The organism is Paenibacillus sp. 2KB_20, assembly GCF_052115765.1.
Taxonomy (GTDB): Bacteria; Bacillota; Bacilli; order Paenibacillales; family Paenibacillaceae; genus Paenibacillus_AQ.
The window spans coordinates 1-57671 of record NZ_JBFRHH010000022.1; the positions used below are offsets into that span (position 1 = coordinate 1).

General features: G+C 50.3%; 46 protein-coding genes. 34 read left to right on the forward strand and 12 right to left on the reverse strand.

The features are described from left to right. The first annotated feature begins 315 nt into the window (after positions 1–315). The 10 genes from araA (at position 316) to AB4124_RS32085 (ending at position 13701) form a co-directional block, all read left to right on the forward strand. On the forward strand, positions 316–1803 hold the full coding sequence (gene araA, locus AB4124_RS32040; RefSeq protein WP_441975284.1) for an L-arabinose isomerase: 1488 nt from the start codon (positions 316–318) through the stop codon (positions 1801–1803). A 101-nt stretch (positions 1804–1904) separates the two neighbouring features. Next, a complete protein-coding gene (locus AB4124_RS32045) occupies positions 1905–2993 on the forward strand; it encodes a GntR family transcriptional regulator (RefSeq protein ID WP_202618899.1) in 1089 nt (362 codons plus the stop codon). Positions 2994–3088: 95 nt separating this feature from the next. Then, complete coding sequence (gene araD / locus AB4124_RS32050; RefSeq protein WP_098742626.1) at positions 3089–3778, forward strand: L-ribulose-5-phosphate 4-epimerase; 690 nt, start codon at positions 3089–3091, stop codon at positions 3776–3778. A 45-nt stretch (positions 3779–3823) separates the two neighbouring features. After that, on the forward strand, positions 3824–5494 hold the full coding sequence (locus AB4124_RS32055; protein WP_441975285.1) for a ribulokinase: 1671 nt from the start codon (positions 3824–3826) through the stop codon (positions 5492–5494). Between the two features lie 61 nt (positions 5495–5555). Beyond that, positions 5556–6746, forward strand: coding sequence for a sn-glycerol-1-phosphate dehydrogenase (locus tag AB4124_RS32060; protein ID WP_441975286.1), 1191 nt, complete (start codon positions 5556–5558; stop codon positions 6744–6746). A 386-nt stretch (positions 6747–7132) separates the two neighbouring features. Next, the gene (locus AB4124_RS32065; RefSeq protein ID WP_441975287.1) at positions 7133–8491 is read left to right on the forward strand and encodes an FAD-dependent oxidoreductase; all 1359 of its coding nucleotides are present in this window, start codon (positions 7133–7135) and stop codon (positions 8489–8491) included. A 45-nt stretch (positions 8492–8536) separates the two neighbouring features. Continuing rightward, the gene (locus AB4124_RS32070) at positions 8537–9829 is read left to right on the forward strand and encodes a citrate transporter (RefSeq protein WP_441975288.1); all 1293 of its coding nucleotides are present in this window, start codon (positions 8537–8539) and stop codon (positions 9827–9829) included. Between the two features lie 61 nt (positions 9830–9890). Continuing rightward, the gene (locus AB4124_RS32075; protein WP_441975289.1) at positions 9891–12038 is read left to right on the forward strand and encodes a hydantoinase/oxoprolinase family protein; all 2148 of its coding nucleotides are present in this window, start codon (positions 9891–9893) and stop codon (positions 12036–12038) included. 12 nt (positions 12039–12050) lie between these two features. After that, a complete protein-coding gene (locus AB4124_RS32080; protein ID WP_441975290.1) occupies positions 12051–12746 on the forward strand; it encodes a hypothetical protein in 696 nt (231 codons plus the stop codon). A 94-nt stretch (positions 12747–12840) separates the two neighbouring features. Next, a complete protein-coding gene (locus AB4124_RS32085) occupies positions 12841–13701 on the forward strand; it encodes a MurR/RpiR family transcriptional regulator (protein ID WP_430181915.1) in 861 nt (286 codons plus the stop codon). A 281-nt stretch (positions 13702–13982) separates the two neighbouring features. On the opposite strand, the gene AB4124_RS32090 is transcribed toward AB4124_RS32085, so the two are convergent. Then, positions 13983–14900: an ArsR/SmtB family transcription factor gene (locus AB4124_RS32090; protein ID WP_215162168.1), complete on the reverse strand. Its 918-nt coding sequence runs from the start codon at positions 14898–14900 to the stop codon at positions 13983–13985. A gap of 433 nt (positions 14901–15333) precedes the next feature. Between AB4124_RS32090 and arfA the strand changes: the two genes are divergently transcribed. The 5 genes from arfA to AB4124_RS32115 all read left to right on the forward strand — a co-directional run bounded on the left by arfA (position 15334) and on the right by AB4124_RS32115 (position 20441). Next, positions 15334–16821: an arabinosylfuranosidase ArfA gene (gene arfA / locus AB4124_RS32095; RefSeq protein ID WP_441975311.1), complete on the forward strand. Its 1488-nt coding sequence runs from the start codon at positions 15334–15336 to the stop codon at positions 16819–16821. A gap of 160 nt (positions 16822–16981) precedes the next feature. Then, positions 16982–18310, forward strand: coding sequence for an ABC transporter substrate-binding protein (locus AB4124_RS32100; protein ID WP_441975291.1), 1329 nt, complete (start codon positions 16982–16984; stop codon positions 18308–18310). Positions 18311–18388: 78 nt separating this feature from the next. Next, positions 18389–19282 (forward strand): carbohydrate ABC transporter permease, encoded by an 894-nt coding sequence (locus AB4124_RS32105; RefSeq protein WP_379416077.1) that lies wholly within the window; start codon positions 18389–18391, stop codon positions 19280–19282. 2 nt (positions 19283–19284) lie between these two features. Beyond that, positions 19285–20118: a carbohydrate ABC transporter permease gene (locus AB4124_RS32110; RefSeq protein WP_339271848.1), complete on the forward strand. Its 834-nt coding sequence runs from the start codon at positions 19285–19287 to the stop codon at positions 20116–20118. A gap of 107 nt (positions 20119–20225) precedes the next feature. After that, entirely contained in the window at positions 20226–20441 is a 216-nt protein-coding gene (locus tag AB4124_RS32115) for a DUF2905 domain-containing protein (protein WP_071223055.1), read from the forward strand. 179 nt (positions 20442–20620) lie between these two features. Here the strand turns inward: AB4124_RS32115 and AB4124_RS32120 are convergent, their stop codons facing one another. The 5 genes from AB4124_RS32120 to AB4124_RS32140 all read right to left on the reverse strand — a co-directional run bounded on the left by AB4124_RS32120 (position 20621) and on the right by AB4124_RS32140 (position 24158). Next, the gene (locus AB4124_RS32120) at positions 20621–21490 is read right to left on the reverse strand and encodes a YitT family protein (RefSeq protein ID WP_441975292.1); all 870 of its coding nucleotides are present in this window, start codon (positions 21488–21490) and stop codon (positions 20621–20623) included. A gap of 17 nt (positions 21491–21507) precedes the next feature. Next, entirely contained in the window at positions 21508–22752 is a 1245-nt protein-coding gene (locus AB4124_RS32125; protein ID WP_098742636.1) for a cation:proton antiporter, read from the reverse strand. Positions 22753–22755: 3 nt separating this feature from the next. Then, on the reverse strand, positions 22756–23247 hold the full coding sequence (locus AB4124_RS32130; protein ID WP_076320505.1) for a cation:proton antiporter regulatory subunit: 492 nt from the start codon (positions 23245–23247) through the stop codon (positions 22756–22758). A gap of 234 nt (positions 23248–23481) precedes the next feature. Then, on the reverse strand, positions 23482–23826 hold the full coding sequence (locus AB4124_RS32135) for a hypothetical protein (RefSeq protein ID WP_339271849.1): 345 nt from the start codon (positions 23824–23826) through the stop codon (positions 23482–23484). A 140-nt stretch (positions 23827–23966) separates the two neighbouring features. Beyond that, on the reverse strand, positions 23967–24158 hold the full coding sequence (locus AB4124_RS32140) for a hypothetical protein (RefSeq protein WP_076320507.1): 192 nt from the start codon (positions 24156–24158) through the stop codon (positions 23967–23969). Between the two features lie 213 nt (positions 24159–24371). Here AB4124_RS32140 and AB4124_RS32145 point away from each other — a divergent pair, with 213 nt between their 5' ends. From AB4124_RS32145 to AB4124_RS32165, 5 genes are all read left to right on the forward strand, one after another. Continuing rightward, a complete protein-coding gene (locus tag AB4124_RS32145; protein ID WP_076320508.1) occupies positions 24372–24995 on the forward strand; it encodes a stalk domain-containing protein in 624 nt (207 codons plus the stop codon). Between the two features lie 48 nt (positions 24996–25043). Further along, entirely contained in the window at positions 25044–25475 is a 432-nt protein-coding gene (locus tag AB4124_RS32150) for a zinc ribbon domain-containing protein (protein WP_441975293.1), read from the forward strand. A gap of 316 nt (positions 25476–25791) precedes the next feature. Next, positions 25792–27351, forward strand: a complete 1560-nt coding sequence (locus AB4124_RS32155) for an extracellular solute-binding protein (protein WP_441975294.1) — start codon at positions 25792–25794, stop codon at positions 27349–27351. Continuing rightward, positions 27333–29171: a sensor histidine kinase gene (locus tag AB4124_RS32160; RefSeq protein WP_441975295.1), complete on the forward strand. Its 1839-nt coding sequence runs from the start codon at positions 27333–27335 to the stop codon at positions 29169–29171. The genes AB4124_RS32155 and AB4124_RS32160 overlap by 19 nt, the downstream gene beginning before the upstream one ends. Positions 29172–29208: 37 nt before the next feature. After that, positions 29209–30819 carry a response regulator transcription factor gene (locus AB4124_RS32165; protein ID WP_441975296.1) on the forward strand — a complete coding sequence of 537 codons (1611 nt, stop codon included), beginning with the start codon at positions 29209–29211 and terminating at the stop codon, positions 30817–30819. 521 nt (positions 30820–31340) lie between these two features. Here the strand turns inward: AB4124_RS32165 and AB4124_RS32170 are convergent. Continuing rightward, a complete protein-coding gene (locus AB4124_RS32170) occupies positions 31341–31619 on the reverse strand; it encodes a hypothetical protein (protein WP_441975297.1) in 279 nt (92 codons plus the stop codon). Between the two features lie 674 nt (positions 31620–32293). On the opposite strand from AB4124_RS32170, the gene AB4124_RS32175 reads away from it, so the two are divergent. From AB4124_RS32175 to AB4124_RS32200, 6 genes are all read left to right on the forward strand, one after another. After that, on the forward strand, positions 32294–33262 hold the full coding sequence (locus tag AB4124_RS32175; RefSeq protein ID WP_430201238.1) for an ABC transporter permease: 969 nt from the start codon (positions 32294–32296) through the stop codon (positions 33260–33262). Positions 33263–33278: 16 nt separating this feature from the next. After that, positions 33279–34196: a carbohydrate ABC transporter permease gene (locus AB4124_RS32180; RefSeq protein ID WP_076320516.1), complete on the forward strand. Its 918-nt coding sequence runs from the start codon at positions 33279–33281 to the stop codon at positions 34194–34196. Between the two features lie 233 nt (positions 34197–34429). Then, positions 34430–35968, forward strand: coding sequence for an extracellular solute-binding protein (locus AB4124_RS32185; RefSeq protein WP_441975298.1), 1539 nt, complete (start codon positions 34430–34432; stop codon positions 35966–35968). Positions 35969–36100: 132 nt separating this feature from the next. Continuing rightward, a complete protein-coding gene (locus AB4124_RS32190) occupies positions 36101–40753 on the forward strand; it encodes an S-layer homology domain-containing protein (protein WP_441975299.1) in 4653 nt (1550 codons plus the stop codon). Between the two features lie 264 nt (positions 40754–41017). Continuing rightward, positions 41018–41290, forward strand: coding sequence for a hypothetical protein (locus tag AB4124_RS32195; protein WP_441975300.1), 273 nt, complete (start codon positions 41018–41020; stop codon positions 41288–41290). A 225-nt stretch (positions 41291–41515) separates the two neighbouring features. Further along, positions 41516–41689, forward strand: a complete 174-nt coding sequence (locus tag AB4124_RS32200; protein ID WP_441975301.1) for a hypothetical protein — start codon at positions 41516–41518, stop codon at positions 41687–41689. Between the two features lie 150 nt (positions 41690–41839). Here AB4124_RS32200 and AB4124_RS32205 read toward each other — a convergent pair whose 3' ends face one another. Next, the gene (locus AB4124_RS32205) at positions 41840–42046 is read right to left on the reverse strand and encodes a hypothetical protein (RefSeq protein ID WP_430181886.1); all 207 of its coding nucleotides are present in this window, start codon (positions 42044–42046) and stop codon (positions 41840–41842) included. Positions 42047–42384: 338 nt separating this feature from the next. Here AB4124_RS32205 and AB4124_RS32210 point away from each other — a divergent pair, with 338 nt between their 5' ends. Beyond that, a complete protein-coding gene (locus AB4124_RS32210) occupies positions 42385–42627 on the forward strand; it encodes a hypothetical protein (protein ID WP_441975302.1) in 243 nt (80 codons plus the stop codon). Here AB4124_RS32210 and AB4124_RS32215 read toward each other — a convergent pair. Both AB4124_RS32215 and AB4124_RS32220 read right to left on the reverse strand, forming a co-directional pair. After that, entirely contained in the window at positions 42621–43160 is a 540-nt protein-coding gene (locus AB4124_RS32215; protein WP_430112584.1) for a GNAT family N-acetyltransferase, read from the reverse strand. The two genes, AB4124_RS32210 and AB4124_RS32215, sit on opposite strands and share 7 nt — an antisense overlap. Positions 43161–43766: 606 nt before the next feature. After that, positions 43767–44531, reverse strand: a complete 765-nt coding sequence (locus tag AB4124_RS32220) for an aminoglycoside adenylyltransferase domain-containing protein (protein ID WP_441975303.1) — start codon at positions 44529–44531, stop codon at positions 43767–43769. Positions 44532–44723: 192 nt separating this feature from the next. Between AB4124_RS32220 and AB4124_RS32225 the strand changes: the two genes are divergently transcribed. Further along, positions 44724–45425, forward strand: a complete 702-nt coding sequence (locus AB4124_RS32225) for a 4'-phosphopantetheinyl transferase family protein (protein ID WP_430112587.1) — start codon at positions 44724–44726, stop codon at positions 45423–45425. 73 nt (positions 45426–45498) lie between these two features. On the opposite strand, the gene AB4124_RS32230 is transcribed toward AB4124_RS32225, so the two are convergent. Continuing rightward, complete coding sequence (locus AB4124_RS32230) at positions 45499–47073, reverse strand: FAD-dependent oxidoreductase (protein WP_430112589.1); 1575 nt, start codon at positions 47071–47073, stop codon at positions 45499–45501. A 147-nt stretch (positions 47074–47220) separates the two neighbouring features. Beyond that, the gene (locus AB4124_RS32235; RefSeq protein WP_441975304.1) at positions 47221–49533 is read right to left on the reverse strand and encodes a helix-turn-helix domain-containing protein; all 2313 of its coding nucleotides are present in this window, start codon (positions 49531–49533) and stop codon (positions 47221–47223) included. A 197-nt stretch (positions 49534–49730) separates the two neighbouring features. Here AB4124_RS32235 and AB4124_RS32240 point away from each other — a divergent pair, with 197 nt between their 5' ends. From AB4124_RS32240 to AB4124_RS32265, 6 genes are all read left to right on the forward strand, one after another. Next, positions 49731–51269 carry an extracellular solute-binding protein gene (locus AB4124_RS32240; protein WP_430112592.1) on the forward strand — a complete coding sequence of 513 codons (1539 nt, stop codon included), beginning with the start codon at positions 49731–49733 and terminating at the stop codon, positions 51267–51269. Between the two features lie 210 nt (positions 51270–51479). Then, positions 51480–53015 carry an extracellular solute-binding protein gene (locus AB4124_RS32245; RefSeq protein ID WP_430112593.1) on the forward strand — a complete coding sequence of 512 codons (1536 nt, stop codon included), beginning with the start codon at positions 51480–51482 and terminating at the stop codon, positions 53013–53015. A gap of 150 nt (positions 53016–53165) precedes the next feature. Beyond that, on the forward strand, positions 53166–54059 hold the full coding sequence (locus AB4124_RS32250; RefSeq protein ID WP_441975312.1) for an ABC transporter permease: 894 nt from the start codon (positions 53166–53168) through the stop codon (positions 54057–54059). 20 nt (positions 54060–54079) lie between these two features. Next, positions 54080–54958 (forward strand): carbohydrate ABC transporter permease, encoded by an 879-nt coding sequence (locus AB4124_RS32255; protein WP_071222846.1) that lies wholly within the window; start codon positions 54080–54082, stop codon positions 54956–54958. Positions 54959–54977: 19 nt separating this feature from the next. Then, the gene (locus tag AB4124_RS32260) at positions 54978–56417 is read left to right on the forward strand and encodes a family 43 glycosylhydrolase (RefSeq protein WP_430113136.1); all 1440 of its coding nucleotides are present in this window, start codon (positions 54978–54980) and stop codon (positions 56415–56417) included. A gap of 15 nt (positions 56418–56432) precedes the next feature. Continuing rightward, on the forward strand, positions 56433–57551 hold the full coding sequence (locus AB4124_RS32265; protein ID WP_441975305.1) for a hypothetical protein: 1119 nt from the start codon (positions 56433–56435) through the stop codon (positions 57549–57551). Positions 57552–57671 lie beyond the last annotated feature (120 nt).

The following is a 57671-nucleotide window of genomic DNA, read 5'->3' on the forward strand; positions in this document are numbered from 1 at the left end:
TCGTAAGCCTGCTGTTTTTCTCGGTTAGAACGCAACATATTTAACACCCTTCCGAACGGTTTATTTACAAATATTATACAATATTAACGCGGTGTCGTGTTGAATTAAATACACAAAAAATAGCTGTCGAGACTTTCTCGACAGCCTGAGCCTGGTTTTCCAGGCTTTTTTTATTTTGATCTTGCTATTTTTGAGATGCGGGGGTAGAATGTGAGTGATTCAACTTGTACGTACATTTATAATGTGATCTATATTTTTTGTTTATAGGTATGTACAAGATGGCAAGCAAGCATTCATACAGGAGGCGTTATAATTATGAATTTGAAACCGTATTCTTTTTGGTTCGTCACCGGAAGCCAGCACTTGTATGGCCCCGAAACGCTGGAGCAGGTAGCTGAGCATTCCCGCATCGTGGCAACGGAGTTTGATAAAGATCCTGTATTTTCCTATCCCATTGTGTTCAAGCCGATCGTAACGACACCCGATGAAATATACAACCTGATTCTTGAGGCCAACAATGATGAGTCCTGCGCAGGTATCATGACCTGGATGCACACCTTCTCCCCGGCCAAAATGTGGATCGCGGGTCTATCCCAATTGCAGAAGCCGCTTCTTCATTTCCATACCCAATTCAACCGGGATATCCCTTGGGAAACGATTGATATGGATTTTATGAATTTGAACCAATCCGCGCACGGTGATCGCGAGTATGGTCATATTGGTGCCCGTCTCGGCATTGCTCGCAAGGTGGTTGTGGGCCATTGGGAAGACGGGGAGGTTCGAGGCAGCATTGCCGGCTGGATGAGGACCGCTGCGGCCTATGCCGAAAGCCGCAGGCTGAAAGTGGCCCGCTTCGGCGATAATATGCGCCAAGTGGCGGTAACCGAAGGGGATAAAGTAGAAGCCCAAATCAAGCTTGGCTGGTCCGTGAACGGTTATGGCATCGGCGATCTTGTGCAGTCCATGAATGAAGTCGGCGATGAAGAGGTTAAGGCGCTCCTGAACGAATATGCGGAGTTGTATTCCATAACCAAGGAAGGGCTTAGCGACGGTCCCGTGCGCGATTCGATTGCGTATCAAGCCCGGATCGAGATTGCGCTTCGTCGTTTCCTGGAAGAGGGCGGCTTTGGCGCATTCACGACGACCTTTGAGGATCTGCATGGAATGAAGCAGCTTCCGGGACTCGCCGTACAGCGTCTGATGGAGTCGGGTTACGGCTTCGGCGGGGAAGGGGATTGGAAAACAGCTGCCCTGACGCGTGTATTGAAGGTGCTTGCGGGCAATAAAAGCACTTCTTTCATGGAGGACTACACCTATCACTTCGAGCAAGGGAATCATATGATTCTTGGATCGCACATGCTGGAGGTATGTCCGACCATTGCACTGGATAAACCGACGCTGGAAGTTCATCCGCTCGGGATCGGAGGCAAGGGAGATCCCGCGCGACTCGTGTTTAACGGCCAAGACGGCCCGGCGGTCAATGCTTCCCTGATCGATCTGGGTCACCGCTTCAGACTGCTGGTGAATGTCGTGGATGGCGTCAAGGTGGAGCAGCCTATGCCGAAACTGCCGGTGGCCCGTGTGCTGTGGAAACCGCAGCCATCGCTCCGCGAATCTGCGGAAGCGTGGATATTGGCCGGTGGAGCGCATCACACCGTTCTCTCTTATGCCATGACGGCTGAGCATTTGAGCGATTGGGCGGAGATGGTCGGCATTGAAGCGGTCATTATTGATAAGGATACAACGATACCGCGCTTCAAGAACGAGCTCCGCTGGAGTGAAGCCGCATACCGCCTGCGGTAACTGGTTCTGTCAGCATTCCCCTGGCCTGTGTTACAATAGCGAGATAACTTAGGATTGCAGGTGATCCTAACATAATGAGTGCGTGAGGCTAGAGGTGAATGATGAATAATAGACGGATACCCAAATATATTGTATTAAAAAACGAACTTCTCTCCTGGTTTGAATCCGGCCGGCTTCAAGCGGGCAAACAAGTTCCTTCGGAGCATGAAATTGCCGACCAGTTCGGCGTAAGCCGCCAGACGGTCCGCCAAACCTTCGGCGAGCTGGAGAAGGAAGGCTGGCTGGAACGGATTCAGGGCAAAGGGACGTTCGCTAGAAATCCCGAGCGGCGGGAGAGCAAGCAGGTTAAGACGATTGGCATCATAACAACCTATATCTCGGATTATATTTTCCCGCATATCGTTCGGGGAGCGGAGGCGGAGCTGCGCAGCAAGGGATACCGCCTGCTGCTCTCCAGTACCGATAACAACAAGGAGAAAGAGATGGAGAGTCTTCAGCTCATGACCAGTCAGCCGCTTAGCGGGCTGATTATCGAGCCGACCAAGAGTGCGGAGGGCAACCCGAATCTGACGTATTTCCTATCCCTGCAGGAGAAGGGAATCCCGTTTTTGATGATCAATGAGAAGTATCGGGAGTTGGAATGTCCTTGTCTGAAGCTTGATGATGAGCTTGGCGGTTACAAGGCTACACGTCATTTGATCGAGAACGGACATCAGGCGATCGCCGGATTCTTCAAACGGGACGATCTTCAGGGTGTGAACCGGCTGAAAGGCTTCTTACGTGCGCATCGCGAGGCGGGAATTCCCGTTTCGCCGGAGCGGGTGGTTACGTATACAACGGAACAGAAGGGAAGTTTTCCGTATGATCAGGCCGTCCAGTTGCTGAAGCAGCCGGATGAGCTGCGACCGACGGGGTTTGTATGTTATAACGACGAGCTGGCTGTGTCTTTAGCAGAGGCTGCCGGACAATGCAAGCTGCAAATCCCGCAGGATGTGTCCCTGGTCGGGTTCGATGATTCAACGCTAGCCGAAGCTTCCGGCGTGAAACTGACAACGATGACCCACCCGAAGACAGAGATGGGGATTATGGCGGCCAGACAATTAATTAGCATGATTGAGCATCATAGCGTTATAGAGGATACGGTATTTCAACCGGAGCTGGTGGAGAGAGAATCGGTGAAGAAACGATAGAGGATATGGGAGTGAAAGGTCCGAAGTTTCGGACCCTTGTTTGTCAACTTGTACGTACAACTACATTTTTGAAATATAGAGAGGAGCGGTTGTTCATGTTGGAGGATTTAAAGCAGCAGGTGCTGGAGGCGAATCTGGAGCTTCCGATGCACGGACTCGTTACCTTTACATGGGGAAATGTAAGCGGTATCGACCGTGAACGGGGACTGTTTGTCATTAAGCCAAGCGGCGTGCCTTACGAGGATTTAAGAGCGGACGACATGGTCGTGCTGGATTTGAAGGGAAATGTCGTTGAAGGCGATTTGCGACCATCCTCCGATACCCCGACACATCTGGTCCTCTATCAGAACTTTAAAGAGATCGGCGGAATTGTGCATACCCACTCTCCATGGGGAACGAGTTGGGCTCAAGCCGGACGCGCGCTTCCTGCTTACGGAACAACGCACGCCGACTATTTTTATGGGGAAATTCCGGTTACGCGGCCCATGACCCGCGAAGAAATCGAGGGGGCCTACGAGTTGGAGACGGGCAACGTCATTGTTGAGCGATTCGCAGACCTGGATCCGAACATGGTGCCTGGCGTGCTTGTCCATTCGCATGCGCCATTCGTGTGGGGCAAGGATGCGCATAACGCGGTTCATAATGCGGTAGTGTTGGAGGAGTGCGCCAAGATTGCAGCCCGGATGCAGCAGATTAATCCGGAAACCGAACCGATGGATCAGACGCTGCTGGATCGCCATTTTTTACGGAAGCATGGAGTTAATGCCTATTACGGTCAAAAGTAATGCTTGTATTCATCATTCATGATTTCATCTGTAGGAGGAAATGAGATGGGGAATAAATACACCATTGGTGTCGATTACGGAACGCAGTCCGGGCGTGCGGTGTTGGTTAATCTGGCTGACGGGCAGGAAGTAGCGGATCATGTTACGCCTTACCGGCATCATGTCATCGATGAGTTTTTACCGGTTTCAGGGAAGAAGCTGGAGCACGACTGGGCGCTTCAGCATCCGGGCGATTATCTGGAGGTTCTAAAGGTATCCGTGCCTGCCGTCATCCAGCAATCCGGGATTGATCCGGCGGATGTGATTGGCATCGGCATTGATTTTACGGCTTGCACCATGCTGCCCGTTGACGAGCTTGGGGAGCCGCTCTGCTTCCAACCGGAGCTGGCCGACCAGCCGCACAGCTGGGTTAAGCTGTGGAAGCATCATGCCGCCCAGCCGGAAGCGGACAAGATCAACGCGATTGCCGCCGAGCGCGGAGAAGCCTTTTTGCCCCGTTATGGCGGGAAGATTTCTTCCGAATGGATGATTGCAAAGGTCTGGCAAATTCTTGACGAGGCACCGGCGATCTATGAACGTACGGATAGATTCTTGGAAGCTACCGATTGGGTCGTTTCCCAAATGACAGGCCAGATTGTCCGCAACAGCTGTACGGCTGGCTACAAGGCGATATGGCATAAGCAAGACGGATATCCAAGCAAGGAATATTTTAAGGCGCTGGATCCCCGGTTGGAGGATCTGGCCGATACGAAGCTGCGCGGAGAGGTCCGCCCCCTTGGGAGCAGCGCAGGCGGTCTGACTGAGAAGATGGCGGTGATGATGGGCTTAACTCCAGGGATTGCCGTGGCCGTCGGTAACGTTGATGCTCATGCCGCGGTGCCTGCGGTCGGTGTTGTCACACCGGGCAAGCTGGTGATGGCGATGGGCACATCGATCTGCCACATGCTGCTCGGTACCGAAGAGAAGCAGGTTGAAGGCATGTGCGGTGTCGTCGAGGACGGCATCATTCCCGGATTATACGGTTATGAAGCCGGGCAATCGGCAGTAGGCGATATTTTTGAATGGTACGTCGAGGAAGCGCTTCCTGCGTATGTAAAAGAAGCTGCGTCCGAGGAAGGGATCGGCGTGCACCAATGGCTTGAGCGGGAAGCGGCTGCACACAAGCCGGGTCAAACCGGTCTGCTTGCACTGGATTGGTGGAACGGCAATCGTTCCGTGCTGGTGGATACGGATCTGACCGGGCTGATGTTAGGGATGACGCTGTTGACAAAGCCGCAGGAAATCTACCGCACCTTGCTTGAGGCGACCGCATTCGGCACGCGCAAAATCGTGGACGCTTTTCATGAGAACGGTGTCGCCGTGGATGTCCTGTATGCATGCGGCGGACTGCCGCAAAAGAACCGTCTCTTGATGCAGATTTATGCGGATGTCACCAATCGCGAAATCATGGTGGCTGATTCCAAACAGACGCCGGCGCTTGGCGCCGCTATGTTTGCCGCAGTCGCAGCGGGTCAGGCGCAAGGCGGGTATGATTCGATTATCGATGCCGCCAAGAAGATGGCACGGGTGAAGGAAGAGACCTTCAAACCGATTCCGGAGCATGTGGAAGTGTATGAACAGCTGTATCAGGAGTACAGCAAGCTGCATGACTATTTCGGCCGGGGCGAAAACAACGTGATGAAGCGGCTGAAGCGGATTAAGCAAACGGCTGAGTAGGCCCTGGCTGACCAGAAGCTTGTATAGACACGACAGGATGGGATGAAGGAGAGGAACGAACGTGACGGATTACTTGAACGATGCAAAAGGTTTAATGAACCGGATTAGGGAGCTACAGCCCGCGTTCCGCGGACTAGAAACCATGGTGCTTGAGCCCGGCGCTATGCATGACGTGCCTTCGTATCTTAAACGGCAGGACCTTGGTTCACCGATCGTTGTCGCAGATGCGAATACGTATGAAGCAGCGGGGAAAAAGCTGGTGGAGAGCTTGGAAGCAGCTGGCCAAAAGACTCGGCTGTGTCTGATTGAGCCGGATGAGCAAGGCGACGTTGTGGCGGATGAACGCTCCTTGATGCAGCTGTTTATCGAAGTGGAGCCTGAAGGGACAGGATGCCTGATCGCTGTGGGATCCGGGACCATTCATGACATTACGCGCTTTGTGAGTCATCGGAGCGGCAAGCCGTTCATCTCGGTACCTACGGCACCTTCGGTTGACGGCTTTACTTCGGCGGGCGCGCCGATCGTGGTCCGGGGAGTCAAACAAACCTTTGCGGCCACGGCTCCGATCGCGATATTCGCCGATCCGGACATTCTAGTGAAGGCACCGCAGCCGCTGGTAGCGGCAGGTTTTGGTGATATGCTCGGCAAATACACATCGCTGTTGGATTGGAAATTCTCTTCGACCACGGCCGGTGAGCCCTATGATGATCAAGTGGCAGCCATTACGGAGAGGGCGCTTCAAGCTTGCATTCAGCATGTGGAAGCGATCGGCCAGCGCACGGACGAAGGCATCCGCATTCTGATGACGGCTTTGATCGAGTCGGGGATCGCGATGCTGCTGTTCGGTCAGTCCCACCCTGCCTCCGGGGCGGAACATCATCTCTCGCATTACTGGGAGATGGAGTACTTGGGCCGCGGCAACCGGGCCCTGCTGCATGGTGCCAAAGTGGGGGTGGCCTGCAGCGAAATATCGAGCCTATATCACGACGCGGCCGATAAGGGAGTGTACCCTAATGCCAAGCCTACGCATTGGGAGACATATGGAGAGCAGGTTCGGGAGTGGCTGCGCAAGGTCCCTTCGAAGGAGAAAATTGCCGATCTGCTGCGGCAAGCCGGAGGTCCTTCCACACTGCAGGAGCTTGGCATCGATGACGAGCTGTTCCGGGAGAGCCTGCGGGAGGCGCACAATCTGCGCGACCGGCATACCATTTTGAGGGCGCTGAACGAGGAAAAGGTTGAGGTAAGGTCATAAGGAGAGTTATTTTAAGCGGATTGCAAGATGCGAACTAAAGATTGCACAGTGATCGATTCTGGTTTTGCTATTCGCATCTTTATAGTAGAGATTATGTTTTGTCAAAGAAGAAAGGGACTTTCGATGATGGAAAGTCCCTTTTTTGTGTTTTGAAATTCAGTATATTATTTTGGACGCGCGGAGCAGATCGCCGGAGCAGGCTTCGGTGATTTTTTAGTTCATATGCTTAAAAAGATGGATTCAGAACACTTGGAAAATAATAAACATAATTTACGGATATATAGAAAATTATTTTCTTGTAAGCATTTACATTTAACTTTTTGTTTGATAGGCTATGGATAAAGCAGCAAATCATACATCACTAAATCAGAAGGAGCGAGGATGATATGGGAAACAGGCTGAAGTATGATGTGGTGGTCATGGGCGGCGGCATATCGGGAGCAATGGCAGCCGTTGCGGCATCGAGTTTAGGGGTGAAGACGCTGATCGTAGAGTCCCATGGGTTTCTTGGCGGGACACTTACTGCGAATGGGGTAGGGCCGATGATGACATTCCATGCGGGAGAGAAGCTTGCCATTCAAGGGTTTACAGATCAGCTGATTGAACGGCTGAAGAAGCAGGGCAAGTCGCCGGGGCATATTTTCGATACGGTTGGCTTTACGTATTCGGTTACCCCGTTCGATGCCGAAGCGATGAAGCATGAGCTGGAGCTGATGGTCACCGAGAACGGAGGGGAGATTCTGTATCATACGATGCTGGCTGGCGTGAAGACCGAGGACGGGCGAATCGTCGGCATTACGGTATGCAACAAGTCCGGTCTAAGCGACATCGAGGCCTCCGTGTTCATCGACGGGACGGGAGACGGTGATTTGTCCGTCGGGGCGGGAGCCGAGTTCACTAAGGGCAGGGAATCCGACGGGGCCATGCAGCCCATGACGTTGAAGATGAAGATGTACAACGTCGATATTCCGAAGGTAAAACAGTATATTCACGCCCACCCGGAAGACTTTCCACTGTATCAGGGCGACACGTCCATCATCGAGAAGGCGCCTCGCTTGTCGGTAGGCGGGTTCGACAGTCTGTTTAAACTGGCGAAGGAGAGGGGCGAGATCTCGATTCCGCGAGAGAATGTGCTATTCTTCGAGACCAACAACCCGGGCGAGGTCATACTGAATACAACCCGGATCCTCGGTCATGATCCGACGGATGCGTTCAGTCTGAGCAAGGCGGAGATGGAAGGGCGGAAGCAGTGCCGCGAGTTAGAGCTGTTCATGCGTAAGTATATTCCGGGCTTTGAGCATGCGGTCGTGGAATCGACCGGCCCGAATATTGGCATTCGGGGATCCCGCCAGATTAAGGGCGTGTACACGCTGACGGCCGATGATTTACTGGAACAGCGGCTGTTCGAAGATACGATCGCGCATTCTGGCTACCCGATCGATATCCATAGTCCGGACGGCGAAGGTACGAAGCATCAGAAGCTGGAATGGGGCGGTATGTACAGCATTCCTTACTCCTGTATGGTCACGGATTCTGTGCAGAACCTGATCGTCATCGGCCGATGCATTTCGGCCACCTTCGAAGCGCAGGCAGCGATGCGGACGACACCGACGACGGGGGCGATCGGCCATGCCGGCGGGGTAGCATCCGCGTTGGCCGCGAAGAAAGGCATTCGCGTCCGGGATGTGGATATCAAGGAAGTGCAGTCCGTGCTGAAAGCACAGGGCGCTTATTTAGAAATATAGATGAAGATAAGCCTATTGAGAACTTGATTCGAGAGGAGAATTAACGTGACATCTTTCATGTGGGTTCAAGCCATCGGCATTTTACTAGTTTTTCTTGTGTTTGTCGGGTTAATGATGACCCGGAAGCTTCCGACCATTCTGGCACTGCCCTTGATGGCGATTCTGTTTGCCGTCATTGCCGGCGTGCCGTGGATGTCGAACGATCCCGAGACGACCACGATTGCCAAGACGATTCTGTCATCCGGCTCGATGAGGTTATCGGGCGCCATCGCGGGATTAGTGTTCGGGGCCTGGTTCGGACAAATTTTGAATAAAGTCGGCATTACCAAGTCGATTATTCGAAAAGCGGCCGAACTCGCTGGCGACAAGCCGATGCTGATTGCGGTTCTGTTTTTCGCAACCGCATCCATTATTTTCTCGGCGGCCGGTGGACTGGGCATGGTCATCCTGGTCGGTACGATCGTCATTCCGATTATGCTGACGGCGGGCATCTCCCAGTTTGTCGCATCGATTGTCGTTATTTCCGCCGTTGGCGTCGGCGCGCTGTTCAACGTCTCCAACTGGGCCGTTTATGTCGATGTGCTGGGCCTCTCGGTTCAGACGATTGCGGATTATACGCTGGTCGCCGCGCTGCCGCTCATTCTTGTGTCGCTCGGGATGATTATTTTCTACATCCGGCGGGACGGCAAAGGCCGCAAAGCGTGGGCGATGCCGACACCTTCCGGCGGAGAAGGCAAAAAGGTGCCTGCCTTTGCCCTCATTAGCCCGCTAGTTCCGGTCATTCTCGTCTTTGCATTCAAGCTCGACATTGTCCCGGCGGTGGTCATCGGCGCATTGGTTACGATACTGCTGACCTGGCCGAAGCGGCCGATTCATGTCCTGTCCAGTGCGCTGGTGGAAGGGATTCAGGACGTTGCCGGTGCGATGGCGCTCATGATCGGCATCGGCATTTTGTTGAATTCCGTTATGGCGCCACAGGTGTCGGCACTGATCAGCCCGTTGATTGAAGCTGTACTGCCGACCAACCCGTTGATGTACATTCTGTTCTTCACGTTGCTATCTCCGCTCGCCATCTATCGTGGTCCGCTGAACGTATGGGGACTCGGCAGCGGCATTGCTGCTCTGTTCGTCACGGCGGGTATGACCCCGGTCGCGGCGATGCTGGCGCTGCGCGTCGTCAGCAATGTGCAGGCCGTATCCGACCCGACCAACTCGCATAATGTGTGGGTCGCGGATTTTACGAAGAGCGACATTAACGATATTTTGAAAAAGACACTTCCTTGGATGATGGTTGCGGTGCTGATTTCGATGGTGTTGGGTTCATTCATGGTCTTTTAGAAGCAGATAGAATCCGGGCGGAGACTTGCGAGTGTCTGCCCGTTGTTGCAGGAGGAGAACGATGGAGAGAAGAAAAGTAAGGGTCGGGATTGATGTCGGAGGCACCTTCACGGATGCGGCCGTCATTGACAATGAGACGTACGAGGTTATTGGGAAGATGAAAATTCCGACGACACATCATGACGAAGATGGCGTGGCGAAAGGGATTGTACAAATATTGAAGCGGATTTTGGAGAGCGAGGGCATTGCTCCGGACGATGTGACCTTTATCGCCCACGGGACGACGCAAGCGACGAACGCCTTGCTGGAGGGGGATGTGGCCCGTGTCGGCATTATCGGCATGGGTTCCGGACTTGACGGCATGAGCGCACGCTCGGAGTCGAATCCCGGGGACATTGAGCTGGCGCCGGGCAAATATTTGAAGACGTACCACACGTACCTTGATTCCAAAAATTTGCGGGATGAGGATATCGAAGCGGCGATTGACGAACTAGCGCGGCAGGGGGCGGAAGTGATCGTCGCTTCCGAGGCGTACAGCGTTGATGATCCGGCCAATGAGCTTCGTGTCGTTGAGATAGCGAGCCGCAAAGGCATGTATGCTACCGGCGGGCATGAAATTTCCCAGTTGTATGGACTCAAGACACGGACAAGAACGGCGGTCGTGAATGCATCTCTCATTCCGAAAATGATGGAAACGGCGAACATGACGGAGAAATCCGTCAAACATGCGAATATTCAATCCCAGCTCATGATTATGCGCTGCGACGGCGGCGTTATGAGTATCGACGAGGTGCGCAAACGTCCGATATTGACGATGCTGTCGGGACTTGCCGCCGGTGTTGCCGGTGTGCTGATGTATGAAAAGGTGTCGGATGGCATTTTTTTCGAGGTCGGCGGCACAAGCGTCGATATTTCCGTCATCAAAAACGGGAAGGTCATGATCAAGAATGCCCAAGTCGGCGGCCACCGGACTTATTTGCAGTCCTTGGATGTCCGGACGCTTGGCATTGCCGGCGGAAGCATGATTAAGGTGGCGAACGGGAACATCATCGATGTCGGCCCGCGAAGCGCACATATTGCGGGCAAGGAATACGAGGCGTTCGCCGGGGCGGAGCAGATCGTTAATCCGAAGGTCAAGTTCGTCAGCCCGCGGGAAGGGGATCCGGCCGAATATATTATTTTGGAGAGTGAGACCGGCAAGGAATTCTCCTATACACTGGCCGGCGCGGCCAACATTCTCGGCTATATTCCGGAGGGCGATTACGCGCGAGGGAACAAGGAAGCGGCCGTGCGGGCATGGGAAGCCCTTGCCGACCATGTAGGCCTGAGCATCGAGGAGGCCGCCAGACAGGTTATGAATATCGCGATTGATAAGACGATGAAGACCGTCAATGAGATGATCGAAGACTATGAGCTGGATCGCTCGTTTGTGACGTTGGTCGGCGGCGGAGGCAGCGGGGCCGTGCTCGTTCCGGCGATGGCGGAGCGGGAGCAGTTCCGCTTCCAGATCGCGAATAACGCGCCTTATGTATCGACCATAGGCGTCGCCCTTGCGATGGTGAAGGAGCAGTTGGAGAGAACCGTCGTGAATCCGACGGAAGAGGATATCAAGCGCATTCGGTCCGAGATCGTCGAGCGCATCGTCAAATCCGGCGCCAGTGAGGATACGGTCGAGGTAACGATCGAGATTGATAGCCAGAAAAATATTTTGCGGGCAGTCGCTACCGGCTCGACAGAGCTTCGCTCCAAAGATCTGGGTCAGCAAGCGCTGTCTGTCGAGGAGATGGCCGCCATAGCCGCTAGCTCAGTCGATCAACCGGCGGCCAGCATGATGCTGGCGTCCCAGTGCGGCCGATGGAGCCTATTCGCCTGCGAGGAGACGAAGAAATCATTTTTCGGACTGATCAAGAAGAAAACGACCTATGTGAGCGTGCTCGATCGGGAAGGCGTCGTTCGGTTCAAGAAGGGGAACGTCCACTTCACGAAGCTGACCAAGGCTCAGTTCGGGGACCGATTACAAGATTTTTTGGATGACAATACGATCTACTCCGATGCAAACGCGACGATCCCGAAGGTATTTGTCTTTTATCGGGAGAAGATGCTCGATTTGACCGGAATGCAGACGAAGGAGCAGTTGATGTCGATTCTCGAGATCGAGACGGAGATGCTGACACAGGAAGAAGAATTGATCGTCGTTGTTTATCAATAAGGAGGGAAAGGTATGCCGGAGCCGGACGAGGTTATTCACCGATTGATGGAAGAGGAAGGGGCTGATGAGTTACTGGCGTGCGCGGAGCTGGAGCAGGACCCCCTTTTCCACAAAATACCGAAGGATCGAATGGCATACTATGTAAGCATGTCACTTAAACGGGGCAGAGAGACGGCGGCTGCCTACAAGAATAAGGGCAAGTCCATCCGGGAGCTGTGTCAGTTGGAAGGCTTACAGTATCAAGTGACGAATCGGTCCGGCACTTTCCACAACGTCAGCTTCCGTGCGCAGATTGATTTCGCGAAGAGCCCGCCGGCGATTATCATCTATGCCTCGTCGCTCCGCGATATGCGGCAGGCGTACCGGATGGTGATGGGGAATGGATGCGAGGTGCGGGAACAGGAGCTGGAGCGGCTGATCGACCTTCATTTAGCACATGAGTTTTTTCATTATACGGAATACCGGGCGGGGCAGTTCACGAATGAGACGCTGGAGCCGATTGATATGTTCAAGCTGGGAAGCTGGTATACGAAGAGGTCAAGCATTGTGAAATGCAGTGAAATCGCGGCGCATGCATTCTGCAAAACGATACTGGGCCTGCCCTGCTTGCCGAATGTGCTCGATTACGCGTTTCTTGTAGAGACGAGGGCGATGGATGCAGGTGAGCTTAGCCGGCGGGTGGAATATTGGAAGATGATGTTGGCCTGATTTTATCATTACTTCCCTTGATATGATATAATGGGGTGTACTGGCGAAGTTACCGGATTCGCATTTTTCCCATTGGCAGTCAGGAGGAGGTACCATGTCTTCACAGGTTCCGGCGGTTATCGCAAAAATTGTATCGCAAACTCAAAAACTAACATACGGTGAAAATCAGATCGCCAATTTTGTTATACACAATCCGGAATTCATCACCCGTAACACCATTACGGCTATCGCGAATGAAATCGGTGTGTCCGAGACAAGCATCAACCGTTTTTGCAAAAAGGTGGGCTTCAAAGGATTCAACGATTTTAAAATCGCGTTCGCCCAGGATGCGTTTTACCGGGATATGCAGGCCAAGAAGAAAGAGAGACGCGAGATTAACGTCATTGATGCGCTGGCTCTCGACTATAACGAACTGATCGTTAACACTTCGGCGCTCATTACGGAAGATCAGCTTCATCAAGTGGTCAAGCTGCTGAAGGGCGCGCGCCGAATCCTCCTCATCGGCTTGTTCGATTCGTTCCTCGCGGCCATGGCATTGAAGAACCGGCTCGCGATTATCGGCGTTCATGCTGATGCAATCAATGACAGCAGGGAGATGAAAATCGCGGCCTCCCAATGCGGTCCTGAGGATGTCGTAATTGCCTTCTCGCGTTCAGGTTCGACCCGGGAGATTATCGATGCCGTCAACATCGCGCAGGTCAATCAGGTCAAGACCGTGGCAGTCACCTGTTATGACTCATCAGCGATTACAGAAAATGCGGTGGTCGATATTATTGCGCCAGATAAAATCTCGGTCAATAACAGCGCTTTTATGTCCAACCATATCACGTTTCTGTTTGTCGTCGATCTCATTATGAGCGTTTTCATTTCATCGGATAAGCAGTATTTGAAGAAAAAGCTGGACAGCGAAGGAATATTGGCAAGCGATCAATCGATAACGAATTATTTTCTGTGATTGTAGAAACAAAACGCTCTTGTCGCGCAAATGCGCGGCGGGGCGTTTTTTAATGCTGCTTATGACTTGTTGTTTTGGTGGTAGTGGGAAAGGAGGAGCGCGAGCAGATATTCGATATTCTTATCGTTCAAGCCCGCGCCTGCTTTCAGCATGTCCGCACAAACAGCAGGAGCAGGGACACCCTGCTCCTGCTGTTTTCCATACTTTAGTGGATAAACGTATCAAACCAATGCAGATGTTAACTCACTATAGCTATTCTTGTTCACCCTTCATTCGACTCTCTAACCTTCCTTCACATCATACAGTACGCGAGCCAACAGGTCCTGGCTATAGTTGCCGAAATGCTTGCCGTAAATGGTTAAGCCGCGTTTATTAACAGATTGTTCGTTAACGGCGATCCTGAAGGTGAGCTCGCTCTTGTAATCAAGCTGAATTTGGTCCAGACCGACATCCGAGATGCGGCATCCATCGATAAAGCTGCCTTCCTTATTAATTCGGATTAGCTTCAGCATGCCGTATTGGTTCAAATGAGGCGGCCACCATTCGGGGTTGAAAGTACCGCGTTTGTCCCCGAAATCCCCCGGACTTGTCCAGCTGCCAATCTCGATCCCGTTTACGTAAAAGAAAATGTCCGATGGATAATTGTCGCAATATCCCGGCGCCTCGGAGCCAAGCTCTAACGAAAATTGAATCTCGCGGAACGATTGATTGGACTTCAAATAATTCGGGATCCGGTATTCCAGGAATCCTTCGGTAAGCCAGATGATCTCCGAGTTGATCCGCTCCGGATCGGCGAAATAGCGCGGATCGTCAAAATCTCCGATGATGCTGTCCTTGGTGGCAAGCCCGCAGGTCGGGGTTGCCTGGTAATCGCTGTAATGGCCAACCTGAATTTCCACCTCGTATAAGTTATCCATATCCTTGCTGCGAAGATCAACCATCAGGGTGTCTTTATTCAGGTAACAGATCTTCTGAATGCCGTGTTTACCGCCCGTGGTATTAATTTCGATCAGGCCACTATCTTCCAATTTCTTGATATGCATGGTAATAGCGCCATTGCTGAGGTTCAGCCTGTTCGCGAGATCGTTTAAGTTTAGACTTTGGTTCTTGGCCAGCAGCTCCAGAATTTGAATGCGAATTTCCGAGCTGAGTGCTTTAAAGATATCAAGCCCGCTCATTAAGTCTTTAATGTAGATCATCTTATCTCAAACCTTCTTCCGATTAAAGGATTTATATAACGATGGTAATAGGTACAGAGGGGTAAAGAGGTTTATTTTAAACAATTATAAATCAATATGTGCGTTAAATAAAGATGTGATCTAATTCTTCAAAAATTTCATTTGAAAACCAAGAATTCCAATACTCAAAATCACTTTATTTCAAATTATTATAAAAATAATAATTAGGAATACAAGGAAAATCAGTGTTTTACACCGCAATTTAGCTGATTTTTAGATAATCAATCAATTCATTTCAAATATATATAAATCAATTTATGTTTTTGTATTTACAGCGAACCTCTCATATGATATTTTATATTTGAAAACGAATTCATTCAGTATTATTTGAAATGATTCATAATTACATCAACGGAAGGTGAAGGACTTGGCAGCTGAGAAATTGAAAGCACGAATGATCGTGGATAAGTCGTTTCGGATCGCGCAAGTTGATAACCGCATATATGGTTCGTTCATTGAACATCTTGGCCGCGCTGTATATGGCGGCATTTACGAACCCGGCCATGAAACTGCGGATGCAGGTGGTTTTCGTAACGACGTGAAGGATTTGATCAAGGAACTGGATGTCCCGATTATAAGATATCCCGGCGGAAATTTTGTGTCAGGTTATGACTGGGAAGATGGCGTAGGTCCTGTAGCCGAACGGCCGAAACGGCTGGAGCTGGCGTGGAGAACGCTGGAGCCGAACGATGTCGGCACGAATGAGTTTATTTCCTGGGCCAAGGAAGTGGGCTCGGACGTTATGATGGCCGTGAACCTGGGTACTCGGGGGATCGACGCTGCCAGAAATCTGCTGGAATACACCAACCATCCCGGAGGCACATACTGGAGCGATCTAAGACGCAGTCATGGTTATGAACAGCCGCACAAGATCAAAACCTGGTGCCTTGGCAACGAGATGGATGGGCCTTGGCAGATCGGACACAAGACCTCGACAGAATACGGCCGACTTGCACTGGAAACGGCAAAAGCCATGCGGCTCGTCGATCCGACCATTGAACTGGTTTCATGCGGAAGCTCGAGCACCGGGATGCCGACATTCCCTGAATGGGAAGCCGTAACGCTGGATCATACGTACGAGGCGGTTGATTACATATCGCTGCATCAATATTACGGTAACCGTGATAACGATACCGCCAACTATCTGGCACTTTCCCTGGATATGGATCACTTTATTCATACGGTCAAATCCACCTGCGATTACATCAAGGCCAAGAAACGCAGCAAAAAGACGATGTATCTCAGCTTCGACGAGTGGAATGTCTGGTACCATTCCAATGACGCTGACAGGCAGATTGATCCATGGAGCATCGCTCCGCCGCAGCTGGAGGATGTGTATAATTTCGAGGATGCGATTCTTGTCGGCAGTATGCTGATCACCTTCCTGCGCCACGCAGACCGGGTGAAGATGGCTTGTCTGGCACAGCTCGTCAACGTAATCGCGCCGATTATGACCGAGAACGGCGGCCGTTCTTGGAAGCAGACCATCTTTTATCCGTATCTTCACGCTTCGAAATTTGGCCGGGGCGTATCGCTGCTACCTATCGTCGAATCACCGAAGTATGATTCCAAGGATTTTACCGATGTTCCGTATCTTGATAGTGCGGTCGTTCATAATGAAGAGGATGAAGAAATTACGATTTTTGCCGTGAACCGTCATCTGGAGGAAGCATTGGAGCTGGAATGTGATGTGCGCAGCTTTGAAGGCTATCGGTTGCTGGAGCATATCGTGATGGAGCATGAGGATCTGAAAGCGGTGAATACCGCATCTGAGGAAAGAGTCAAACCACATCAACAGGGTGGAGCTAAACTCGATAACGGTATGGTTACCGCAAGGCTTGCCAAGGCATCATGGAACGTTATTCGCTTGAAAAAAGCTTAAGGAAAAGCAGCGGGCAGTTCTCACCAGGGGCTGCCCCATCTCCCAAACAGTCATATCAAATTACACACACTATGAAAGCGCTTTATTTCTGAATGGTAGCAGAAGTACCGATTTTTAAGTGTAGGTTTGTATGAACGAAAATTAAGGGAGGTCCAGTAAGATGATGAAAAAATGGTTGATTGTATTCACGGTATTATGTATGACATTGTTCTTGTGGGGATGCGGTAAATCGAACAATGCCGGCGGCGAAACCTCGGTTCTGGATGGAGGGGCAGGGGAAAGCGCCACAGAGCTGTCTTATTGGACGTTTGTTGAGCTGCACGGACAGCATTTTGAGAAAATGCTGGGCAAGTGGAATGCCGAGAATCCCGAACGCCAGATTAAACTAAACGTGACGGTCATGCCGTATGACGACATGCATAACAAATTATCCATTGCGGTTCAATCGGGGACTGGGGCACCCGACATTGCGGATATCGAGCTTGGGAAGTTTCCGAATTTTCTGTCCGGCACGCCGCAGCTGGAACCGCTCAATGATGTCATTGATCCATACCGGGACACCATCGTTAAATCCCGAATTGACCTATACAGCAAGGAAGATACGAATTACGGCATCCCGACCCATGTTGGCGCGTCCGTTGCCTTCTATAATACCGAGATTTTGGAGGAGGCTGGGGTTAACTATCAGGATATCGTAACTTGGGAGGATTTTAAGCAGGCAGGTATCCAGGTGTATGAAAAAACAGGCAAGTACATGGGAACAGCCGATACAAGCGCAGCCTGGCAAGCTTCCATGCTATTGGCACAGCAAGGCGCGGATCTGACAGACGATTCCGGCAATCCGATCGTGAACTCGGAAGCGATGGTGAAAGCCATGACGCTCCTCAAGGACCTGCAGGATAACAATGTCATAGCAACCATTGCCGGCGGCCAGCCGGATACCGAAGAAGCATATGGAGAGTTTAATGCAGGAAATTACGCTACGGCCTTCATGCCGCTGTGGCAAATGTCCAGATACACCAACTACATGTCAGACTTGTCCGGGAAAATAGCCATCGCGCCGATACCGGTCATTGAAGAAGGAATGCCAAGATCGGTTGGCGGCGGCGGCACCGGCACGGTTGTTACCAAGACCGCAAAAGACGTACAACTGGCGAAAGACTTTCTGGCATTCGCCAAGCTGTCCCTGGATGCCAATAAAGAGATTTGGAACACGCTTGGATTCGATCCGGTCAATATGGACGTTTGGGATATGAAAGATGTTACGCACAATGCCGAGAATCAGTTCGTCAAATATTTTGTTAATAACCCGTTTGATGTCTTGAATGAGATCCGAGATGAAATCCGGTTAATCAAATCGACCTCCGCATCGCCTACCATCAACAACGTCCTGTGTACAACAACCTTCAATGAGATTTTCGAGGATGGCAAAGACATTACTGAAGCTTTGAACGACGCCCAGAAACAAATCGAACAGGAATTGAAATGACACTCGCTTATAGGGTACCAAAACATAGAGCTGCTCATGGAATCGTTAATGGGCGGCTCTCATTAAAGGAGTAGAATCATGATTAAAAAATTTCTGTACTCGCAAAAGGTTGCTCCTTATGTGTTTGTTCTGCCGTTTATTCTGGTGTTCCTTATATTCTGGGTGCTGCCGCTGGGCAGCTCATTTGGCATGAGCTTTCAGAAGACGCAGCTGGGGCAGGAAGCAGATTGGATCGGTATGGCTAATTACGGAAAGCTGATGGGGGACGGCGTCTTTCTGAAGGCGGTCACGAACAGCGCGATTTACATGATCCTGACGCTCCTTATCCTGATTCCGTTTCCGATGCTGTTCGCGGTATTGATTAACAATAAGTTCATGTGGGGAAGAGAATTTTTTAAATCGTCCTTTTTCTTCCCGGCACTGACGTCGGTTGTTGTCGCAGGCACCATTTTTCGGCTGATGTTCGGCGAGATGGAAGGGTCGCTTATTAACAGTATATTGGGGTGGTTCGGGATCGACCCGGTGAAGTTTCTGAAGGGACAGGTTACCGGTTTTATTGCTCTGGTGGCACTTGCCACATGGCGGTGGACGGGCGTTAATATGCTCTATTTTTTATCCGGGCTCAAAAATATCCCGGGTGAATATTATGAGGCGGCATCCATCGACGGGGCCTCGGCCTTTCAGAAATTCACCAAAATCACGATGCCTTTGTTAAAGCCAACCACGATATATGTGTTAACGATCAGCATTTATGCGGGGCTTGCCATGTTTATAGAAAGCATGATGCTCTGGAACGGCAACAACTCTCCGAAAAACATCGGCCTCACGATTGTCGGTTATCTGTACCGTCAAGGCATTGAGAAGAACAATCTGGGTTATGCGGCCGCTGTAGGGATCGTGCTGCTGGCGATCACCATGATCATTAATCTGACGCAGCTGACGCTCTCCGGCATGTTCAAGAAGGAGGATTGAGAATGAGAAGAGAAACGCTGATCAAAATAATCCTCTTCATTTTGTTCTCCATACTGTGCTTTCTGATCCTGGTCCCTTTTTATGCCGTCACCATCGCTTCCTTTAAACCGGGCGAGGATTTGATCCGGTATGGGCTGAATTTGAAATTTGACCTGTCGGTGATGAGCCTGGACAATTTCAACTACCTGTTTACAGGCGATCATTCTTATTTTATGTGGTTTTTTAACTCCTTGCTCCTTACGGTGGTGCAGGTTACGTTAACCCTGCTGGTCAGCGCAACGGTTGCCTATGGGTTTGCAGCCTATGATTTCATCGGCAAAAATTTCCTGTTCATCTGCGTGCTTCTGATTATGATGGTTCCTTTTGAAATTCTTCTTCTTCCGTTATACTCCCTGACGTACAACCTTGGCCTTATGAATTCGTACTCGGCGATTGTGCTGCCGGGGATCGCAAGCGCGGCTACGATCTTTTTCTTCAGGCAGTATTTAAGAGGGGTTCCAAAAGAAATGATTGCGGCAGGGCGGGTGGACGGCGCGACGGAATACGGTATCTATGTACGGCTGATCTTGCCTGTGATGAAGCCATCCTTCGCTGCCATGGCGATCCTGAACGGCATGAACAGCTGGAACAACTTTCTGTGGCCGTTTATGGTACTCAGCGATGATGGCAAGTATACCCTTCCGATCGGATTGAAGACGCTCTTGACCCCTTACGGGAACAATTATGACTTATTGATTGTCGGCTCCTTCTTCTCGATCATTCCGATCTTTATTTTGTTCATGGCCTTCCAGAAGTATTTTATCGATGGGATGACGGCGGGGGCGGTGAAAGGATGATCACTCGATAGGAAGGGCCTGACCTTGCATGAGGCATCTCAAATCCTTTATGATACAATGAAACCTGCGTGTTTCATGTTTGATTTGATGAATGAGGTGACCGTATCGTGCATCCTGTAACTCGGGCTCTATTATGGATTGGCGGCGCTCTGATCGTGATCGGTCTGCTCTGGCCTGTCATTGGACGATTTGTCGGCCGGCTGCCGGGTGACATCGTGGTGGATAAACCCCATGTCAAAATTTATTTTCCGATCGTAACCTGCCTCGTCATCAGCGTGGTGGGCTCATTAATTCTGTTTCTGATCCAGCAGTTTCGTAAATAGCAGAGATATCATAAGAAAAACGTCTATCGACGTAATTTCTCGGAAGACAGACCGCGGTTAGGGGATGTTTTTCTTGCGATATCAGGAAGGCCTAAGCTTCGGAGTTTATACTTTCTGATAAAAAAACAGGCCGGCTAGGGCAAACCCTTAGCCGGCCTGTTTACATGGAAGAGAGAAACTTACTTCTGAATGATGGTAATCTCGGCATTCGGATCCAGGCTTCTCACGATGGATTTGAATCTGGGCATCTCCAGAATGTGAACCCGATAGATCAGCTGCGTTGAACCGATGGCTTCACCTTCATACATAGAGTCATCTTTAGGGTCAGCAGTTTGGGATTCATACCCCATGATGGCTTTCATGGTATGCTGGATTTCCACTTCGCTCACGCTGCGAATCCGGACCTCTCGTTTAAGCGGAAGGCTCGAAGTTGTAATACGTCCGGTCTCCAGTGCCATGAGACATGCGATCGCAGAGTACATCGCTCGTTCCCAGCCGAGAAGCAGCCCTGCCAATGTCAGTACGCATGTATTGACCATGATATGGATGTATGGCAGCTTCAAGCGGGTTAGCAGATGTGATATCTGCTGCGGAATCTTGGGCATTTGGAGTGAGTCCAGGACGACGCCGTAACGAAGGCCGAGACCGATGCCCAGCCCAAGGAAAATGCCGCCGATGCCTGCGCTCCCGATCTTGCTGTCGATGAGAGCGGGAACCGGAAAGAACAGGATCGAGCATACGGAAAAAGTAAGCAGCCCGACGGTGGCAATGACGGCTTTTTCCCGGTTGGCCCCACGGTAGACCAGCAGGAGCAGGGGCAGATTTAATGCAAACAGAAACATGCCTGTATGAAGTCCCGTCAGATGCGAGGCGAGCGCGGAAATTCCCGTTACGCCGCCCGCGATGATGCCGCCGGGAACAAGAAATAAATCCAAACCGAACGCCGCTATCAGGCCTCCGATGGCAGCCATGCTCATTCTTCTTCGTGTACTTGCCTTGCTTACGGTCTCTTGCGGACCGTTCGTTACCCGAACATGGGCTTGAACCATAGGCAATGTACCCTCCTTTATCCGCTTGCACTTTCATCCTTTAGCTTCGGTTTAACCGGTTTCTTCTCCTTATAGTCTTTAAATTTAATGATTTTGTTTAAGAAGTTATACACATGCTTGGACTCCTTGGTGAGCAGCGGTCCGAGAATAGCCAGTATCAGCACATACAAGGCTGCGAACGGCTGGATGAAGGTTGCAAGTCCGCCCGCTTTACCCATATTAGCGAGAATAATGGAGAATTCCCCGCGGGATACGATGGTCAGACCGATATTGGAGGATGCTTTGGAGGACAACCCTGCACTGCGTCCTGCAAGCATACCTGCAATAAAGTTTCCAAGGAGTGTGATGATAACGGCGATTAGCGATAACCACACAGCTCCGCCAAGCTCGGAAGGTACAATCGTTAAACCGAAGCTAAAGAAGAATATGGCTCCAAAGAAATCACGGAATGGTAATATCAAATGCTCAATGCGTTCACGATGCTCCGTCTCAGCCAGGACAAGCCCGACGAGCAGAGCGCCGATCGCCTCGGCAACATGAATCGTTTCGGCGAATCCTGCGAGCAGGAACAATGCGCCAAAAACAACCAAGGCAAACAATTCGTTCGACCGTATATTTAATACCTTATTCAGAAGCGGTACGGCTTTACGGCCAATAATAAGGACAAGCAGCATAAATCCAAGGGCGATTACCGCAGATATCAGTACTCCGCCCAGCGATGATGATCCGCTTAATACGAGGCCGGAGAGAATAGAGATATATACAGCCAGGAACACATCCTCGAACATGATAATACCGAGAATCATTTCAGTTTCGGGATTCGCCGTTCTTTTCAGGTCAACCAGCACCTTGGCTACGATAGCGCTTGAGGAGATGGTGGTAATTCCCGCAACAATGAGTGTTTCCGCGACCGGGAATCCGGAAAAGATCCCGATCATCAGTCCAAGCGTAAAGTTAATGGCAATATAGATGCTGCCACCAACTACGATGGACTTCCCTGATTTAATTAACCGGCCGACTGAGAATTCGAGGCCAAGATAGAACAGAAGGAACAGTACGCCGATGCGACCCATAAAGTCGATGAACGGAGCACTTTCTATAAAACGAAAATCGAATGATCCAAAATGAAAAGCATGAGGCCCTACCGCCATCCCAATCAGAATGTAGAAAGGGACGACGGAAAACCGGAGTTTAGCTGATAGCAACCCCGCCAGGGCGATCAGGAAAATCGCCAGTCCAACTTCTAAAACCAAATGATCCATTCATCAACCACGTCCGTTCATCAAGATTTGTTTAAATAGCCGCTGTTGTTGACGTTCACCAACGACAACGAGTGTCGAGTCCGGTGTGATGATAACGTCAGGTCCGGGATTGATTTGTTTACTGTTTTTATCAACTGTCGCAATGATGGTTGCACCTGAGGCTTGGCGCACGTCCAAATCACCAATCGATTTACCTGCCCCGTAATAGTGGGACTCGATGCGATACCACTCGATAATCAATTCGTCCAGCGCCATGTCGATTGTTTCCAGCGCTTTAGGTTTATAAGTGAGACCGCCAACGATGGCAGCAATTTGGCGAGCCTCATCATCGTCCAAGGAAATCATGGAGATGCTTTCGTCCGGATCGTCATGTTCATAATGGTACATTTCACGGCGGCCGTCGTCATGAATGATAATGACCAGTTTATCGCCACCGCGGGTATCAATTACGAATTTCTTGCCGATTCCGGGCAAATCTGTTTCACGAACATGCATAGGTTAAACTCCTCCTAAAAATACACTTTTAGTTTTTTTTGCAGACCGGTCACACGGATCTCAAAAATATACGCAGCCAAATAAAACAATCCATTCAGGGTGAAATTGTACAGTCTTTAATAAACCTACGTGCATACGTCAATTAGCACAGGTTGATTGTATGGTTGCCTGAGAGATGAAAAATTGGCGAATTTAAGAAACCGCAGTCAGTTTGAATGCGAAAAGGGGAGGAATCTAAACGAACTTCGATGTGTATTTAATGGGGAATAATAATAAAAGCCGGAGCCGAAGCGGAATGATCGGCCGATAGGGCAGACGTGTTTTGGGAGCCTGCAACATGAGAACGGCCGACATCAATAAGAACAGTGGCAAGGTATTGCCGGCTGCCTTAAGTTTGGAGAGAATCTGAGAGTGTTTCAGAACAGCTACTTTCAGATGAAGGTCGTGCTTATAAACATACCGCTCATCGTGGGTTTCGCTGCTGGAATACTCCTGGACGGGAATGTAAAGGGCAAATGCCGTAACCAGAACAAGTACCAGCATCCAAAGAATTTTTGCTGTTTTTAAGAAACGGTTCACGGTTACTCCCCCTTCGTCCCAAGCTTCTGTGTTAATCATAACATAAAAATAATCGTTCTCAAAATGAGAACGATAAATTATTTTTGAACACTTTTACAGATTGATTATATTTTTTACATTATATTGAAGCGAGACTTGTCTTACTTTTTGCGAAGTTTATCGTAATTTTCCGTATCGGGATCGATATCAACTTTCGATGTATCTTTATCTTCCAAAATGCCAAGAACCAGATCATCGAGCTTGTCGGTTGCGGCTTGATCCGGACGATCGGGCTCGGGAATAGGGTCTACGCCGGGGAACTGTCCGTCATATTCAGGTTTCTTTTTGCTCATTAGGGTCTCATTCCTTTCTGGAAATATTTTGGCACAAAAGGTTCCGTTATATGTAACGAATAAACGCGAGGGGTGAAAATGAAACCATGCAAGCGATCATCAGCATGACAATAATCATCCTTCTATGTAATGTATCTTTATATATTCATCTGCTATATAAGAAATATGCTAGAATGTATTGGAGGAATATTATACCAGGGGGTAATTTGAGTTATGAAGAAAAAAATGCTGTGCTGCAGCATCGCTTTATTGCTTGTGTCAGGATCGGTCGTTTCTGCTCATCCGGGAAGAACGGATGCCAATGGAGGGCATACCTGCCGCACCAATTGCGAACGCTGGGGTCTGTCTTATGGCGAGTATCATTATCATAACGGCGGAGGAAGCTCTTCAAGCGGAAAGTCGTCCTCATCCAAGCCTAAAGCCAAATCATCGAAGAATAGCACGACAAAATCCACTGCGCCGAAGCCGGCAGCCCCGGCTTATGCCAAGTCCGGTCTTAAAGTTTACGTTAACGGCAGCGTGGTGAAGTTTGACAGTGAGCCGTTGGTGTATAACAACATCAATCTGGTGCCACTGCGGGAAATCGCTGAAGGAATGGGAGCTGAGGTTAGCTGGAATCGTGAAGCGGCCAGTATTGGTGTACAAAGAGGCAATCACAAGATAACACTCACGATTGGCAGCAAAACCGTCTTTTACAACGGCAAATCGGAAACCGTTGCGGTCGCTCCTAAAGTGATCGACGGCGTGACGTACGTTCCGATTCAGGTGTTTGCAAGGGGCCTGGGTGCTGGCGTGAACTATACCGATCATGATAAAATTCTGAGAATCTCCTTATAGGAATAAAATAACAGCATCAAACGGGTGAACAGAGAGGGGAGAGCATACTTGAGTTTTTTTGATAAATTCAAGGCCGGTGTGTCTGACGCCGGAAATAAAGCCAAAACGCTGGTGGAGATCAATCGGTTAAAGCTGCAGAACAACGGTAAAAAAAGCGATATCGATGAACAGCTTCTGGAAATCGGCAAGGTTGTATTTGCTGCAACCGAAGCTGGGAAGTGGCCGCCTGATCAGGAGAGTATTCAAAGCTACGTGGACAAGATTCATCAATTGAATTTTGAAATCGACCAAAATCTGCTTCATATCGCCAATCTTACGGATGAGAAGGTATGCAGAGGCTGTGGGAACAGCTCCGCTATGAACGCCAAGTTCTGTGCCCATTGTGGCCGTACGTTCGAAGTGATTCAGGTGGAATCGGAAGGGCAGCGTAAAGAAATTTCCCTTCTGGAAGATGGCAGTGATCAAGAGGAGCCGAAATAGTGTGATTGGTCCAATTGTCCTCACTAGTCTAGGCGGGCCGATCGATTGGAACGGGATCTTATTCTCGCGTGCGTGTTGTGCCGAACAATAACACGAGCAATTAAAAGGACGTCATGGTCCTTGACTTCAGGATGAATGTTTTTACTAAAGATAGAGCCGCACCCTGGTTTGGGAATGACCGGGGGCGGCTCTTTTCTTTTTGTCCGGTGTGAAGGAAGCCGCAAATCATTACAGAATGATTATTAAGGTGATCTTACTCACCATAAAATCGTTATATAGTAATATTAGCTTACTTAGCTGGAGGGAGTGAGGACATATGCCGATGAACAAGGCCTGTAATGATGAGTTTTTTCAACATGGGAATCGAAGGGTGTCAAGGCTGCTAAAAGGTAACGTTCTATTGCTTCCCGTCTGTGTATTTCTGATGCTCCTTACTGCTGGATGTAACATTATGGATCCTTCGGAGGAGGACAATTCGCCGGAGAGTCAACCGAAGAGCGCATCCATCAGCATCGTTATTTCCAGTCTCGGGATGACATTCCCTGCCGGGATGGACGAGAATGACAATCCGTATCTGAATTACATTGAAGAGCGCACGGGGCTTGAGATTGGTGTTAATCTTCCGCCACCTGAAGTTTACAACGAGAAGTTGGATGTCATTATGTCCTCGGGCAACTTGCCGGATATGCTCCATACGTATGAACCGGTGTGGTTCGACAATTATGTCAAGCAAAAGGCATTTATGCCGCTGGATGAGTTAATCGACAAGTATGGTCCCCATCTAAAGGAGAAAATTCCGCCGGAGGTTTGGGATCGGGTTCGATATGGCGGGAAAATCTATGCGGTTCCAAGCTTGAATGAGGTGACTGGGGCAGAGCTGATGTATGTCCGAAAGGATTGGCTTGATCGGCTTGGCCTGGAGCCGCCCGAAACACTGGAGGAATATTACGAAGTCATCCGTGCCTTTACGCTCGATGATCCGGACGGCAACGGCGTGCAGGATACGATCGGCCTTACCCTGATGTCGAAGTTGGGCAGGTCTTCCCCGTTCTTCGGCGCCTTCGGGACGCAGCGGAATACTTGGTTTGAACGGGACGGTCGGCTGGTGAACGGAAGCATTCTGCCTGAAACGAAGGAGACCCTCGCGTTTTTTGCCAAACTGTATCAGGAGAATCTGCTCGATCGGGAGTTTCCTTTAAACCTGCAAAATAATCTGTTCGAAAAAATAGAAAATGGCACGGTGGGCCTGTTCTCCGCAGCATGGTACGACACGCGGGGGCCGATCGCGGCTAACATGAGCAAGGATCCGGAGGCTGTATGGATGCCGCTTCCGTATCCCACGGGACCGGACGGATTTAAAGGCGTGGAAGGCAAGGATATTATCCGCGGCTACAATGTCATTCCCGCCGAATCGGAGAAAGCAGCCGAAGTGATTAAGTTTCTGGACTTTATCGCCAGCGACTATAAGACGCTGAAGCTCGGCTTCGAGAACGAAATCTGGCGTTGGGAGGACGGGGCGATCGTTACGGATTTTGTGCTTCACGACAAGCATTTGTACCGTGGCATTTACCAGTCGCTTGTTGATGTGCCGGACCAATTGCTGTTTAAGGAGCGGCTTGATTCACTAGGCGATTTCAACCTATACAACAACTTGCAGATGATTCACTCACATATAACTCCGAATGCATTCTATGGCGTTCCCACACCTGCCATGACGAAGTACAGTAATAAGCTTAAAAATCTGGAGGATGTGTTTACGAAGATCATTATGGGGCTGGAACCGCTGGATGCCTTTGATGACTATGTGAAGAGGTGGAAGGAAGAAGGAGGAGATGAAATCACGAAGGAAGTGAATGAATGGTACTCCAAACAATGATGTCGGCCGCCAAAAAAGGGGGGACTCGAATGATGGCGTTGACTCGCTGGGTCCGGGATCGGTTTTCGCAAAATATTCAAACCCGCTTGACCGGTTATTTTCTGCTGATCCTGCTGCCATTGGTCATCATCAGCCTGTTTGCGGTGGAACGGTCCCGGGATATTCTCTATGAACAGGCTGTCGAGCGGACGGAGATGGCGCTTTCGTCAGCGATGAATCATTTTGATCTGGCGCTGCAAAACGTGGAGGAGATATCCACCTTGATTGCAAGCGACCCTGGAATGAATGAGCTGCTGAACAAAAACAGTACCAACTTCTCCCCTCAATCGATCGTGGATTTCTCGGATATATTGGAACAGTTATTGAATTCCGTTTCGGTGAACCGGTTTGTATCCCAAATTTCGGTGTATCATCAGGCGTCCAATAGGATTATCTCTACCCATTACGGCGGCAAAAAGCTGACGGGCGAGACGCAGCAGGAATGGCTTGTCGAAGCTGCCCGGAGGAACGGAACGGGGATTTCCTACGTCATGTCGGAAGCCCCTGTAGCGGAGGGAATCACGTTTGGACAGATGACGAATACGGACAGCGTCTCCTTGATTCGGGCCATGGACCTGTACAACAGCGAACGGCAGTCGAACCTGTTGGTGGTGTCTATTAACAAGAGCAAGCTGTTAAACATCATCAAGACGCTGCTTCCCTCCGAGAACAGCCGTATCGCCCTGTTGAACGAAAAGGGAGATGTGGTGGTGGAGACCGGCAGAATGTACGAGGAAAACATTTCTGACAAGGATATGACCGTAGCGATTGACTCGGATTACTCCGCATGGCGTCTCGCGTTGGTACAGCCGAAAAGTGAGCTGTACAAAGAGACTGATCAGCTGCGCCTGTTCACAGTTGCGATCATCGGGTTAAGCATCCTGCTGGCCATCATTATTTCATGGGTGGTGTACAGTGGAATTGCCTCACCTGTGTTGAAGTTGTCGCGCGGGATGAAGCGGCTCAGCAGCGGAGAACTGAATATTCATGTCGATACCAAGCGGAAGGACGAGTTCGGCTTTCTCATTCAGTCGTTTAACAAGATGGCCGTCGTACAGAAGCATCTGATCGAGGATCATTACGAGCAGCAGCTGCGATTAACGACGACGGAGCTCAAGTTTCTGCAATCCCAGATCAATCCGCATTTTCTATACAATACACTCGATTCGATATACTGGACGGCCAAAAACTACGATGCGGATGAGATCAGCGAGATGGTAATGAATCTGTCGAAGTTTTTCCGGTTGAGCCTGAACAAGGGCAGGCAGGTGTTTACGATTGAGGAGAGCATCACCCATCTGCACTACTATTTACGAATTCAGCAGCTTCGTTTCATGGACAATTTCACCGTGGATTATCACATTTCGGAAGAGAGCAAGCATGTCCCGCTCCTCAAGCTCCTTCTCCAGCCTTTGGTGGAGAATGCCATCATTCATGGCATGGAGGGTAAATCCTCAGGAGGGAGCCTGGTCATATCCAGCCGGATCGAAAAGGGGCAGACCGTGGTCATCAGCGTACAAGATAACGGGCCGGGGATTAGGGAAGAACGGCTCTGTTATATTCAGCATGAGCTGGAGATGATGGGTTCCCGCAGCGTGCCGGCATCTTCCCAGGATGAGGAGCATGTGAAGGATCTGTTCGGCCTTCGGAACGTGCTGAGCCGAATGAAGCTGTATTATGGCAGGGAAGCCCAGCTCACGGTTCACAGTGTCTCAGGGGAAGGCACAACCGTCACCATTTCCATTCCGCTGGATCGCTGCAAGGAAGTTAGCTTGAAGTAGGTACTCATATATTGATCGTTCGAAAGGGGAAGACCGCATGAATCTCATGATTGTGGAAGATGAACCCCGGCTGCGTAATGCACTAGCTTACAATATCCCGTGGGACAAGTATGGAATTGAAGTGGTTGGTATGGCGTCCAACGGTGTCGAAGCCCTTGAGCTTGTAAGCCGGAAGAAACCGGATATTATGCTGATCGATGTGCAGATGCCTGAAATGGATGGATTGACACTCCTTGGCGAGCTGCGAAGCCGGCAGGACATTAGCCGATTGACGAAAATGATCATTCTGAGCGGACATGATAACTTCGAATTCGCGCAGCTTGCGCTGGAATACGGGGTGTCCAAATATTTATTGAAGCCCGCCGGCGAGGAGGATATCCTCGAAGCGGTGCTTGAAGCGAGGCAGCAGCTTCGGGAAGATCTGGAGCAGTGGCAGCGCAAGGCTGCGTTGGAACAGAAATGGAAAGACAATCTTCCGCACCTGCAAAATCTATTTTTTATCCAATGGGTGAGCGGCAAATATACAAAGCAGGATGTTCTTAGCAAGAGCAAGGAATTATATATTCCGTTGAAGGAGGACGACCGCATCGCGGTAGCCGTGGTGGACCTGGACCCGCTGCCGGAGCATGAGACCCGGTTTCAGCGGGGGGATGTCGAGCTGCTGCAGTTTACGATGCAGTGCCTGGCTAAGGAGCTGTTGTCCCATCCCTCTCTCTGGATCACGTCGGATTCCGGCAGTATGCTACTGATGGTGTTGTTCGTGAAGGAAAATCAAGACGCCAAGGAGGCCATGCTGCGGCTGAATGCCGATGTATCCAAGCTGCTCTCCCAGACGAAGGAAGTGCTGAAGTTGACGGCAAGTGCCGGCATCTGTGCTTCGATCGGGGCGATTGAAGATATGAGCCTGCTGTATACGCAAGCCTGCCGGGCACTTCAGGACCGCGTCGTGTACGGACACGACCTCGCGATTCCTTACCGGGAGCAGCACAAGCGAGATATCCAGGGCGTGATCGTGCAGCAGAATCTGGAGAAGACGCTGGAGATCGCGCTTGAAACCGCGGACGAGACGAAAGCCCTGGAGGCGCTGAAGGGATTATGGGAAGAAGCCTTCTCCAGATCCGAATCCTCGGATGAATTCCATGAGGCGGTTCTATACATGAACAGCTTCTTTACCCGAATGATCCAGAAGCAGGGCTGGACGGTAAAAAAAGTCGTTGGCGAGGATATCGATTTCTTCCAAAACGTCAAGCTGCTGAGCACTAAAATGCAAACCTGGTCGCTCTTGGAGCGTACAGTGAAGCATATCGTTTCCTTTATGAGCGAACAGCGGAAAACGACGAGCCATCAGGTGGTGAAGGATATTCTGAACCTGCTTGAGGAGGAGATGGATCAGGAAATTACGCTGCATACGGTGGCGGACCGGCTTTATGTCAATTCTTCCTATCTTAGCCGGTTGTTCAAGCAGGAAATGGGGGTCGTCTTCTCCGCTTACGTCCTGGAACGCAAAATGGAGCGGGCCAAGTCGCTGCTGCAGGACGGTCTCAAGGTGTACGACGCCGCCCGGCTGGTCGGGTACCGCGATGTTAGTTATTTCACCAAGGTGTTTCGGAAGTATTGGGGTGTGAATCCGGGGGAATTTAAGGGATGAGCAGTGAGGTCGGCTGGGTTGTGAAGGCTTGAAAACCCATCGTTCTATGCCGCTCCGCGGTCGTATCGTTCCTCCAATCGCTGTTGTCGCCGAAATTCCTGGGATTATGATGACAGCGGAAGAATTTCGGCTCCAAAGGCGACCACTATCGTTTTTCCGGAATCGATACGTCCTCTCCGCTGGTCCGTGGGGGTCCAAACCAACCCAAAAGCCTCCCCCATGAGGGTGGGGGAGGGAGAGAGGGGAAAGCCGCTCCGCGGTCGTATCGTTCCTCCAATCGCTGTCGTCGCCGAATTTCCGGAATAACGATACAGCGGAAGAATTTCGGCTCCAAAGGCGACCACTATCGTTTTTCCGGAATCGATACGTCCTCTCCGCTGGTTCGCGTGGGTCAAACCACTCCAAAAGCCACTCCCCCTTGATTGGGGGAAGTAGAGGTGTGAGAGTCCGCTGTGCTGTCGTATCGTTCCTCCAATCGCTGTTGTCGCCGAATTTCCGGAATAACGATACAGAGGAAGAAATTAGACTCCCAAGGCGACCGCTACGCTTTTCCAGAATCGATTCGCCCTCTCCGCTGGTTCGCGTGGGTCAAACCACTCCAAAAGCCTCTCCCCCTTGATTGGGGGAAGTAGAGGTGTGAGAGTCCGCTGTGCGGTCGTATCGTTCCTCCAATCGCTGTTGTCGCCGAATTTCCGGAATAACGATACAGAGGAAGAAATTAGACTCCCAAGGCGACCGCTACGCTTTTCCAGAATCGATTCGCCCTCTCCGCTGGTTCGCGTGGGTCCAAACCAACCCAAAAGTCTCCCCCCCTTTGAGGTTGGGGGAGGGGGGGAACGCTGCGCAGCAGAGCGTGCGCAGTTACATAAACCAAACAAACGAGCCGTTCGGGGCATACATCCCGAACGGCTCGTTTGCTTTTACCCCCAGCCCCAACCATCTGCAGGGCGGAAGTAATCACCCGCGCAGAATGGTTGAGGCTATGGAGGCCAAGCTCGGCCCAGAGCAGAGGAGGCCTCGCTTGGCGACGAAGCACGGCATTGCCGTGCTTCGAATGCCAACTTCATTCTTAGATCAACTTCAACGGAGCAGGCGGAATTGTTCTGGAGAAGCGGCAGCGGTCCCCTTTATCCCCGGATTTCAACTCTGATTCATTTATTCAACAGAAATCCGGGGGTAACAGGGATCGTAAGAACAATCCGCATGCGGAGTGGTGAACCAACCTCTTTTTGGCAGTGTATGCTTTGAATTTCAGTTATGAATTTCGGTTGGCAGCGATTAGCCGATCGTGACAAGTTAACACCTCATGAAATACCCGTCGTAACCTCATGACATAATTACTGACGTCCATGCCCCAACACAACATCATATTACCATAAATAGTAATGATCCTCGCCTACTCAGTCGCTTCGGCGGGAATTACAATTTGTAGTAACCAAGGAGATTGAATCAATAGAAAGGGGGAGACGAGTCGATGAAACCCACGATAGAACCATCGCCGGCACCGTATAAAGAGATGAAGAAAAAACGAGGGTATTGGGGCCGTTTAGGGACGGACATATGGAAAGAGTGGGATCTTTATCTGCTGCTCGTACCGGGCATCTTGTTCATTTTACTGTTCAAATACACGCCGATGTACGGCATTACGATTGCATTTAAGGATTTCAACATATTCACCGGATTTGCCGACAGTCCGTGGGTGGGATGGAAGCATTTCGAGAAGCTGTTCACGTCGCCGGATTTTGCTCAGGTATTTAAAAATACGGTCATCATCAGCTTCCTGAAAATCGTGATCTTGTTTCCGCTCCCTATCATTATTGCACTGATGCTCAATGAGCTGAGGAATATGGTATTTAAACGAACGGTGCAAACCGTCATCTATCTTCCGCATTTCCTGTCTTGGGTCATTGTTGGCGGATTGTTTATCGATCTCCTCTCAACGAACGGAGGAATCGTCAACAAATTGCTGGTATCCCTGGGCATGGAGCAGATTGCGTTTTTCTTGGATAACAGCGTGTTCCGAGGCGTGCTGATCACCTCGGCAGGCTGGAAGGAAACGGGCTGGAGCACGATCGTATATTTGGCAGCGTTTACAATGATCGACCCGATGCTGTATGAAGCGGCGAAGATCGACGGGGCCGGACGATGGAAGCAGCTGTGGCACATTACGCTCCCGGGGATCGCCCCGATTATTGTCCTGATGTTCATCCTGCGTCTCGGGAACGTGCTGGAAGCGGGAACGGAACAGATTCTCGTCATGTACAATCCGGTCGTGTACCAGGTGTCGGATGTCATCGGAACCTATGTATACCGGCAGGGTCTCGGGAACCAGGATTACAGCTTCTCGACAGCGGTTGGTTTGTTCGAAGCCGTAATATCCTTCACATTGGTCATCATGGGCAATGCCATGAGCAGAAAATACTTACAGCGCGGAATCTGGTAAAGAAAGGGTGGCGCAAATGGATCACAAAAAAGCTTTGGAAGGAACAAACACCACCCGAGGTGTCATCCAAACGTCGTTTTCGGAAAAATGCTTCTCGGTATTCAATTATGCTTTTTTCATCTTGATGGGTTTAACGACCCTGCTTCCTTTCATGAACCTGATCGCGAAATCCTTGAGCAGCGAGGGAGCCGTCATATCGGGCCAGGTTGGACTGCTCCCGGTCGGGGTTCAATTCGAAACGTACAAGTATGTGCTGCAGGATTCCATGTTCTTGAATTCGCTCAAGGTATCCATTTTTCTGACGATCATCGGAACAGCTTGCAGTTTGTTTCTGACCACGCTGACAGCTTATCCGTTGTCCAAATACCGGCTGCGGGGACGAAAAGGGCTTCTGTTGATCTTCGTATTCACGATGCTCTTCAGCGGCGGACTGATTCCGACGTACCTCCTCATGCAGAATTTGAATCTGGTGAATTCCTTCCCGGTGTTATTCCTGCCGGCGATGGTGAACGTGTACAACATGCTCATCATTAAAAACTATTTCGAGGGGCTTCCGGATGAGCTGGAGGAGTCCGCCAAGCTGGACGGCGCGGGGAATATCCGCATCTTGGTCTCGGTCATTGTGCCGCTCTCGCTTCCCGTCATGGCAACGATCGGATTGTTCTTTGCGGTCGCTTTCTGGAATGACTATTTTGCGGCGATGATCTACATTACCGATCCGGCGATCAAGCCCATGCAGTTGTACCTGAAGGAACTGCTTGTTTCGTCCAGCGGGGACTTCCTGAAGGATAATGTCGACGCCGCGATTAACGCGACGCCGCAGTCCATACAAGCATCTTCGATCCTGCTGGCAACGATCCCGATTTTGCTGGTGTACCCATTCCTGCAAAAGTATTTTGTCAAAGGCGTGCTGGTAGGTTCGGTTAAAGGCTAGATTTCATCAGGTTTTCTGAAGAGATCAGAAAGTATAAACTTTGGAGGATCTGAAGCCTGATATCGCAAGAAAAACTACCGCTAATTATAATTTCCGGGGTCCCCGCAAAGTACCTGAATGGACTTCGGAGCAAGGCCCCACTTTGTGGGGTTATCTTATAAAGGTGGTGATGCGCTTCGTATTGCTCAGATGGCAGAATTCATTGAATTTCTCAATCACAAGGAGGGTTATCCATGATCAAGATTAAAAAATCCGCGGTGTTGGCCGGGATTCTCGGATTCACGCTGGCGCTATCCGGATGCGGCGGCGGGGGAGGCGGCACGACGGATACGCCGGCGGCTCAGCCATCGGACACACCGGCAAGCACCCCGAAAGACGACGGGAACAAAGACACAGCGTCTGAAAAACCGGGTCTGCGCATGATTATGCAATATGGATTGTTTGATCCGAAGACCGAATACGTGGCCAAGTACATCCAGGAAAGAACCGGATTCAATGTGGATTACGAACTGCTGCCGGCCGAAAACGCGGATGAGAAGCTGAACCTGCTCGTATCCAGCAAAGATAACTATGATTTGGTGAAATTGAATGCACCCCAGTTCTACAATCTGGCCTCTGCGGGAGCGCTCGAGCCAATCGATGAGCTGCTTGAGTCTCATGGAAATTATATTAAACAATCCATAAAACAAGAGTCCTTTGGCAGTGCAACGATCGATGGGAAGATCTTCGGTATTCCAGAGACGGGGGCTGGCGTAAGCATCGGCGAGGCGCTCGTCGTCAGACAAGACTGGATGGATGAGCTGGGTTTGTCCATGCCTACGAACACCGATGAACTTTACAATGTACTTAAAACGATTAAGGAAAAGAAGAATGTCATTCCGCTCACCATGAGCAAAGAGTCCACTTCCCTTTATGGCGATATTGCCACAACATTTGGCGTTTTGACCGATTGGAAAGAAGTCGATGGCAAGCTGGTTCATCGAGCTGAACAGCCCGAGATGAAAGAATATGTTGCTTATATGAATAAGCTGTATAAAGAAGGCTTGCTCGATACGGAGATGCCAATTAATACCGCACAGAAATCGATTGAGAAGTTCTCAGGCGGTAAAGCAGCGATGTATAAGCTGGCCTGGTGGAATGCCGGGACGACGATTGCTGCGCTAGAGAAGAACTTCCCGGAAGCCAAGACATCCGTCATTCCTTATCTGAAAGGCAAGGACGGCAAAGCCATGGTCGGGGTTAAAGCGAATACCACTTGGTATGTTGCTATTCTCAAATCCTCCAAGAATAAGGAAGCCGCTATGGATTTCCTCAACGCAAAAATGGAGCCTGAGACGTTTAAGGGCATCGCGCTGGGTAAAGAAGGTGTTCATCATGAAGTGAAGGACGGAAAGTACTATCCGATTCTGCCGATTTTCAATGATGAATTGAATAATGCAAGCAGTTTCCTGACAGGGGTAGACGAAGAGAAGTATCCGATTTACTGGCAAGCACGTGTACGTAAAGATCCTGTTCTTCAGGCGCATTTTGAAGAGTTCCAGAAAAATGCAGAAGGCATTATGGTTGTAGATCCGATGTCGACAGCACCGCCAATTGAAGCTGTATCCAAAAATCTGTTGAAATTGACGACCATGTTGGATGACAATGTGCTGCAATTCATTTCCGGAGCGAAGCCGATTGAATCTTACGATCAATTTCTGGCTCAATGGAGAGCCGATGGTGGAACCGATATGGTGAACGCAGCGAATGAATGGTTTCAGTCCACGAAGTAAATGATTCATTTGAAAAAGCAGTCTGCGCTGGCGGCTGCTTTTTTCAAAATTAAATAACAGAGGGGAGGTGTTGGTTGAATTTAAATGGCACCAAACGGTTCATTCTGAGTAAGAGAAGGGTGGTAATCATTGATGTATCGTTTATTTCGCAGGCGGATCGCACTGTTTCTCAGTCTGTCACTGATCGTGTCCCTCATCGTTCCGGTTGGTTCCTCCGCGTTCGCGGATAACGAAATTTCTCCGGCGCAAAGTGCGGGCACGGATCCCGTTACCTTGGTCTCCCAAGGCGGAGAGATTCTGGAGTTCACGGATATCAACGTAGCAGGCGACACAGTGGAAGGGAAAAATGATTACTTGGCGCTGTACACAAGCGGGGTAGCGGTCACGGGTTCCGTATATACCGATGAGGTATGGGTGCCTACGCTTCATGTCGCGGTCTCCGTGGATGCGGGCGGCATCGTGCAGAATGTGGTTGGACCGGACAGTGATCCTCCGACTGCCTGGCATCCGGGTACGCTGCTTCCGATTCCAGCCGGTGGTTATGTTGTAGTGGCTGGCGGCACCAATGCGTGGGATCAATCCGTTTTTCAGAAACCTCTCTTCAATCATAACAAAGCGGGAGATTCGGTTAAGCTGATGCGGGCGGGCGGAGAAGTGACTGCGGGTGATTTCCTGCCGGATTCGCCGGGTCCGGGGCCGGATCCGCTGCCACCCGAGCTGCATCTGATTACGCAAACGGATACGACCGTGGATATTCCGGTCATTGAGATTGCAGGTTTTGTGGCGAACTATGCCGCTGATCAGGATTTAAGCGTAACCGTTAATGGCGATAAGACCGCACTAACGGCAGATGGCGTGTTTCGGATCAATGTTTATTTGGAACCGGGCCTGAATACGGTTGCGGTAAAGCTGTACAAGGGAGATGGCGAACTGGCAGTTCATACACTGAACATCGTGTACGAACCAATTGAGAATCAGGATTATATTGAAGTCGAAGCGGCGCCGAAGGATATTACGATCGACATTGAAGGCCCGCGCAAGAAGCTGGACTATGTCGACAAAGATGTTACGGGCGTGCCGAACATCGTGGCGATTTTTACAAGGGATTACGGCAGCTCCATCACGATTCCCCAGACCAATGTCGCCGTGCAGGTGGATGTCAACAACCGCGTTTTACGGGTGGTCAATCCTTCGATCAACGGGAAGCCGCCCGTATGGACCGGGCCAACCGAGCTTGAAATCCCCGAAGGCGGTTATGTGCTGATGGCACAGGACAACAGCTACGCAGGCAATAACATCAAGCGCTATTTGGCCGAGAATTTTAAGGTCGGGGACATGATCAAGCTGCGCAAGAACGGGGAAGTGGTGCAGGTGCGCGACATCATGAGCGGCAATGGCCTCATTGCACGGCTTACGCTGGATAATCAGACGATGTATACCGTAACGGAAGGCAGCACCACGATCACGGGGCGCATCGACAACATGGACGACATTACCGCGATCCAACTTCTTGTGAACGGTAACGAGGTGCCTTTTGATGCGGAGGGAACCTTTACCCATAACTACACCTTAACAAACGGCACCAATTATATCGAAGTCAAAGTGTTGAAAAATGACATTGAGCAGGATGTGCGTCATCTTGCGGTGTTTGCAAGACCTGACTTTTCCCCGGATAAAGAAGTCATTCTATGGGTGGACCAGGCTTCCAATGCCAGAAAGTTTAAAACGAGCGAGGATGTTTTGGCATTCTTGCAAAAAGCCAAGGAATCGGGGGTTACCTCGGTCGCATTTGATGTGAAAGGCGTTGAAGGTTATGTCTCGTACAAGAAGAACGATTTGACGGGCAGACCTTATGTCAGCGAGATCAAGGCACCCGAAAAAGCGGGCGCAAGTCCGGATCTGGACTTATTGCAGGAGTTCATTGACCACGGTCATGCGCTGGGATTAGAGATTCATGCGGCGATTAACGTGTTTGCCGAAGGATCGATTGCCCACAACGAGTATGCGGTTCTGAACGATCATCTCGATTGGGAGGAACGTGTATATTTCGCGGAGAACAATGGCGAGATCAAACGTCTACGTGAAAGTAAAAAGCAGGGCTTGGTAGCCTTCGTCAATCCGTCCAATGACGAGGTTCGCAATTATCAGCTTCGAACATTTGAGGAGATTATTAAGAATTACGATGTGGACGGCGTTGTCCATGACCGGAGCCGATATGACAACGAAGGGGCCGATTTCAGCGACGAAACTCGCGTGAAGTTCGAGCAGTTTTTGCAGGCACGGAACAAGCAGCTTGTCAATTGGCCGGACGATATCTTCTACTATGAAAACAATGTTCGGGTATACGGTCCGCTGATTCAGGACTGGTGGGAATTCCGCTCGGGCACGATTCAGAGCTTCTTCGGCGAAGTGAAGGCGCTGGTAGATTCTTATGAAGTTTCAACAGGCAGAAAGATCGAGGTATCCTCCTATGTTGGATCCTGGTATGAAACGTATTATTTGAACGGCGTGAACTGGGGCAGCAAGAACTTCCGGTTCGATCCCGCACTCGGCATGCCGGACGAATCGGTGTATACACCGGAATATTATCAAACCGGGTATATCGAGTATTTGGATTTTCTGATGATTGGGGCATATCAAACCACCAGTCAGGAAATTCAGAAATATATTACGCTCGGCAATATCGTAACGAACGGGGAAATTCCCCTGTATGCAGGCATTGCCATGAACAATGTGCAGGCACCTGCCGTTCAGCGCGAAGTGTTCCAGGCGGGGCTGAAGTCCACGAACGGACTGATGCTGTTTGACGCATCCCAGGTCAACTGGCCGATCGCGGCGGCGGCTCTCCAAGATAAGGAGTGGGTGAAGGATTACCAGCTCGGCATGAGCTTGCCGGGAAGTCCGGATTCGTTCCTTGAAGGCAATTTCTATAATATCAACCGGATCGAGGGAAACGTTAATGTAATGACGGAAGCCTTCGGTTACTCTACGGGCACGAACCGCTTTGGAGTGGAAGTGGTGGTGGACAATACGGGCCACGTGACCCGCGTGGTCAACCGGAATCAAGCGATCAACTGGAGCTGGGGAGCGCCGGAAGAGAATAACAGCGTTATTCCGCAGGGAGGCTTCGTCATTTCCACCCTGGACCCGTCAGGCACGAGAACGCTGCGTCAGCTCGTTGCCAATGCCTACAATACCGGGGATCAGGTTCGTTCAGCCGTATTAAGCGGGCTGATGGACGACGAGGGCAAAGAGACACGCGACAGCCAGCTTGCGCTGAAAGGGCTTGTCGAAGTTCTCGGACCCGGCAACGCGACCGTCAAGGTGAACGGTGCTGATGCGACTCTGTCGGCCAACGGTGAATTTGCAGCCCACGTTCCGCTGCAAACAGGCGTCAATTCGATCACAGTGGACGTGTTCGTTGACGAATTCAAAACGAACAGTAAAACGTTTGAGGTTATCCGGACCTCTACCGGAGATGGCGGATCCAATCCGGGGACTCCGGGCGGCGGCTCCGGTTCTTCCGGTGGAGGATCGACAACTCCACCTCCTAAACCATCAGAGCCCGAGCGGTTGAGCATCAAGAAAGAGACAGCACCTGGAGGAGGCGGGACGGTCATCGTAGCGGATGCGAGCGAGAAGGGTATGCTCGGCGACGTAGAACGGCTCAGCAAACTGCCCGCGGCTTCACGCGTGCTTACGTATTCCGTGGCCGACGCTTCGGATGCCGTCGTTCTTCACTTGCCGGTGCAGGGGCTGAGCGCTGCGGTGAAGGACCTGCCGGGGGGCTCCATCGTGCTGGAATCCTCCCTGGGCCGATTGGAAATTCCGCTGCATTCGCTTACGGAAGCTTTAAAACAACGGGGTACAGCGGAAAGTCTGCAAATTCGCATCGGTTTAGCTTCGAAAGAAGATGAGGATCGGGTGAACGCAGCGTTGGAGGCAGGAGCCTCCAAACTGGATACAGCGCTTGCCATTACCTTGGCCTGGAAACAGGGTGACAAGTTATCGGAACTGCCTGCACTGAAGGGAGCTTATGCGAAGTTTACCAAGTCCCTGTCCAGTATCGTCAGTCCATCCCAAACGACGGTGCTGCGATTGGATTCAGCATCCGGCAAGCTGGTCTTCGTACCGGCGCTCATTCGCACGTCGAACGGCGAATCCCAAGCGGAGTTTAAGTGGAGGGAGAGCGGGGTTTATTCCGTAGTTTCCCATGCGAAGACGTTTGAGGATTTAAGCAGCCATTGGGCTCGCGAGGACGTTTCGCTGCTGGCCTCAAAACAATTGATCGAGGGATTAAGTGATACGCGTTTTGGTCCAAACGAGGCGATCACGAGAGCCCAGTTCACGGCGATGCTCGTCCGTGCGCTCGGTTTGAAGGATCAGGGAGTTCATGCGAGCTTCCAGGATGTGAAGGCAAACGATTGGTATGCAGCCGCTGTCGCTACGGCTGTGGAGCATGGGCTGATCGAAGGCTTCAGTAATGGTACGTTCCGTCCGAACGAGGAGATTACCCGTGAGCAGATGAGTGTCTTACTGCTCCGTGCACTGAAGCTTGCTGGTACGGATCTGGAGACAGGAGATCCGGATTCCATCTTAGAAGGGTTCAAGGATCGCGACCGCATTGCATCCTGGTCCGAAGAGGCCGTATCGGCCATCGTCAAATCAGGGTTGATGGAGGGACGTTCTTCTGATCGGTTCGTTTCGGAAGCCCATTCTACCCGGGCCGAAGGCGCGGTCGTATTAACCAGAATGCTGCAGATGGCAGAATTCATTAACCGTTAAAGCCAAAGACCCGTTCGATAGTATCGAACGGGTCTTTGGCATACATAAGGCTTTTGAAGTAATATATGTTTTATCGCACGGGAAAATTTTTCGAATAACCCACGAATAAGGAGTATCCTCAAAGCAGCTTTAGGACCCATCTTGGGATGTAGAGGATAACATCAAAAAAGAGAGTAGTATATATAAGCAAGCAAGTGTGAATTTTGGAGTTCCCAGCAGAAGAAGGCGTGATTAAAATGAAATAGAAGTTCAGGAGGTAGTGAAATGAGTAGAGATTGGCATAAGGATATGGAGTATTGCAATAGGTTAGATGACAAAGGGCAGAGTTTTATTTCGCCGGAGGCTTTGAAATACTGGCTCCAGCAAGCAGCAGAAGAGAAAAAACGTGCAGATGAACTCGGTAAAGCAGTTGAAGAAGCCATCGAAATTTGTGAGCAGATGGAGAACTCAGATGACCCCTTAGAGCTCCTTGAACAAGTGCTGATTAAATTGCAATTGGTGGCGTCCTTCCAAGGGAGGAAAAAGCATACTACATAATTGTTAGCAATTGATAAAAACATTGACCCTATATCCTTGGTCGGGGTGGGGGTATATGGTAATATTTCACTGTAGGCAGTTATACCATAAGGGGATTTTAAGGGATGGTGTGATGGGCGGTCAGGTTACGGTCCCCGAATCTGCGTATGTATCGTTTATTATTCGTTTACCTGCCGTATTTATTGAAAGGATATATAGCTTGAAAAACGGTTAAGGGAGGCTGAAATGGGACAAGAGAATGAAATACAAGAGCTTAAAGATCGATTGAATGCAGTGGAGCAGCAGTTGGAGAAGAGATCAAGGGGGTTCAAAGCGCTTCGAACAGGCGTAATCATTATACTCGTTATTTATCTGCTTATGACACTTATTGGGATAATTCAATTTGTAAGCAATGGTTAAAGGCTGCCTATAGGGCGGTCTTTTTCTTTTTCTAAAATTAATCAAGCTTGCGGATTGGGCAGCTCCTGAGCAGGATTTTTAGCCAAACAAAGACGAGGCCAGCTAAAGATTTTGATTCAATACACACATAATTTAGTTGCACCTATCGTTTTAATCCCTTAATAAAAGAACGATAACTCCAATCACAATAAAAATTATTCCGCCAACTATTCCACTTTCACCATTAGAACGTATTTCTTGTGTATTAGTGTCACTCTTCGGTGTACGAGTAAGAAATTTGAGCAATTTGATATTTGGATTTTTATAGTCATATAAGCCGAAAACAATCATGATGACACCTAATATGATCATTACCATTTAATAATCATCTCCTAAAAAACCATTACGTAAAAACCAAAAGGAGGTCCCAATAAATTAGGAAGTGATCGAGATACAATTTAAAAGAACCAATCAAGTTTAATCCCGGTGACTAAAAACAATATAATCCAGCCCCACAGAATCAATAAACGGAAGGGGCGGGGGATAATCAAATACTCCGAATACAATTTTGAAATAAGCTTCAAAGGCTCACCTCTTTTTTGATTTAGCGATATTTACTTAAAGAAATAGACCCCCATATCCTTCGCCGGGGCGTGGCAATAGGTAATATATTCCTCTCGATAATTATAGCATAAAGGGGATTGAGGGGAAGGGCGATGGCATGGGGACAAGGAGAGCTATTTCCAAAGGTAAATGAAGCGGAGATCCAGCTCACAAATTCAGAACAATTGGCGTGGCCATTGGATGGCGAAACAGCTCGACGCATTGATCATGAGGATCTGCATGCTGATAAGACGGCCAACGCTACGATTCTGATTGAAAAGCAGCATTGGGTATATCAGAGATATCAGTCTTACACTCATCGGCTCCGTAGGGCATTCTTACCGCTATTTCAATAAAGATAGCCTAAAAAATCCAGATTTCCTTTACTCCAATCGGTCTTTCCTACTTCCTTAATCATTAATTCATTCATTGCCTCAAAACCTATTCCATTTGTTAACTGAGTTTCATCATCAATTTTCAACCATTTACATCTGTTCTTCACTGGTTTATATCCATTTCTCAAATACAAGGTCATGTTATCCGCAAATAAAAGTGTAAAGTCAATATTTCGTCCCACAGAAAACTTGTCAATTTCTAAAAGAAGCGTTGAACCTAGTCCTTGGGAGCGTGCGCTTTGTGAAACACATAAATCAATTACTCCTAGTACTCTTATGGGTTTCCCATTTAGATTCATTACCCTGTAATCTAATCCAACATGTCCTATCAGCTGATTTTCTTGGTTGAAAGCTAGAAATCTAACATGCGGTAATTGCTTAAAATAAATTCTATCTCTAGGATAAACTTCTGGGAAACTATCAATTAATAATTCTTGTATTTTTGCTTCTAATTCATTATTTATATCATATTCAAATACTTTTTCTAACTTCAAATTATCCCTCCTATTTGTTTTAACTCTTTTCTACAATAGGAAGCTATATTGCTTCTATGAACTATCCTGTCCGTTAGCTTAATAATTCATCTGCTAGGCAGTATGGGCATTTTGTCACACCAAATGCTTGTTACATAACATCCGTGGGTTCAAGTTGTCCAGGCTGAACTGGACCGTAATAGAAGCAAAATGAGGAGTCTCTTGAGCGCATGACCGCATACGGCGGGCTTCCACCGAATACACCGTCTGATGCTACCAGTGAGGACGGCGATGATGATGAAATCGGAAAATTACTGGTCTCATCCCAGATCTGGGTGAGCGAGATAAGCTATTGTAGGAGCTGCAGACGGTGCTAGAACAGGATTTGGTAGGCGGTTGAGCCATCCGACAAAGTGAATGAAGTTATCCTCAAGCACATGCACCGCATCGGGAAGAAGCAGGCGGGCAGGCTAAACGGTGATCATAACTGTTATTGTAGACTCTGGCGGAGCGAAAAGTTATGACCACCAGCCATGTCGCTCAGTTATGTGCGCCGGGAGCTGAAGACAATCAATGCCGAGCGGTGTAGCTTGCCCGGTTAAGACGATCAGCCCGCGATCCCCGCCCCTATTCCAGTTCCTTTCGGATCAGCTCCAGCATGTCGCCGGCAAACGCGATGAGTTCATTGGGAGAGGAATCCGCAGGATTCTGGGTTCCGCCGCTATATTGATGCAAGGCACGCTTGATAATCGGATGATACTTGGAAGGAAGCATGAGCAGGCCCCATTCTCCGCCTTCTTTTTTGGAGGAGACAACGCCTTCCTTCAGATAGTACTGCACCCGGCACAGGTTTAGCGTGTAGTACATAGGGGGGCCGGTGATGTCTTGTACCGCACCCTCCACGTCATGGAGGATGGCTTGGATGTAATGCTGCCGGTCAACGGATGTAAAGACCTCGTGAACCGGTTTGCCGTACAGGGCAATGCCCCGATGAAAGATCACGGTGTAATGGGCGGCCAGGTCGGCGTCTTGGAACCCGCCGCATAGGTAATCGTCATCGGTAAGGTACTTCTCACGATGAAAGGCGGAATAGTGGAACTCGAATGGAGGCGGATAGACGGTCTCCTGCAGACTGGATTCCAGGACAAGGCTCAGCTCCAACCCCTGTTGATTGGGCATACCATCGTGGAACGCTATGATTTTTTTGGCCAACCGCCTCATATGATCCCGGGTCAGCTTGTCCTCAACCACGACCAGCAGATCGATATCGCTTGTGTCCGGGTTGAAGCAGCCCATAGCTAACGAGCCGTGCAAGTAAATGCCAACCAGATTGCCGCCAAGCTCCTCCTTAAACAAATCGACCGCTTGATCCAAAACCCATTGCGTGTCCAATTGAAACCCCACCTTCACCTAGTATGATATTCATCCATTATGTTCGGGGATTCTTTTCTTTGTCAATTAATCGATCCGTTCGTCCGTTTATACTTAGAATTGGGGCAGGGAGTCTAATAAAGCAAGCAGGGGATTCAAACATACATATCGAAGTGAACACGTGACTATGTTTTTTGTTGAAAGGACGGAGTTATGAATACTTTTCATGATGACCAACGAAGCCATATCGAGGTTTACGCAATCCAGAATTCGGACCAAATTCGCGATGAGACGTTCCGTGCCTTGTTCCAGACGTTATCGCCCGATCGACAGGACTATGTGTCCAAATTCAAAAGAGCGAGCGATTACCAACGGTCGGTGCTCGGTGATGCCATGGTCCATCGAATCCTTCGGGATAAGCTGGGACTTGATCCGATGCATATAGAAATCATAAGGAACGCATATGGCAAGCCATCCTTAAAGAATCATGACAATCTGCATTTTAACGTCTCCCATTCCGGGCATTGGATCGTGTGCGCCGTTAGCCACGAGCCGGTTGGGATTGACGTGGAGAAAATGGAAGCCATCGATATGGATATCGCCAAACGCTTTTTCCATAAAACCGAGTTTAATGGGCTGTTACACTGTGATCCTTCCGTTCGGCTTTCCCGCTTCTTTGATCTATGGACGTTAAAGGAAAGTTATATCAAGGCCGTCGGCAAAGGCCTGCATTTGCCGTTGGATTCGTTTGCATTGGAACTGCTGGAAGGGGAGTGGGCACCTGTGCTTGGCGAGAACGGAGAGACCTATTATTTTAAACAGTATGCGGTGGAAGAAGGTTACAAGTTGTCGGTGTGCGGCATTAGCTGTCATTTCCCTAAGAACGTCCAATTCGTAACTGCTGAGGAGTTATGAACGGAACCAGGAAAAACCAGCCCAAGGACGATGCCCTTGAGCTGGTTTTTAACATTTCGATTGTAGTTGATGATCAGACAGGACGCAGTGCCGGCCATGCCAGCTCGATTCCTTCGCTGACGAGCTTTTGCTGGAAGCTGGCCAGTCTTTCTTCATCGCTCCGCACATCCGTCGGCAGAATATCATGGTCTAGGCAATAGCTGACACAGTATCCGGCGGCCTCGCCAATGTTCCATTCTACGGGATGCAGCCGGTAGCAGCCGTTCGTAATGTGGGTGACCCCGATGTTTTTGCTGGCGGCCAGCACATTCTTCATCCGTTTCGGAATTAAGCTGCCCAGCGGGATTTGGAACGGCAGGGACGAGATATCAATGTAAGGGCGCTCGCCCGTGCTCGGATGCAGATCGATCCGGTAACAGCCGATGCCGACGGAATCAGGGAACGTTTCCGAAGCTCCGTCCGGCCGCGATTCGGTTGCCACATGCTGCTCCAGCACCGTAAACTCGGCCTGAATTCTTCTCGACTCACGGATGTAAGGATACATGGCCATCCCGTCTTCCGTTCCGACCACATCGGGACGCAGGCGCAGCCCGGGATAACCCTTCCCGCCGTCCGGCCGCGGCACCTCGGTCTGCAGCCAATACAGCAGGGACAAGCTAAGCTGCTTGGCTTGATAGATATGATGGTCGGCCTCTTCCTTCGGAACATCGATAATGGAGCCGAGCCAATAGTCGTTCTGCGGCCAGTTCACAAGCGATATCGAGCTTTCGAACGTACCCTCTGCAAAATGCTTCGGATCCAGGATTTGACGGTATTGATAAAGCGGGAACTTGCCGTGTCCCGGGAAAATCCCATACTCGATCGGCTCATTGGTCGACGGCTTGACGGCGGTCAGGCTTAACAGCTTATCCGGCCAGAATTCGGGTTTATACTCCCGCCAAAAATCGTAAAGGGCCGGCTTCTCGATGGTGTGGTCCTCACCCTCCAGATAATCCACGGCAAAACAATACGTGAAGCCCTGCATGTCCTGCGGCAGCGGATCGCCGTCAACGGCATGCGGTTCCCCTGTCTGGGACTTGGACTCGGCGCCGGTAACATACTCGATACCCGCCAGCGGAAGCAAATCGCCGAGCTCGGTGGCATCCACGAAGAACGGTGCGCGGAGCGCGATTTGATCCTGCGTTTCAAGATGACGAACGGTTACGCTGTTCACGCGATCCCCTGAAACGTCGGCAGACTCCGCCGCATACTGATACAGGATCGTAAGCCGTCCGCTGTGAATGTACGGGGCCAGCATTTGATGCAGCACGGCGAGAGCCGTACGCGGCTCATGGCACAGCCGGCTGACGATGCCGCTGCCGGGGTTCAATTGCACATTGGATCTGGCCTTGGAAGTCATGGGGAAAAAATCGCGGTAGTACTGGCGGACACCTTCGCGGAACTGCCGGTAGCTGCGCGTGCAGCCAAAGGATTCAATCCACGGATGCTCGTCGGGCGGAACCGCCTGGCTGGTTAGCTGTCCCCCGATCCAAGTGGTCTCTTCGGTCATGATGACCGTCTTTCCTGATTTAGCGGCGGCAAGTGCAGCGGCTGTTCCTCCGGTCCCGCCGCCGAGAATGACGATATCGGCCTGCATTTCTCGTATCATTGACAGATTCTCCTTTTGGGATAGTTTCATAAATGATCAACAAGATCAGCACAACAAGTGACTATTTCTAATTGTAGATGCTTACCCTTAGGAAAAGTACAGGAAACAGGTGACCTTTTTTGGTAATCTGATGCCGTTTTACAAGATTTATTGTCCGGTTTTGTATTTGCCGCGATATTGCCCGGGTGTCATCCCCTCCAACTTACGGAAGGACCGGATAAAGTTCTGCGAATTGTTGTAACTCAGCTTCTCCGCAATATCCTTAATGGGCATATCGCTTTCGACAAGCCATTTCTTGGACATTTTGAAGCGGTACTGGGACAGGTATTCGCTGAAGGACATATTGGTCTCTTTTTTGAACACGCTGCTTAGATAAAAATTGTTGTAATGGAGGCGCGAAGCACATTCCTCGAGCGTAATATTGCGGTCAAACTCATTGCGGATGATCTCGATCATCTGCTCGGAGAGATTCTGATATTGAGAGTCCTGGCGATCCCGGAATACACTGACCATCGGCCTGATGATGCGGGATTTAAACCAGCTTTCGATATCATGATTGGTGTAGAGCCGAAGAAGTTCCTCCACAAGAGAGCTGTCCCGGATGTCGAGCTGCTCGAGCATGATCCCATTCTCCTGCATCACGATCATCAGATCATTTAACAGCCGGATGAGCGAGATTTGATAATCATGCGGGGTCCGATCCTTCCGAAACACTTCTTGCAGCCACTGCCTCAGAAGCTCCATGGCCCGATCTTCATCGGCCAACTTGATGGCATCGATCAGCTCGTTCTCCACCTGCATCGGGTAGAAATAGACCCGGGTATGTTTGCCGGAGTTTAGGCTGAAATAAGGGATAATGACACCGGTCCCCAGCTTGATGCGGTGTTTAAGGGCTTCGAGCCCTTCCTGGTAGGCGCGCGACGTTTTGGACAGGTTGTCGTAAGGCAGGCTGATGCCGATGCTGACCTCCAGATCGAGAACACTGCGCGTCGTCTTCTGGATCTCCTCCGATAATGTATACATATAGTCATTGAATGCTTCCAGCGTGATACCGCCTCGTCCGATGAGCGTAACCTGCGTGAGATCGATAATGACAGAGGGGAGGCGATGGGAGGAGGGGATCATCTCCTCAATGATATTGTTGATGGCAAACAGCAGCAGATCACGATCCTTGCGTTCATAGCGGGTTTCGTCCAGCATATCGATCTGAAGGGTAAATACCGCCAGATGCTCCCAAGCGGATATTTGCTCCTTGAAGCCGAACAGCTCGATCTGCTCCATCACTTCGGGCGGACTGCTCTTCCCCAGAAACAGCTTATGGAGGAAAAAGGTGCGTACCTGCTGGCTGGTCTGCCGAAGCTCGCTGCGGAGCTTGGTGTTCGAATGGAACATATCCCGGATATGCTCATCGATGATTTGCAGCTCGCTCTTTTTGTTGGCTTGGATTTCCGGCAAACGCTCCACGATATTTTCAAAAATGTGCCGGATGGGTGTGTACATTTTCCGTGTTCCAAGCCATACCAGCAGAATGCTGAAACCGATCATCAGCATGCAAATATACAGCGTAAACCAGCCGATGGAGCGGGACTCCTTCGTAATGACGGACATTTCGGTAAAGGAGGCATACAACCAGCCGTTAAAATCGGACCGGACGTACGTAACGGACACCGGCTTGTTGTCGATCCTCGTCTCGAACTGCCCCGATTTATTGTCAAAATGGCCCAGCTCCGCCTCTTCATACCCGGTATCGGTCAGATATTGCCCGAGCTTTCCTTGCTCGGGATGTACAACGATCCGGTAATTGTGGTCCAGAACCATTACCTCCCGGGATTCGGAAGGGGTATCCATCATAGCGGCGAGATTGCAGCTGGGAATGGTGGCGAGCGCGACACCCCGGGCGCTGGAGGAAGAGAGTGGCATTTTCTTCACAAGCGCAATCGTGTAGGGGCAGGCATAACTGAGTGTATCGCTGGACCCGAGGGATTCCGTTTCAAGCATCACCCAATTGGAGTTCCCATGAAGCTCCATAAGCGTCAGCAGCGCATCCTTGGAAGCGTATTCATTAAATTCGTACATGCCCCGGTTATTGATCAGCCAGTTGGTTGTCGTATTCGCAAGGATGACGTCCGTAACCTTCGTCTCGGGAGATTGCAGTAGACTCATCTCTTCTCTCAGCTTGTTATACAATTGGAAGTCATAGTAGGAAAGGGGCCGATACAACGCGCTTTGCAGAATATTGGAATTAATGACGTAATTCAGTGTATAATCCACGGTCCGCAGCACCTGTTCGAGATTGCTGTTGGTTTGATTCATAATCTGGATATTGCTGCTAATGACGTGTTTTTGAACGGAGGTGGATGATTTCATGAACGAGAAGAAGCCGAGGGCCACAAGAGGAATGATGCTGATGAAACAGCCGAACAGGACCATTTTAGAATAATAGCTACTTTTTGGATGCAATAGATACACCTTCCTGTTTAACAAAGTGTATAATCATTGTATGGGCAACCCGGATTACATTCAATAATCATTTCGAAAAGAATAATCACTGTATTTGATCATCATGATTGTCATGAAAAAAGATGTACATATGTTATGATCATTTCAAACATATAGGATCCGCAAGAAACATGGTGGAACGGAGGTAGAACGGATTGATGACCCGTCTGTCAAACTATGTCATTCTTACACTCGCTATTCTTATGGTATCGGCTGCATGCATCAGCATGGCCCGATCATCGGGAGCGGATGGCGGAAGTACGTCTTCTGATCGCACAACCAGCATTTCGATTATGGCCAACCTGCACACCACCGAAGTTCCCTCCGATCGGATCGAGAAATGGATCGAGGATAAAACAGGCGTTCAGCTGAACATTCAGTGGGTACCCGACGGGAGTTATGATGAGAAGGTATTTGCTTCGCTTGCAACAGGGACTTTGCCGCAAGCGCTGTATCTGAAGAATGCCGCATCCTTGTCCTATTTCAGGGATGAGATTCGGAGCGGGCTATTCTGGGAAATCGGCCCGTATCTTAAGGACTATCCGAATTTGCAGAGATTGAAGCCCGAGGTTCTGAAGAATACGGCCATCGATGGTAAACTGTACAGCCTGTATCAGGAACGTGCCTTAGCCCGTTCAGGCATCATCTACCGTAAGGACTGGGCAGATCGGCTGGGACTACCGGCACCGGAAACGCTTGATGAATTATATGAAATGTTGAAAGGGTTTACATATGAGGATCCGGACAACAACGGTATCGACGATACCATAGGTTTGACGGACCGCAATGATTTGATCTATGGGGCTTTCAAGACGATTAGCTCCTATTATGGAACTCCGAACAATTGGGGATGGTATAACGATTCATTGCAGCCGGAATTCGTCTCCCCAAAGTATATGGAAACGATGAAGTTCTTCAAGAAGCTTCATAGCGAAGGATTGATAAATGAAGACTTCCCGATTACCAGCAAGACCGACCAGCAGGAGCTGTTCGTAACGGGAAAAGCTGGGGTTTATATCGGTGCAATGGGGGACGTACTGTCCCTGGAATCAAGGCTGCTGGCGAATGATCCCAAGGCCGTGCTGGACGTTCAGAATCGGATTCTCGGGCCGGAAGGGTACGGGATATGGGCTTCGCAGGGTTACGGGACGGTGATCTTGTTTCCGAAGTCCGCGATTGCTACGGAAGAGGAACTGAAGAGCGTGCTCTCTTTCTATGACGCACTGATGAGTCCCGAGCTTGCAAACCTGATGTATTGGGGCATCGAAGGGATCCATTATACCGTTCAGGATGGAAAAGCGATGGCGGTGGATGCATTTGAGCTAAGGGAAAAGGATGTAAAGCCCTATCAGGCTTTAATGGCTGGAGGCTCCAGCACTATACCGGGCATGCTGCAGCCGGTTACTCTGAATCAAGCGAAGGATAAGGCCGAGCGGCTGATTTACGATAATGAGCGTTTTCTCATCTATGATCCCACCGCACCGCTGGAGTCTCCGATGTATAATGAGATCGGCGTCAGATTGAATGAACGCATGCGGGATGCCACCTATCAATTTATGCTAGGGATGATCGATGAGCAGGGATTTGAGGCTGAGATCGATCGTTGGCTGGAAGAGGGGGGGAGGCAGATTATCGAGGAGTATAATGTTTCATACCGAAGCACGGTCGGACCCTATTTACATGAGAAATACCGCTAAGGGATTGATTTCCCCGGCGGTATTTTTTTGTTGTGCCATGGCGCGAGCAATCTCATGGACAACATAATCATTAGATTTGATTCCACTCCATTAAATGCCGGTCGGGACCGAACTTCCCATATCCAATCTGAGGATTATATACGTACCAGACTTCCGTCATCTAAGCTTTTCTTGTCAGTCCATATTCAAATTTAAAACGGAGGTCAGAAGATGAAGAAGAATAAAGCCAGTACTATCCTGGCAATTGTAACCGCTTTATTCGTGCTGGCGGGCTGTGGCGGCAACTCCGCCCCAGCAGCAACCGGCAGCTCAAATGGCAGTCCAGCGCAAGGTGAGAACAAGAGCGAACCGGTAACCATCTCGATTATGGCCAACCTCCATACCCCTGAAGTTCCCTCCGACATGATTGAGAAGCTGCTGGAAGAGAAAACAGGCACCAAGCTTGACATTCAGTGGGTGCCGGACGGCACTTACGATGAAAAGGTCAATGCATCCTTTGCAACCGGAACGCTGCCGCAGGTGACGTACCTGAAGAATGCCGCCTCGCTTGTGAATATGCGTGATGCGATCCGCAACGGGCAATTCTGGGAGATTGGGCCATTGCTGGGTCAATACCCGAACCTCAGCAAGCTGAAACCTGAAGTGTTAAAGAACACGGCGGTGGACGGCAAAATTTATGCGTTATACCGTGAAGTGCCTTTGTCGCGTCAGGGCATCATTTACCGCAAGGATTGGGCCGATAAGCTTGGGCTCAGCGCCCCGACCAATGTGGACGAATTCTATAATATGTTGAAGCAGTTCAAGGAGAAGGATCCTGATGGCAACGGCAAAGACGACACCATCCCGCTGACGGATCGAAATGACCTGATCTACGGCGCGTTCAAAACGATAAGCTCGTGGCTCGGCACGCCGAATAACTGGGGCGAGAAGGACGGCAAGCTGGCTCCCGAATTTATGTTCCCTGAATATATGGAGACGATGAAATTCTTCAAGAAGCTTCACCAGGAAGGCCTGATCAATCAGGATTTCCCGGTTACCAGCAAAACGGACCAACAAAATCTGTTCATTACTGGCAAGTCGGGTGTATATATCGGAGCGATGGGGGACGTATCCAGCCTGCATCCCAAGGTCGTCGAAGTGAATCCGGATGCGGAGCTCGATGTTCAGAATAAAATCGAAGGAGGACCGAATGGCTTCGGAATCTGGTCAGTTCCCGGCTATGGCTCGGTGATTCTCTTTCCGAAAACAGCTATCAAATCGGAAGAAGAGTTGAAAGATGTGCTTGCCTTCATGGATCAGTTGATGAGTCCGGAGCTTGGCAACCTGATCTATTGGGGCGTGGAAGGACAGCACCACAAGCTGGAGGAAGGCAAGGTCATTCCTTCGGAAGACACCAAGCTGACCGATCGCGAAGTGAAGCCTTATCAAGCGATGCAGGTCGGCGGGCCGTTAACGATCGAGGGTTTTTATGAACCGAAGCATATGCTCCCTGTCAAAGCGAAATCGGAGGAAATGATCACGGAGAACAATGATTATCTCATTGAGGATCCTTCGGCATCACTGGATTCCAAGACGTTTAACGAAAAAGGTGTACAGCTGCAGGAGATGATTAAAGACGGCACGTATCAATTTATGCTTGGCGATATCGATGAGGCCGGATTCCAGGCGGTCGTGGATAACTGGCTTAAGAGCGGCGGTCAGCAAATCATCGATGAGTTCAACGTATCCTACGAATCATCCAAATAACGAACATGCCAGCATCCCGAATGGCCGGGGACTGCGATGCTGCAGTCTCCGGCAGGCTTCGGGATAGAAAGGAAGTCTGAGATCATGAGCGAAACCGCAGTGAAGACCGGGATGAGCAAGGGCGCCCCCAAAATACCGGAGTCCGGTCGAATGAGGAGAATCATAAAAAACCGGGCGATCTACCTCATGATTCTTCCGGGATTTTTATACTTCCTGATCTTTAAATATATCCCGATGTCGGGATTGATTATAGCCTTCCAGGATTATCAGGCTTATCTAGGTGTTACGGGCAGCCCCTGGGTGGGGCTCAAGCATTTTGAGCGGCTGTTTACCGAGCCGATGTTCTTCACGATTTTGGGCAACACGCTGCTGCTGTTTTTCTTGAACCTGGCCTTCTATTTTCCCGTGCCGATCATTCTTGCCTTAATGCTCAACGAGGTTCGGCGCGAAGTGTTTAAACGTTTTATCCAGACGCTGGTGTATATTCCCCACTTCATGTCCTGGGTTATCATCGTATCCATTTCGTTTGTCATGCTCTCGATGGATCGCGGAATCATTAATGAATTGCTGGTTATGGCCGGATTCGAAAAAATCAATTTCCTGATGAGCAGCGAATGGTTCAGGCCGATGTATGTTATGCAGATCATCTGGCGGGAGGCAGGCTGGGGGACGATCATCTATTTGGCTGCCATGGCGGCGATTGATCCCGGTTTATACGAAGCGTCCCGGATTGACGGGGCCAGCCGCTTTCGGCAAATGTGGCATATTACGCTTCCTTCGATTCGAAGCGTGATCGTCGTTTTGTTGATTTTGAAAATCGGCGATGTGCTGGAACTTGGGTTCGAACATATCTATCTCCTCTTAAACTCAATGAACCGGAATGTGGCGGAGATATTCGATACGTATGTTTATACCGCAGGTCTTAAGCAAGGTCAGTTCAGCTTCAGTACGGCGGTCGGGTTCTTTAAATCGCTGATCGGTCTTATTCTGGTGATGCTGGCCAATTGGCTGGCCAAAAAAACGGGAGAAGAAGGCATCTATTAACTACAGAAAGGTGGACCGCTATGGTACAAGATAAAACGATATCGAGCCGAATCTTCGATATCGTGAACTATACGCTGCTGTTGATCATTGGCCTGGTTACCATCCTGCCTTTCCTTCACGTCATCGCCGGATCCTTCACAACCGTGACGGAGCTGGCGCAGAAGCAGTTTGTCCTGTTTCCGACCGTATGGTCGCTTGATGCTTACAAATATGTGTTTTCAACCAATACGGTGTTTCGCTCGCTTGGCGTTTCCGTGGGCGTCACCTTTTTGGGTACCTTGTTCAGCATGCTGTTAACCTGCTTGATGGCATACGGGCTGTCGCGCAGGGATCTGGATGGCCGTAATTTCATCATGTTCATGGTTCTGTTCACGATGCTGTTCAGCGGCGGAATGATCCCAACGTTTCTCGTGGTGAAGGAGATGGGGCTGATCGATACGTATGCGGCGCTGATTGTCCCGACGGCGATCAATGCATTCAATCTCATCATCATGCGTAACTTCTTTCAGAACCTGCCTGAGGGATTGGAGGAATCCGCGAAGATCGACGGGGCCGGCGATTGGGGCATCCTGTTCCGAATCGTGATTCCGCTGTCGATGCCTGCTATTGCGACCATATCGCTCTTTTATGCGGTTACCTACTGGAACACGTATATGTCGGCGATTTTGTACTTGAATGATGCGGCCAAATGGCCCGTGCAGGTCATCCTGCGGCAGATCGTCATCCTTGCCAGCGGTTTGGCGGCAGACACCTCCGGCATGGACGAATTTGTCCGGCCGCCGGAGCAGACGGTGAAGATGGCGGTCATTGTCATTGCCACACTGCCGATTCTGTGCGTATATCCGTTCCTGCAGAAGCATTTTGCGAAGGGTGCGCTGCTGGGTTCAATCAAGGGATAGAGAGGAGCGAGGGATCGTGTTGGAAAAGAAACAGTGTGCACCGATCATTGCTGGCAATTATGCCGACCCGTCGATCATCCGGGTTGGCGAGGATTATTACATGACACATTCCTCCTACAAGCTGACGCCAGGTCTCGTCATCTGGCATTCGCGTGATTTGCTAAATTGGAGCCGGGTTGGGGCAGCATTGCCCCAATACGAGGGGGACGTATGGGCGCCGGAATTCGTGGCTCATAACGGCATGTATTATATTTATTATCCGGCAGCGCGAACGAACTGGGTCGTAACGGCATCCAGTCCGACGGGACCGTGGAGCAAACCGATTCATTTGGGGATCAACGGAATTGATCCGGGGCACACGGTAGGACCGGACGGAAAGCGTTATTTGCATATGTCGGGCGGTGATTTTGTAGAGCTAACGGCGGACGGACTCGCGGTTACAGGTGAAGTCAGACATGTGTATAACGGCTGGCGGTATCCGGACGATTGGGTCGTGGAGGCTTACAGTCTGGAGGGGCCGAAGATTACCGTTCACGATGGATATTACTATCTGACGGTGGCAGTTGGGGGGACAGCTGGACCGCCCACAAGTCATATGGCCGTGTCGTCAAGATCCAGAACGCCATGGGGACCTTGGGAGCACTCTCCGTACAACCCGATTGTTCATACGGAATCCAGTGATGAGCCCTGGTGGTCCAAAGGACACGCCTCGTTGATAGACTCCCCGAACGGCCAGTGGTGGATGGTCTACCATGCTTACGCGGGCGGGTTCCATTCGCTGGGCAGGCAGACCTTGCTCGAACCGATCGAATGGACTTCAGACGGATGGTTTCGTGCTGCAGAAGGTCGTGAGGGACTTATTGGCGAGTACGATCGGCCGCATGATGAAGGTGAAATCAATGCTGTGAATCAAGGTGTTACATTCAGGGATACCTTTTCTGGAACTGAGCTGGGTTTGCATTGGCAGTGCGAAGGCGTGGAGCCTTCCGCCCGGTTCCATCCGAGGAATCATGAATTGGTAGCCGAGGCAGCATCCGAGGAGGCAAAAGCTTCTCCACTGCTCTATATGGCAGGCCATAAGCGTTATTCAGCAGAGGCCGAGATCATCGTGGAAGGTCCGGCAGAAGGCCGCCTGCTGCTCTATTATAACGATGCGGCATATCTCGGGATGGGAGTCAACGAGCGTGGGGTCCGGCATTTCCGGTCATTTAAGGGCTACGGCACGATGCCGAATGATCGGCGCAGGGCATTTTTGCGGTTGGTTAACGATGCGCATATCGTTTCATTCTATTACAGCTTCGATGGGGTGGAATGGCTCCGGTATGACAAAGTGGCGGATGTTTCAGGATTCCATCACAATACGTTTGGCGGGTTTCAGAGCCTCCGCATCGGACTGGATGCCGTCGGTAAAGGCAGGGTGATTTTTCGGAATTTTTCATATAACGTCATAAGCAGCTGAAAGAAGGGATCGGGCATGACAAAGAGATTAGAGGACATTCTGACGGGTGGCGACGGGCTGTTTGAAGGTTTCTTCGAATGGCTCGAAGGACAATATGACGCTGCTTCCGGCGGCTTTTATTATGCCCGCAGTTCAAGGGATTCTGATGCGTTCACGCCGGACATCGAATCGACGGCGCAAGCACTGGGCATTATCGAGCGCTGCGGGCTTCAGCAAAGGCTGGCCGAAGATATTAAGACGGGCATCGTGCGTTTTTTTCAGTCGAAGCAAGACCCTAGGGCGGGGTATTTCTATGATGCCGATCCCAGGATGAGAAAAGACGATGTGATGGTGGGACGTGCACTTGGTTACAGCGTAGGAGCACTCCGAAAGTTGGGTGCAGCCCCTTTGCATCCGCTGCCGGGCAATCGGAATATGGCTCCGGCATACTGCCGTTCTCCTGAGGCTTATGCGGAGTGGCTGCGTTCGATCAGTCTTGCGAACAGCTGGCGCGGCTGCGACCGGCTGTGTAACTCGGCCCCCTATTTAAATCAGATGACGCCTGCAGATCGGGAGCCGTTCTTATCTGAAGCTCTGTCTTATTTTGCGAGTATACAAGACCCCGTGACAGGGTTGTGGGGTGAAGGCACCCTTTATGTGCGAATATCGGGAACCTTCAAGCTGTTGACATTCTATAACCGGTTTCAGGCTCCCCTGCCGCGGACGCCGGAAATATACCGTTCCCTGCTGCACGCTCTGCGGAACGAGAAGGCCGTTGACATGTGTTATATCCGGAACCCGATCAGCCTCCTGACCTCGATGAAGCTGCGCATCCCGGAAGAGGACGTTCTGAAGATCGCGGAAATCACCTTACGGAATATGGCGCGGCTCAAGCGGGCGGACGGCGGATTTTCCAGGGAAATCGCTCATTCCCCGCCGGCACCGAATGTGGCCCAAGTGAAGCAAGGTGAGTATTATCCTGACATGCCGGAGGCGGTTTCACTGGGCAAGGGTGAGGTCGAAGGGGACATGAATGCCGGAACGCAGGCGATTCTTATCCGCTATTCACTCCGTGAGCTCGGGGGGCTGCAGGAACGAAAGCTGGATATTTCCGATTCTGTGTTCTCATCTTTACGAGCAGATACGGGGATATGATTTACGAGTCATGACCTCTAAATGTATAGAATCAATCAGCCGAGATGATTCTCTGAATTTTTATGACATGGATAATAGGAATACATAGACCCTCCGGCGAAGAAGTATGAAGGTTTTTAA

Excerpts from the sequence above, each read along its gene's own strand:
- araA (WP_441975284.1), top strand. The coding sequence starts at position 316 with ATGAATTTGAAACCGTATTCTTTTTGGTTCGTCACCGGAAGCCAGCAC.
- AB4124_RS32045 (WP_202618899.1), top strand. The coding sequence starts at position 1,905 with ATGAATAATAGACGGATACCCAAATATATTGTATTAAAAAACGAACTT.
- araD (WP_098742626.1), top strand. The coding sequence starts at position 3,089 with ATGTTGGAGGATTTAAAGCAGCAGGTGCTGGAGGCGAATCTGGAGCTT.
- AB4124_RS32055 (WP_441975285.1), top strand. The coding sequence starts at position 3,824 with ATGGGGAATAAATACACCATTGGTGTCGATTACGGAACGCAGTCCGGG.
- AB4124_RS32065 (WP_441975287.1), top strand. The coding sequence starts at position 7,133 with ATGGGAAACAGGCTGAAGTATGATGTGGTGGTCATGGGCGGCGGCATA.
- AB4124_RS32075 (WP_441975289.1), top strand. The coding sequence starts at position 9,891 with ATGGAGAGAAGAAAAGTAAGGGTCGGGATTGATGTCGGAGGCACCTTC.
- AB4124_RS32080 (WP_441975290.1), top strand. The coding sequence starts at position 12,051 with ATGCCGGAGCCGGACGAGGTTATTCACCGATTGATGGAAGAGGAAGGG.
- AB4124_RS32085 (WP_430181915.1), top strand. The coding sequence starts at position 12,841 with ATGTCTTCACAGGTTCCGGCGGTTATCGCAAAAATTGTATCGCAAACT.
- AB4124_RS32090 (WP_215162168.1), bottom strand. The coding sequence starts at position 14,900 with ATGATCTACATTAAAGACTTAATGAGCGGGCTTGATATCTTTAAAGCA.
- arfA (WP_441975311.1), top strand. The coding sequence starts at position 15,334 with ATGATCGTGGATAAGTCGTTTCGGATCGCGCAAGTTGATAACCGCATA.
- AB4124_RS32100 (WP_441975291.1), top strand. The coding sequence starts at position 16,982 with ATGATGAAAAAATGGTTGATTGTATTCACGGTATTATGTATGACATTG.
- AB4124_RS32105 (WP_379416077.1), top strand. The coding sequence starts at position 18,389 with ATGATTAAAAAATTTCTGTACTCGCAAAAGGTTGCTCCTTATGTGTTT.
- AB4124_RS32110 (WP_339271848.1), top strand. The coding sequence starts at position 19,285 with ATGAGAAGAGAAACGCTGATCAAAATAATCCTCTTCATTTTGTTCTCC.
- AB4124_RS32120 (WP_441975292.1), bottom strand. The coding sequence starts at position 21,490 with ATGGTTCAAGCCCATGTTCGGGTAACGAACGGTCCGCAAGAGACCGTA.
- AB4124_RS32125 (WP_098742636.1), bottom strand. The coding sequence starts at position 22,752 with ATGGATCATTTGGTTTTAGAAGTTGGACTGGCGATTTTCCTGATCGCC.
- AB4124_RS32130 (WP_076320505.1), bottom strand. The coding sequence starts at position 23,247 with ATGCATGTTCGTGAAACAGATTTGCCCGGAATCGGCAAGAAATTCGTA.
- AB4124_RS32140 (WP_076320507.1), bottom strand. The coding sequence starts at position 24,158 with ATGAGCAAAAAGAAACCTGAATATGACGGACAGTTCCCCGGCGTAGAC.
- AB4124_RS32145 (WP_076320508.1), top strand. The coding sequence starts at position 24,372 with ATGAAGAAAAAAATGCTGTGCTGCAGCATCGCTTTATTGCTTGTGTCA.
- AB4124_RS32155 (WP_441975294.1), top strand. The coding sequence starts at position 25,792 with ATGCCGATGAACAAGGCCTGTAATGATGAGTTTTTTCAACATGGGAAT.
- AB4124_RS32160 (WP_441975295.1), top strand. The coding sequence starts at position 27,333 with ATGGTACTCCAAACAATGATGTCGGCCGCCAAAAAAGGGGGGACTCGA.
- AB4124_RS32165 (WP_441975296.1), top strand. The coding sequence starts at position 29,209 with ATGAATCTCATGATTGTGGAAGATGAACCCCGGCTGCGTAATGCACTA.
- AB4124_RS32175 (WP_430201238.1), top strand. The coding sequence starts at position 32,294 with ATGAAACCCACGATAGAACCATCGCCGGCACCGTATAAAGAGATGAAG.
- AB4124_RS32180 (WP_076320516.1), top strand. The coding sequence starts at position 33,279 with ATGGATCACAAAAAAGCTTTGGAAGGAACAAACACCACCCGAGGTGTC.
- AB4124_RS32185 (WP_441975298.1), top strand. The coding sequence starts at position 34,430 with ATGATCAAGATTAAAAAATCCGCGGTGTTGGCCGGGATTCTCGGATTC.
- AB4124_RS32190 (WP_441975299.1), top strand. The coding sequence starts at position 36,101 with ATGTATCGTTTATTTCGCAGGCGGATCGCACTGTTTCTCAGTCTGTCA.
- AB4124_RS32195 (WP_441975300.1), top strand. The coding sequence starts at position 41,018 with ATGAGTAGAGATTGGCATAAGGATATGGAGTATTGCAATAGGTTAGAT.
- AB4124_RS32200 (WP_441975301.1), top strand. The coding sequence starts at position 41,516 with ATGGGACAAGAGAATGAAATACAAGAGCTTAAAGATCGATTGAATGCA.
- AB4124_RS32205 (WP_430181886.1), bottom strand. The coding sequence starts at position 42,046 with ATGGTAATGATCATATTAGGTGTCATCATGATTGTTTTCGGCTTATAT.
- AB4124_RS32210 (WP_441975302.1), top strand. The coding sequence starts at position 42,385 with ATGGCATGGGGACAAGGAGAGCTATTTCCAAAGGTAAATGAAGCGGAG.
- AB4124_RS32225 (WP_430112587.1), top strand. The coding sequence starts at position 44,724 with ATGAATACTTTTCATGATGACCAACGAAGCCATATCGAGGTTTACGCA.
- AB4124_RS32230 (WP_430112589.1), bottom strand. The coding sequence starts at position 47,073 with ATGATACGAGAAATGCAGGCCGATATCGTCATTCTCGGCGGCGGGACC.
- AB4124_RS32240 (WP_430112592.1), top strand. The coding sequence starts at position 49,731 with ATGACCCGTCTGTCAAACTATGTCATTCTTACACTCGCTATTCTTATG.
- AB4124_RS32245 (WP_430112593.1), top strand. The coding sequence starts at position 51,480 with ATGAAGAAGAATAAAGCCAGTACTATCCTGGCAATTGTAACCGCTTTA.
- AB4124_RS32250 (WP_441975312.1), top strand. The coding sequence starts at position 53,166 with ATGAGGAGAATCATAAAAAACCGGGCGATCTACCTCATGATTCTTCCG.
- AB4124_RS32255 (WP_071222846.1), top strand. The coding sequence starts at position 54,080 with ATGGTACAAGATAAAACGATATCGAGCCGAATCTTCGATATCGTGAAC.
- AB4124_RS32265 (WP_441975305.1), top strand. The coding sequence starts at position 56,433 with ATGACAAAGAGATTAGAGGACATTCTGACGGGTGGCGACGGGCTGTTT.